Raw genomic sequence first — 57,286 nt, forward strand, 5'->3', positions numbered from 1 at the left:
CATTACCGCCGTGGCCCGTGTGGCCGAAGAGTGCACCTCGATCCCGGTGCACCCCCGCCACCCCTATGCAGGCGACCTGGTCTTCACGGCGTTTTCGGGCTCGCACCAGGATGCGATCAAGAAGGGTTTTGCCGCCCAGGACCCGAACGGCCTGTGGGAGGTCCCTTACTTGCCGATCGACCCGGCCGACCTCGGCCGCACCTATGACAGCGTGATCCGGGTGAACAGCCAATCGGGCAAGGGCGGTATCGCCTTCTTGCTGGAGCGCGAGCGTGGCGTGGTGATGCCGCGCCGCATGCAGGTCGAGTTCAGCGCGGTGGTGCAACGCCAGACCGATGCCAGCGAAACCGAGATCAATGGCGAAGACATCTGGACCTTGTTCCGTCACACCTATCTGCGCGGCAGCAGCAGCGGCACCGATGCCATCCAGTACCACGGCCACACTCTGGACAGCAGCGGCCAGGGCATCGAGCTGGACCTGAGCATCCAGGGCGTGCGCCAACGCCTGTCTGGTCAGGGCAACGGCCCGATTGCCGCCACCGTGGATGCCTTGGGTCTGCCGATGCGGGTGGACAGCTACGAAGAACGCGCCACCGGCAGCGGTGCCGATGCCCAGGCGTTGGCCATCGTCGAGGCCGCACTCGAAGGCGTGGCCGGCAGCGGCTTTGGTGTGGGCATGAGCCACAACATCGTGACCGCCTCGATCCAGGCCGTGATCAGCGTGGCCAACCGCTTGCAGGAGCGTCGCCCGGCGCGGGATGCCGAAACGAATGCCAAGGTGGACGCATGAGCGCGCGCGAGCCACAGAGTGCCTTGGCCTGGCCCATCCGGCCCGCGGGCCCGGGTGACACCGATGCGATCCAGGCCCTGATGGTGGCTGCCACCATCCGCTCGATCTGGCCCACGCTGGAAGCCAGTGCCCGTGATCGGGTGCTGGCGAGCTACGCGCGGGCCGGGCTGCGCCAGCGCCTGGACGATAGACAGCAGCCGTTCTGGGTGGCGCTGGACGCCGAAGGCGGCGACCCCTGCGGCGTGATCGCCCTGCAGGGCGTGCGCAAGGTGCAGTACCTGTTCGTGCGCCCACGCTGGCAAGGCCGGGGCATCGCTCGTGCCCTGTGGCAGGTGGCGCGCGAACACGCACTCCAGCAGCAGGCCGACACGGCACCGTTCACGGTGAATGCCTCGCTCAATGCGGTGGCGGCCTACGAAAAGCTGGGCTTTGTGATCGATGGGGCGGCTCAGGAAGAGGCCGGCTGGCGCTGGCAACCCATGCAAGCCCGGGTCTGACAACCCGGGCCGTCGAACACGGGAGGCCAGGGTAAGCACGGTCCCACGAAGACCTTGACCTGCGGCAGTCACAAAATGACACTAGCCGGACTCTCCCCTGCCCAATCCACCGATGGACATCACCGCCCCCCACGCCAGCGATGAAACGCCGGCCCCCGTGTTCCTGAAGTGGCCTTTGCGCGACCTGCGCACCTGGGTACGGCACTTCATGCGGGCCGAAATTCCGGTGCTGGCCAGCACGGCCCAGGCCTTGGAGGAACTGCGTGCCCGCGAGGACGACATCGGGCCTGGCGACCTGGGGCCGGTGCTGCGCACCGACCCCTTGATGACGGTGAAGTTCATGGCCCATGTGGCGACACTTCGCCGCGATGAAGACGACACGGAAACCGAGAGCATCACCAGTGCGCTGGTCATGACAGGCATCACGCCGTTCTTCAACCGATTCGGGCCACAACCCACGGTCGAGGATCGCCTGCGTGAACAGCCCGAGGCACTGGAGGCCCTGTACGAGGTGCTGCAACGCAGCGAGCGCGCGGCCCATTTCGCCATGGCTTTTGCGGTGCACCGCAGTGACACCGACATCGACATGATCCACGAGGCCGCCTTTCTGCACGACTTCGCAGAGTTGCTGATGTGGTGCCATGCGCCTGACCTGATGCTGCAGGTGCGCCATGCCCAGCAACGCGACCCGGGTCTGCGCAGCGTGCTGGCGCAGCGCAGCCTGCTCAATGTCGAACTCGACGACCTGCGTCAGGCGCTGCTGCGCCTGTGGCACCTGCCCCGGCTGCTGATCCGCATCAGTGACGGCAAGCATGCCGATCACCCCAGTGTGCAGAACGTGGTGCTGGCCTCACGCCTGGCCCGCCACACCATGAAAGGCTGGGACAACCCGGCTCTGGGCAGCGACATCGAGGAACTGGCCAAGCTGCTCAACGCCAGCCCACGCGTGACGCTGGCCTTTCTGCACAAGGTCGACTCTGCAGCCGCCCCAGGCTGATCGGCCTGCCGTCCAAGCCCCCCTGATCCGGCGCGCGCGGACCCGTGTCTTGCGCGCGCCAGCAGGAAATGGACAAGTCACCCATAATTGATGCATATACATCTATTTAAGCCAAGGCCCTTCGGTCCGTTGGCCATCGAGACACCATGCATCCCAGACCTGCCCTGGCCACCGCCACCACCGCCGCTACGGCGGCTCCCACCCAGCCCCCAGCCATGGACCCGCGCACCCGGCTGCTGCTGGAAGGGCCGATCGCGCCCACCTTGCTGCGCCTGGCCGCTCCCAATGTGGTCGTGATGGTGGCCCAGGCCGCCGCTGGACTGATCGAAACCTGGTTTGTGGGCCGGCTGGGCACCGATGCGCTGGCGGGCATGGCGCTGGTGTTTCCGGTGGTGATGTTGATGCAGATGATGTCGGCCGGCGCCATGGGCGGGGGCATTGCCTCGGCCATTGCCCGGGCGCTGGGCGCCCATCGGCGCCACGATGCCCACGCGCTGGTGTTTCATGCGCTGGTGTTGTCGGGCCTGTTCGGCCTGGCCTTCACGGCGGCGGCGCTGCTGGGTGGAGCCCCCCTGTATGCCGTCATGGGCGGACAGGGAGGGTCGCTTCAAGCCGCGCTGACCTACTCGAACTGGGTGTTTGCCGGCGCCGTGCTGGTGTGGTTGTTCAACTCGCTGGCCTCGGTGATCCGGGGCACCGGCAACATGGCCCTGCCGGCTCAGGTGATCAGCGTGGGCACGCTGCTGCTGCTGCCGGTGTCACCGCTGCTGATTTTCGGCTGGGGCCCGGTGCCGGCCATGGGCATTGCCGGCGGCGCCCTGGCTCTGCTGCTGTATTACGCAGGCGGCTCGGTGGCGCTGGGTCTGTGGTTGCTGTCGCCCCGCAGCCTGCTGCGCCCCACCTGGGCCGATGCGAGACTGCGCTGGCCTTTGTTCAGTGACATCTTGCGCGTGGGCCTGGCCGGTGCAATCTCAACGGTGGCGACCAATGTGGCCATCGCGATAGCCACCGGGTTGGCCGGGCGCTTCGGGCCTGAGGCCATTGCCGGCTATGGCACGGCATCGCGGCTGGAGTACCTGCTGGTCCCGCTGGTGTTTGGCTTCGGGGGGCCGCTGGTGGCCATGGTGGGGACAGCGGTGGGGGCAGGGCGGCGTGACCGGGCCTTGCGCGCCACCTGGATCGGGGCGGCCATGGCGGTGACCCTGTGCGAGCTGATCGGGCTGGCAGCGGCGGCCTTTCCACACGCCTGGTTGTCGCTGTTCGACAGCGATGCCGGCATGCAGGCGGTGGGGGCGCAATACCTGCGCATCGTGGGGCCGGTGTATGGGCTGTTCGGCCTGGGTCTGATCCTGTACTTTGCTTCGCAAGGGGCGGGGCGCCTGCTGTGGCCGGTGCTGGGCAACATCGCCCGGCTGGTGATTGCAGCGGCGGGCGGCTGGTTGGCCTGGCGCGCCGGCTGGGGGCTGGCCGGGGTGTTTGCGGCCCAGGCTTTGGCCTTGGCTGCCTATGGCGGCATCAATGCCGCAGCCATCGCCAAAGGGGTGTGGTTCAGCGACTGAGCCGGTGCCGCCGGCCTTGCATCAGGCGGCTTCGAGACGGGCCAGCGCCAGGCGGATGGCCTCGGCAATCTGGTCACGGCGCAGGGCAATGTGCTCGCTCAAGCCTTGTTCGGCCGCCGCCGCATCGCGACGGCGCAAGGCCTCCAGGATGGCCTGATGCTCTTGCTGGGTGGAGTCACGGCCCACGTGCTCCATGTCAATCCAACGGATGAAACGGATGCGGTCGTTCAGGCTCGCCAGCATGCGCTGCAACTCAGCGTTGCCCGACATGGCGGCAAGACGCTGGTGAAAAGCTTCGTCGAGGGCAACCAACTCAGCCATGGGCGTATCGGCAGGCACGCCACGGCTGTGGCTCAAAAAAGCCTGTGTTTCATCCAGTTGCTCGGGGGTGCCACGCAACAGGGCCAGGCGCAGGCATTCGCGTTCCACCGCCACCCGCGCCTCGTACAGATCGAGCGTCTCCTGCACATCCAGCGGGCGCCGCATGAAACCCCGCGAGCAGGGCTGCAGAAACCCCTCGGTCACCAGCCGGTTGAGTGCCTCGCGCACGGGGGTTCGGCTGACACCCAGGCGGGCCGCCAGTTCAATCTCGCTCAAGCGTTCGCCCGGCTTGAGCTGGCAGCTGATGGCCATCTCACGCAAGGTATTGAACACACCGCTGCCGCGTTCGCGCCGGATCGAGGAAATGGGGGCTTTCATGGGTCTGGATTGTGCCTCTGGACGCGTCGCCTGATTTAAGTATACTTAAATCGAAACATGCCTTTCGAGGCCAACCCGCTGCTGGCAGCAGCCCCACTTTCACGCAATGGATGGTCCATGAGCTCTTCTTTCAACGGCGCCGACGGCCTGGTGCGCATGCTGCAACTCAATGGGGTGAAGCACATCTTCGGCCTGTGCGGTGATACCAGCCTGCCTTTCTATGACGCGATGGCCCGGTTGGACCACGGCATCGACCACATCCTGACGCGCGACGAACGCAGTGCCGGCTACATGGCCGACGGCTATGCCCGGGTGACTGGCAAGGTGGGCGTGTGCGAAGGCCCCAGTGGCGGCGGCGCCACTTACCTGTTGCCGGGCCTGGTGGAAGCGAATGAGTCGTCGGTGCCGGTGCTGGGCATCACCTCCGATGTGTCGGTGGGGGCCCGTGGCAAGTTTCCGCTGACCGAATTGGATCAGCAGGCGCTGTACAAGCCGCTGACCAAGTGGAACACCACCATCGACCGGGTGGACCAGATCCCCGGCGCGGTGCGCAGCGCCTTTCGGGCCATGACCACGGGCCGCCCCGGGGCGGCCCACATCGCCTTGCCTTACGACGTGCAAAAGCATGCGCTCGACCCTGCCGATGTCTGGGCCCAGCCCGGGCACGACCACGTGCCGGCCTACCGCAGCGCGCCCGATCCGGCGGCCATCGAGCAGGCGGCCGAGCGCCTGGTGGCCGCTCGCTCCCCCGTGATCATCTGCGGCGGCGGGGTGGTGATTGCTGGCGCCTGCGAGGCCCTGGCCACCTTGGCCACCCACCTCAACGCGCCGGTGTGCACCACCGTGAGTGGCCAGGGCAGCCTGGCCGACACGCACCCCCTGAATGCCGGGGTGGTGGGCACCAACGGCGGCGTGGCCGCCACCCGCGCCGTGGTGGCGCAAGCCGACCTGGTGCTGTTTGTGGGCTGCCGCGCCGGCTCGACCACCACCGAGCACTGGCAGATGCCGCCGCGCAGCGTCACCATCGTGCACCTGGACGTGGACCCCATGACCATTGCCACCAACTACCGCACCGACGTCGCTCTGGTGGGCGATGCCCTGCTGGGCCTGCAGGCCTTGGCAGCCGCGGTGGCCCAGCGGGCCGCCCGGCGACCGGCTGATGCGGCCGATGGCCGAGCCCTGGCCGCACGGGCACGGGCTGAAAAGCAGGCTTTCTTTGCCCCGCTGGCCGCTTCGCTGGACCGCCCGATCAAGCCCGAGCGGGTGGTCGATCTGCTCAACCGGCTGCTGCCGGCCCGGGCCATCGTGGTGGCCGATCCGGGCACACCTTGCCCTTACTTTTCGGCCTACTTCAATGCCCCCCAGGCAGGGCGGCATTTCATCACCAACCGGGCGCACGGCGCGCTGGGCTTTTCGATGTCAGCCGGTGTGGGGGCGGCCTTCGGGCAGCCTGACTCGGTGGTGGTGTCGGTCATGGGTGACGGCAGCTTCGGCTTCACCTGCGGCGAACTGGAGACCATCGTCCGGCGCAACGTCCCGCTGAAGATGATTGTGTTTTCCAACTCGGTGTATGGCTGGATCAAGGCCAGCCAGAAGACGGGCTATGAACAGCGCTATTTTTCAGTCGACTTCAACCGCACCCAGCACGCCCGCGTGGCCGAAGCCTTTGGGGTGAAGGCCTGGCGGGTGGAAGACCCATCCGAACTCGAAGCCGCGCTCAAGGCCGCCCTCATGCACGACGGCCCCGCCCTGGTCGACGTGATCTCGCAGGAATTGCAGGACACTGCCGTACCTGTCAGCCAGTGGATGGGTTGACCCCTCTCCAACATTGCCACCCACCAGGAGTCTGCCCATGTCCGACCTCCCTCTGCACCGCCGCCACGCCCTGAGCCTGCTGGGCGCAGCCGCCCTGGCGCTGTCGCCCGTGGCCCGAGCCGACAGCGACACCCCGCTCAAGCTGGTGATCACCTTTCCACCCGGAGGCAGCACCGACATCGCGGCGCGCATCCTGCAGCCGCGCCTGTCCGAGAAGCTTGGCCGTCCCGTGGTGATCGAAAACCGCCCGGGGGCCGCCAGCCAGGTGGCCACGCAATACGTCGCCAAATCAGCCCCCGATGGCAACACCCTGCTGGTCAGCTTCGACACCCATGCCATCAACCCAATCGCCAAACCACGCCTGCCGTACGACACATTCAAGGATTTCACGGGCGTGTCGCTGGCCTTGCGTTTCCCTTTGGTGATTGCTGCATCGGCTTCAGTACCGGCGCGTGATCTGCGCGGCTTCATCGAAGCGGCCCGCAAAGCGCCCGGGAAATTCAGCTATGCCTCCACCGGGCTGGGTTCGATGAACCACCTGGTGATGGAAGACCTCAAGCGGCGCGCCGGCATCTTTGTGCTGCACGTGCCTTTCGGCGGCGGCGGCCCGGCGGTGCAGGCCGTGCTCGGCGATGTGACCAGCCTGACCCTGCTGAGCTATGCCGCGCTGCGCAGTCAGATTGCAGCCGGCAAACTCAAGGCACTGGCCGTCACCGGGGCACGACGCCTGCCGGAACTGCCCGAGGTCCCCACCGTGGCCGAATCGGGCTATCCCGGCTTCGAGGCCTATTCGTGGATCGGGATCTTTGCCCCCTCGGGCACGGCCGCAGCCACGGTACGGCAACTGACCGACGCTTTTCAGGCCACACTCAACAGCCCGGACATCCACCAGAAACTCAGCCAGGCAGGTTTTGAGGTGATGGCCACCGACGGCCCAGCCCTCGACCGCCACCTGAAGGATGAATACGAACGCTGGGGTTTGTTCGTGCGCCAGACCCATCTGAAACTCGACGACTAGAAAGAACCGCCATGCCCCTGCCACTCGATCACATCGTCATTGCCGTGCACAGGCTGGATCAGGCCATCACCGACTACCGGGCGCTGGGCTTTCAGGTCTTGATCGGTGGGCGGCACAACGGACGCACCTCGCACAACGCGCTGGTGGTGTTCCAGGACGGCAGCTACCTGGAACTGATCGCCTGGGAGGGCCCAGCCCCCCAGGAGCGCTGGTACAACACCTTGCAAAATGCCGGCGAAGGCCTGGTCGACTTCGCCCTGCTGCCCGGCGACACCACCGAGGTGTTGAACGCGGCGCGCGCCCGTGGCCTGCTCAGCCTGGAGGGCCCCTTTGACGGCGCCCGCCTGCGCCCCGACGGGGCCCAACTGCGCTGGCAGACTGCGCGCCATGCCAGCCCCGACCTGCCTTTTCTGTGCGGAGACATCAGCCCGCGGGCGCTGCGGGTGTCCGAGTTGCCAGCCGATCGTTTGCACCCCAATGGCAGCCTGGGCGTGGCCAGACTGGACATCGCCGTGCAGGCCTTGCCAACCTCGCTGACACGCTACCAGGCCTTGTTGGGCCCCGATCTTCAAGCCAGCCCTGTGTTGCTCGACGAAGGCGTGCAGCAAATCAGCCTGTTCTTGGGGGCCACCGAGTTGCGCTTGCAAAGCCCTGCCCCGGACGAGGCGGGCAATGCACGGGCCCAGGCACTGAAACACCGCCTGACCACACGCGGCGAAGGCCCCTGCACCCTGGTGTTGCGCGGCGAACCCGCAGCCCAACCGGTCGAACTGCCTTTTGAACTCAGCCACGGTGTGGCCCTGAGCTGGGCATCGCCACTGAAGCGTCCCTGAAAACACGAAACCCCACGCCAGGTGGGGTTTGCAACCACGCCCGCACGCAAGGCAGACTGGTCATGGATGGCCTGACAGCTCAATCGCTGAAAGACCTTGGGCTGAAGCGACTCAGCCCTTGGCAGCGATCAACGCGGACGGCGCGGCACCATCGGGCCACGGCCTTCGATGTGGCGGAACTTGATGCGGCCCTTGCTCAGGTCATAGGGCGACAGTTCCAGCGACACCTTGTCGCCAGCCAGAATGCGGATGTGGTTCTTGCGCATCTTGCCGGCCGAATAGGCAATCAGTTCGTGACCGTTGTCCAGCGTGACACGGAAACGCGTGTCAGGCAGCACTTCGTTCACAACACCCATCATTTCAATCAGCTCTTCCTTGGCCATGGTGCTTTCCTTTAATTACGGTGTCAGGAGTTGAGGGCGCGCAAGGTCGCGTACCCATTGGATGCCCTGTTCGATGGCATAGCCCGAAGCAGCGGCACGTGTCGAAAACTGGGGGGTGAAACGCATCACCCGGTCGGTACTGGCGCTGCCACGGCCACTGGCGATGGAAACCTGGGAGGCAAAAGCGCCGTCTTCCAGTTCGCGGGCGCAGGCAGCAATTCGGTACTTGCCCATCTGAATGGGGTCTGAAGCAGTTGTTGAGTTCGAGTTGAAAATCATCAAGGGGTTGAAAAGACCTGGGTCAGCTGTGACCAAATGGTCCCGGACAAAAAATACTGGCAGCCCCAAATGCCTAGGGAGCCCGTCCTGAACAACCAGAGAACCCGGCCACAACTGGCGCGAACCCGGCAACGCGCCAGCAGTGGCAGCGTCAACAGAAGGGGAAAGCCGCCAGCGCCCCGCATGGTGCGTGAGCTGACGGACACGCCACAAGCAGGGCTGGACCGACAACCCCCTCTGCCGGGGGTGGGCGCATCCGCTCAACCAGTGAACAGGCGCAGTCAGTCGCCAAGGGCGATCCCGCAATGTAACACACTCGCCCCAAAAACGCTGCTGCTGGATTCCGTTGCAAAAATGTCAGTCCTGTGTCGAGCCCCAATTGACGACCCCTCTGCCATCTGAAACCATTGGTCACAATTTCCTTGCTTTACTTTTTCGCAAGGGCTGTGAGTTGTCCGTTTGAGCGCCTTCATTGATTATTCCCTCTCGCCTGGGCAGCCGGCCCTGCCGACCGGTCTCCGGTGCCATCTTCGATGTGCCGCTCGGGCACGGTCATGAGCACGGACACCCGTCCGGTCTCCGCAGCGTCAACCCCCCACCTGCCCGATCTGGCCACTGCCCCCCACTTTGATCGTCTGGTGCGCCTGGCAGCCACCTTGTGCGGTACGCGCCAGGCCTGGTTTGCGGTGTGGCAGGACCAGGTCCCCGTGGTCGTGGCCGGCACCGGGGTCACACTGGGCCCCATGCGGTGGACAAGTGCATTGCATGCCGCATGGTCCGAGGCCGCAGACGGGACGATCCGCCAGTTTTCTCCGCAACAGGACCCGGCCTGGGCCGGCCACCCCTGGGTGCAGGGGCCGCCCGGCCTGTGCTTTCTGGCCGGCGTGGACCTGCGCAGCCGTGACGGCGAACGCATGGGCATGCTGTGTGTCGCTGATTCGCAGGCGCGAGAGCTGGACACCGAACAACGCGAAGCCCTGGACGCCCTGGCCTCGCAAGCCTTGCTGCTGCTGGAGTTCGGGCGCCAGCAATCCCGCTGGAACGACGCAGAGACACAGAACCGCCAGGCCCGCCAATGGCAGCAACTGCAAAGACAGGCCCAGCGCATTGCCGGGCAGGTGGCAGAAGTCGGCGGGTGGATCCTGACCCTGCCGGATCGCCAGTTTGTCTGGTCGCCCGAAGTGGCCCACATCCATGGTGTGAGTCCCGAAACCACCATCACGGCGGAACAGGCCTTTGCCTTCTACCTGCCCGACGATCAGCAACGCTTGAACACCGCCTACCGGGCCTGCGTGCGCGAGGGCGCCCGATTCGAGCTTGAACTGATGCTGCGCCGCGCCGACGGCCAGGCCATCTGGGTACGGCTGATCGGCGAAGCCGTGCGCGACGAACAGGGCACCACCGTGGCAGTGCAGGGGGCCCTGGAGAACATCGATGCCCGCAAACGTGAGGTTGAAACCCGGCTGGCCATCGTGCGCATGCAGCAAGAGATCGCCAACGCCGAACTCGACCTGGACGGCGTTCTGGAGTTGATGGCCCGGCGCGCTGCCGAGTTGACCGGTGCCGAAGGCAGCTCGGTCGAGTTGGTGGACGCGCTGGATTGTGTCTGCATGGCCTGCGCCGGCACGCTGAGTGCCTATGTGGGCCGGCGCATCGCGCTGCACGACACGTTGGCAGGCCAGGTGCTGCTGCAAAACAACACCGTGCGCTGCCAAGACACTGAGCAAGACCCGCGCGTCCAGGTTTCGCTGGCCCGCGCACTGGGAGTGCGCTCGTTGATCGTGGCACCACTCAAGGCGGGCGAGCAGGTGCTGGGGGTGATCCGGGTGGTCTCGGGCCGACCCGAGGCCTTCAGCCTGCGCGATGAAACCAACTTGCAGATCCTGGTCCTGACACTGGGCGGTGTGATTCAGCGCCAGCGCCTGGGGGCCAAATTGCAGGCCTCGGAAGCCCAGTACCGATTGCTCTTCGACCTGAACCCACAGCCCATGTGGGTGCACAGCATCGGTGACATGCGCATGCTGGCCGCCAACAAGGCCATGGTGGCGCACTACGGCTACAGCCATGAGGAACTGCGCCACATGAAGGCGCCCGAATTCTGGGTCGACGACAGCGAAGCCTCGCGTCAGGAGCGACTGGCATCGATCCAGCGCGGTGACGTGCAGATCAACACGCCACGCTGCCACCGCCGGCGCGACGGCACGCTGATGGATGTGGAAGTGACAGCCAACACCATCACCTTCGACGGTGAGGCGGCCCGGCTGGTGATCGCCACCGACGTGACCGAACGGCAACGCGCCGCGCGCGACCAGCAGCGCCTGACTCGGGCCCAACTGACCCTCAGCGCCTGCAACGAAGCGCTGGTGCGTGCCAACACCGAACTGGGCCTGCTGGAGGACGTGACCCGCACCTTGGTCGACATCGGCGGCTACCGCCTGGCCTGGGTGACTTACTTGGGGCTGGACGAGCCCCAGCAGCAGATCAGGGCCGTGGCCCGATACGGCCAGGGTGGTGGATTTCTGGAACAACTGGACCAGGCCGATGCCCCGCCAAGCCCCATGGCCCAGGCCTTGCTCGACGGACGACTGTTGATCCTGGCGGATCTGCAGCAAAGCCCGGACTGGGCGGCCTGGAGATCCAAGGCGCTGCAACATGGGCTGCGCGGCCTGGTGTGCCTGCCTCTGCGCGTCGGCGCTCGCCGTCTGGGCCTGTTGACACTGCACTCGGACGAAGCGTGCCGGATCAGCCATGCCGAAGAGCAGTTGCTCCAGTCCCTGTCCAACGATCTGGCCTTTGGCATCAGCAACCTGCGGGCCCAGGAAGAGCAGAACCGCCTGCAACATGCCGTACTGAAGCTGGCCACGGCCGTGTCGGCCAGCACCGGCACGGCGTTCTTCGATCAACTGGCCCGCAACATGGCCGAGGCCCTGGATGCGCAGGCCGGTTTCGTGGCCCGATTGCTACCGGCCACGGCAGACTCACCCGCTCGCCTGCGCCTGATTGCGGCCCAGGTGGCTGGGCAGGCCATCGCCCAAGCCGATTACCTGCTCGCCGGGACCCCCTGTGAACAAGTGCTGAAAGACGGCATGGGATTGGTGCGCAAAGAACTGGCCTGTGCCTATCCCGGCATGGCGGGGCACGCGCCGGCGGTGGCCTATGTGGGCCGGCGCCTGGACAACGCGGCCGGTGAACCGGTGGGCCTGGTGTTTGCCCTGTTCGAGCGACCGCTGGCCCAGACCAGCTTTCTGGTGTCGGCCCTGCACATCTTTGCCGCGCGCGCCGGCGCCGAACTGGCCCGCTTGGCCGCAGACAGCCAGATCCGCGATCAAGCGTCGCTGCTGGACAAGGCCCAAGACGCCATCATCGTGCGCCGCATCGATGGCGGGCTGAGCTATTGGAACAAGGGAGCTGAACGCCTGTACGGCTTCACCGCCGCCCAGGCCCTGGACCCCGAGATCGGCCTGTGCATCGAACGTGAGCACCTGCACTTCGATCTTGATCCCGCGCACCTGCTGCAAGACGGCGAATGGAGCGGCGAAATTGAACAACAGCGCCAGGATGGCAGCTCGCTCACCGTGGAGAGCCGGTGGACCCTGGTGCACGATGCCTTCGGTACGCCTGAGGCGATTCTGTCGATCAACACCGATGTGACGGCCCGCAAACAGGCGGAACAGCAGATCCAGCGCCTGGCCTTCTTCGATGCCCTGACCGAACTGCCCAACCGCCAGCTGTTGATGGACCGCCTGCAGCATGCACTCGCCAGCAGCACACGCACCGGCGCAGGCGGGGCCTTGCTGTTCATCGATCTGGACAACTTCAAAACCCTCAACGACACCTTGGGCCATGACCAGGGTGACGAGCTGCTGCGCCAGGTGGCGCGGCGCCTGAGCGCCTGCGTGCGTGAATCGGACACGGTGGCCCGCCTGGGTGGGGACGAGTTCGTGGTGATGCTGGAAAACCTGGGCCAGGCCCACCAGGACGTGATCGAACACGCCAGCCGCATCGGGGGCAAGGTGCTGGCCACCATGGCGGCGCCGTTCCTGCTGGCCGGCCAACAGCATGAAAGCAGTTGCAGCATTGGCGTGGCCCCCTTCATGGATGGCAACAGCGGCATCAGCGAACTGCTCAAGCAGGCCGACCTGGCCATGTACCAGGCCAAGACGGCCGGGCGCAACACGCTGCGCTTCTTCGACCCGGCCATGCAGGCCGAAGTCAGTGCCCGCGCCACCCTGGAAGCGGCACTGCGCCAGGCACTGGCCCGGGGCGAGCTGATGCTGCACTACCAGCCACAGACCGAACAGGGCCGGCACGTCAGTGGGGTGGAAGCACTGGTGCGCTGGCGCCACCCGGTGCGCGGCATGGTGTCACCTGCCGAGTTCATCCCGCTGGCCGAAGATACCGGGCTGATCATTCCCATCGGGCGCTGGGTGCTCGACACGGCCTGCAGCCTGCTCGCACGCTGGGCCGGACAGGTCGAGACCGAGTCCCTGAGCGTGGCCGTGAACGTCAGTTCACGCCAATTCAAACACCCTGATTTTGTGCAACACGTGATCAGCGCACTGGACGCCCACGGAGCCCGACCGGACCGGCTCAAGCTGGAGCTGACCGAAAGCCTGCTGGTGGACGACATGGACGCCATCATTGAACGCATGGGTCAGTTGAAAAACCTGGGGGTGGGATTCTCGCTGGACGACTTTGGCACCGGCTACTCCAGCCTCAGCTACCTCAAGCGCCTGCCGCTGGACCAGCTCAAGATCGACCAGTCCTTCGTGCGCGATGTGCTCACCGATCCCAACGACGCGGCCATCGTGCGCACCATCATCAACCTGGGCCGCAGCCTGGGGCTGGCGGTGATCGCAGAAGGCGTCGAATCACGTGACCAGCAAGACTTTCTCGCACGCCACGACTGCCATGCCTTCCAGGGCTACGCCTTCGGCAAGCCGATGGCCGATCAGGAACTGAGCCAGTTCCTGAGCCGCAACCAGAACCTGCAGCCGATGCACTGAAGTGCAGGGCAGGCCTGCGGGTCCCGGCGTCAGGCCGGGGCCTCGCCCCGGGTACAGCTGGCCAGCCAGGGCAACAAGGGGGTGGGGCGCGCAAAGTGATACCCCTGCAGCCCATCGCATCCGTGGGCAAACAGGAACGCCACCTGGCGTTCGTTCTCCACCCCTTCGGCAATCACCTGCAGCCGGAACTGGCGCGCCATCAACAGCACCGAACGCACGATGGCCACATCGCCTTCATCCTCTGGAATGCCATCGATGAAACTGCGATCGATCTTGATCTCATGGATCGGCAGCCGCTTGAGGTAGCCCAGGCTGGAAAAACCCGTGCCGAAATCATCGATCGAGAAACGGATGCCCAGTGCGATCAGCTCGTTCATCTGTGACTGCACGCTGTCTGAACGCTCCAGCAGCAAGCCTTCGGTGATTTCGAAGATCAGGCGGTTGGCCGGGGCACCACTGCGTTGCAACAGGGCGCGCACCCGCTCCACGAAATCAGGCTGGCGGAACTGCCTGGGGCTCACGTTCACCGACAACGGAAACGCCAGCCCGGCCGCCTGCAACTGCAGCAAGGCCTGCACGGCCTGCTCCAGCACCCATTCACCCAGGGGCACGATCAGGCCCGAGGTCTCGGCCACAGGGATGAACTCCACCGGCGACACCGCTCCTCGCACCGGGTGTTGCCAACGGATCAACAATTCGGCCCCGATCACCACCTGCCCGGTGCTGAACTGGGGTTGCACGTGCAGCGACAGTTGCTGATCCTGCAGCGCGTGCTTGAGGTCTTCTTCGATCAAAAACCGCTTTTCGATCTCGGTCTGCATACCGGGCTCGAACAAGGCCACCCGGTTGGCCCCGGTGGCCTTGGCATGGTTCATGGCGGCGTCAGCCTGGCGCAGCACATCTTCAGCGTCGGGGTAGGCCCCCTGATCCGACCCCTGATCGAGTTGTGGGCACACGGTGACGCCCAGGCTGGCGGTCACGCTGAAGCTCTGGTCTCCCAGCGGCAGGGGTTGCAGCAAGGCCACCCGCAACTGCTCGGCCAGGGCCTGAGCCTGTTGCCACGGAAGCAACGATGCAGAACGCGGCAGATGTGGCAACAGCACCACGAACTCGTCGGCTCCCAGGCGGGCCAGGATGGCGTCCGGGCCCAGCGATTCACTCAACCGCCGCGCCACACTGCGCAACAGCACATCGCCCTGGCCATGGCCTCGCGCATGGTTGAGGCGCTTGAAGCCGTCAAGATCCACATGGATGACGGCACCCGACCCTTCGGGCGGGCAAGCCTGCAGCCACTCGAACAGCTTGGCCACCATCAATGCCCGGTTGGGCAGGCTGGTCAGCGGGTCATAGTAGGCACGCCGGAAGTTGTCCTCATCGGTCAACTTGCGTTCGGTGATGTCGGTGTGGGTCCCGATCATGCGCAAGGGGCAACCCTGGGCATCCCGGGCCACCACCAGACCACGGCTGAGGATCCATTTCCATTGTCCGTCGCGGCAACGTGCCCGGTGCTCGTTGCGAAACAAAGGGGCGACACCCTCGAAATGCTGCTGGCGGGCCGCCTGGTGGGCGGCCAGGTCTTCCGGATGCACCCAGGCATCGGGATCATCGCCCGGCAACGCTTCAGCCTCGCCGTAGCCATACAAGGCGCGGTACTGAGGCGAAAAATAGTGCTCGTTGCTTTCGATGTTCCAGTCCCAGACCCCGGCAGCAGCCCCCTCGAGTGCGAATTTCCAGCGTGCCTCGGCCTCGCGCAGTTCCTGCTCGGCACGGCGGCGGTCAGAGATTCGGATGAAAAGCCCGTGCCAGAGCACCGAGCCGTCAGGCTCCATGGTCGGCCTCGACTTGCCCTGAAACCACTCCAGCCGGCCGTCTGGCAGATGGCTGCGGAACTCCATGGACCAGGGCGTCAGCGTCTTTTCGCAAGCCAGCACCGATTGCCTCATCGCTTCGCGGTCATCGGCATGCAATTGCTCAAAAAACGGCGCTGCGTCGGCTTTCAAGACCTCCGGCGCCAAGCCGAACAGATCCAGGAACGCATGGCTGGCAAAAGGAAACGACCCGACACCGGGCGAAGACAGGCGAAATTGATAGATCGCCGTCGGCATCCAACGGGCCAACTGGTTCATCTGTTGTTCACAGGCCGCCCCTAGGCGCTCCTTGTGGCTCAGCCGTTGATGGGTCGCCGCCAGCTCGATCTGGCGACGGCGCAATTCCAGGCGCGCCATGACCAGATCGGCCAGCAGACGCAGTTGGACCCGATCCGCTTCGAGCCACTGACGTGGCGAAGAGTCCAAAGCACACAGGCTGCCCAGCAGATGGCCTTCATCATTGATCAAAGGCACGCCGGCATAGGCGCGGATCTGGGGCCCGTCCAACACCAGAGGATGCTGGGCAAAACGGGGGTCGATGCTGGCGTCATCCACCGTCAGCATTTGACCTGTGGACAACATTTCGCGGCAAAACGACTGCTCCAGGGGCAATTGTTCCAGCGAAAACCCCACCCGGGACTTGAACCACCAGCGTGGGTCATCCAGAAAGCCCACCAAGGCCGTCGACACCCCCAGCAAACGGGTGGCCAACTGGGTCAATTCGTCAAAAGGGGCCTCGGCTTCGGTGTCGAGCACTTGATAGCGCTGCAAGCTGAGCTTTCGGGCCTGCTCCTGCCCCGGGTTTCCCATCCAGTTCATGAACGTGCGCAGCCCGTCCACCGTAACCGGTTGGCATCGCAGCGCATGGGTATCGGCGTGTGAAAGCACCACCCATGCAGGCGACGTTCACCGGACCCATCCGTGTTTGGAACAGAAAAAAGCATCAAAAAAGGGAGGACAAACAGGTTTTGCCAGGGCACAGACCCAGCAGCGAACCGTGATTCTGGCGACAAAAACGCGTTCAAAGCGCCAAAACGGGCAATTTTTACATTCCAGACCGACGGAAAAGAGCGGAAATCATTTATGACCCGCATTTCAATCACATTTGGGGCCACCCAGTTGTCCCTGACTTCTTCTTTGTATTCAATATATTGAAATAGTAGTAGTAGTAAGGGGCGTCCTAGTCTGTGGATAACTCATCTTTCTCTATCTTTGACAATAACTTGCAGATGATTGAAGCCTGTGCGCAGCTCTGCTCTCAAGGTGTTTCACTTTCATCAACAACTTTGGCTTGATGCGCCAGCCTGTGGACAAGCAGGGGCTTGTTCTGGATTTATCCCCAAACTTGTCCCGTGCAGACCCTCTTTGGAGGGCTCGAACAGCGTTGATCAATAAAACAACAGTCAACCAACGCCGTTGGCTGAAGGGACGCGCGACAGGGCTTTTTTGCCCATCTGCTGTGGCCTGAGCCCTGCTTCAACGATTTTGGAGCGCCTGAGTTGGCGAAGGCTGGCCTGTGATGCAAGGGGTCACCCTGCCGGACCTGGAAAAAAAGAGCTTGTACAGGGGTTTCTGGTGCTCTGGGCAGCGCACAACCGGGTCATCAAGGCTGTTCAGGTCGGACGGCCTGTGTGGTCAGGGTGGCCGAAGACCTTTGAACTTGTTTTTCAGACGCCCGATTCGTTGCTCACCACAGCACCCCATTCAAGAAAAACGCGTCTTCCATGGACCCGTGCGGGTGTCCCTGACTTCTTCTTTGTATTTAATTTATTTAAATAGTAGTAGTAGTAAGCAAGGTACTTTTCTGTGGATAAGTCACTTTTTTCTATTTAAATCAAATACTTGTCACACTTCAAACGTTGTGGGACGAGGCCTGGGAATTTCGGGCTTGGCCGGGGACAACTGGGATCGCTGCGCGGCGGCTGTGGACAAACCCCGAGTTGTTCTTGCGCTATCCCCAGGGTTTTCTGCGGCATTTTGACTCGTAAATTTCATAATGCAAAAAACAAACCCCCCAGGACCTGACGGTGCTGGGGGGTTGCGCGTGATCAATCTTGGAAGGGTCTGGCGTCCTGTGTTGTGCTGGCCTCCTTTTCTCAGGCTGGGTGATGGGGGTGGTGCATGCCGTGTTCTGGGCCTGACCTGGGGGCCATCAGGCGCTGGGCTTCGGCATCAAACACTTTTTGCTGTTCGGCATCGAGTGCTGCATAAAGCGCCTTGGTCGCCTGGTGCCGCTGGCCCATGCTTTGAGCGCGCTGCTGGTGCAGGGTTTCCAGTCGGTCCAGGCGCTCAGGCGTGCTGAGCTGGGCCAATTCGGCCCGGTCAGGCCGGGTGGGTGGGGAGGCCGGCGGTTTGATCGCGTTGGTGAAGGCCGTCCAGGCGGCTTCCTGATCGGCCCGCAATTTGAGCCGGGCCTTGAGTTCGGCACTGTGGCGTTCGAATCGGGCCAGTCGGCGGGCCGGGTCGGGTCGATGGTGGCCTGAGTCGCTGAACTGCATGCTGCGTGGGGAGGGCGTGTTTGTCACCCCATCCGTGGTGGGGGCCGCCTGGGCCAGACCGATGCAGGCCGTGGCGACCAGCAGGTAGGCAGACCATCCGATCTTGGTCAGTGATTTCATGGCTTTCCTTTCAGGGGAGCTGGCGTGCCGGGGGGGCACATCAACAGGGTTCCCAGTCTGCTGGGATGCTGTTTCGCGGCCATGAGTGGGCGGTGAGACTAAGTAAAGCTGCAGGCCCCCGCCAGCCCTCACAATGGAGGGGTGGGGACCTGTCGAAATTCACAGTTCCCGGATGCCTTTTTGATTCAAGGGATTTCAGTGTTCAAGAATTTGATTGTTTACCGCCTGGGTGAAGGCTGGACGGCCTCCATGGAAGAGGTGGAAGCGGCGCTCGACAAGGTGCGCTACGTGGAATGCGGTGCCAGCCAGGAGAAATCCGTCGGCTGGGTCGAACCCCGTGGCGATGCCCACGGCCCCTTGCTGGAGTCGGTGGGCGGGCAGTGGATCCTGAAGTTCATGATCGAGGTGAAAAGCGTGCCCGGCTCGGTGCTCAATCGCAAGGCCAAGGAACGGGCCCAGCAGATCGAGCAGACCACCGGCCGCAAGCCCGGCAAGAAGGAAACCAAGGAACTCAAGGAAGAGATCAAGCACAGCCTGCTGCCGATGGCCTTTTCCAAGCAGGGCTCGGTGTTGGTCTGGATCGATCAGTCGGCGCGCCTGCTGATGATCGAAGCGGGCAGCCAGGGGCGGGCCGATGAGGTGGTGACCGCTCTGGTCAAGTCGCTCGATGGTTTTGCCGTGGCCCTGCTCGACACCCAGATCAGCCCGGTGAGCGCCATGGCCGAGTGGCTGACCACCCAGGAGCCGCCGGCCGGTTTTGCCATTGAGCAGGAATGCGAGCTCAAGGCCGGAGATGAATCCAAGTCGGTGGTGCGCTACGCCCGCCACCCGCTCGACAACGACGAGGTCAAGCAACACATCGCCCAGGGCAAGCTGCCCACCCGGCTGGCCTTGAGTTGGGATGACCGGGTCTCCTTCATGCTGACCGAGGGCATGCAGCTCAAGAAAATCAGTTTCCAGGACGTGGTGTTCGAGGGTAAATCGGCCGACGACGGTGGTTTTGACGCCGATGTGGCCATCGCCACCGGTGAATTGGTGCAGATGTTGCCCGACCTGATCAATGCGCTGGGGGGCGAAGCCCAGCGGCCCAGCCTGGCCCCGGCGGAGGCCCAGGCCGCGCAGCCGGTGGCCCCGGGTGCGGCAGCCTCGGCAGACGAGGACGATTCGCCGCCGTTCTGAGTGCGCTGACTTCGGCTGAAATCTGCTGAAATGTCCCCATGGCCTTGAACCTTGTCTGGGTCAGTCTGTTCGGCGCGGCTTTTGCCGCCGCGCTGTGGCGTTGGCTGGTGGGGGGGGATGCCGCGGCCTTTCCGGGCCTGCTCGGGGCGATGTTTGATTCAGCCCGGTCGGGCTTTGAGCTGTCGCTGGGCCTGGCCGGCATCATGACCTTGTGGCTGGGCCTGATGCGTGTCGGCGAAAAGGCCGGCATGGTGGCCAGTCTGGCGCGGCTGGCCAGCCCCTTGCTGCGACGTCTGTTTCCGGAGGTGCCGGCCGGGCATGCGGCGCAAGGGGCGATGACGCTCAATCTGTCGGCCAACCTGCTGGGTCTGGACAATGCCGCCACGCCGCTGGGTTTGCAGGCCATGCGGGAGTTGCAGACGCTCAACCCCCAGCCGGAGGTGGCCAGCCATGCGCAGGTGATGTTCGTGGTGCTCAACACCGCCGGGCTGACGCTGATCCCGAGCTCGGTGATTGCCATCCGGCAGAGCGTGGCCTTGAAGCAGGGCCTGCTGTCCTTCAATGCCGCCGATATTTTCTTGCCCACCCTGGTGGTCACCCTCACGTCCTTGCTGGCCGGCGTGCTGGCGGTGGCCGTGGCCCAGCGCATGGCCTGGTGGCGGCCCCGTTTCTGGCTGACCGGGCTGGCGGCGGTGGCTGGCCTGCTGGCGGTGGTGGCCGGCCTGGCCAGCCTGCCAGCCGAGCAGGCTTCTCGCCTCACGGGGGCGGTGGGGGCTTTTCTGATTGTGGCGCTGGTGATGCTGTTCCTTGGGGTGGGCAGCTGGCGCCGGGTACCGGTCTACGAGGCCTTCATCGAAGGCGCTCGCGAAGGCTTCAGCGTGGCGGTGCAGATCGTGCCCTACCTGGTGGCGATGCTGGTGGCGGTGGGGGCGTTCCGTGCGGCTGGCTGCATGGATGCCCTGATGGGCTGGTTGGGCCAGGGCGTGTCGGCCCTGGGTTGGGACACGGCTTTTCTGCCCGCCTTGCCGGTGGGGTTGATGAAGGTGCTTTCAGGTGCCGGGGCGCGTGGGCTGATGGTCGACGTGTTGCAGACCCACGGCGTGGATTCGTTTGTGGGACGCCTGGCCGCCATCATCCAGGGATCGACTGAAACCACGTTCTACGTGCTGGCCGTGTATTTCGGCAGCGTGGGCATCCGGCACACCCGCCATGCCCTGGTGTGTGCCCTGGTGGCCGACGCCGTGGGCCTGTTGGCGGCCATCGGCGTGGCCTATGCGCTGTGGCGCTGAAACCGCTTCAATCCTTGCGCAGGCCGCAGGTGTTCCAGCCCAGCAATTGGTAAGGCGGGCACCAGCCCAGCAGACCGGTGGCCAGCGGCACAACACCGATCCAGCCCCACAGCCCCACGGTGCCCGTGGCTGCCAGGGCCACCAGCACGGCGCCCACGGCAATGCGCAGGATGCGGTCGATACCGCCGACGTTCTTGGTCATGAATAGCTCCAGAAGGGTTGTTGAAGACTGAATTTGATACCCCACGGGGTATCGTCGACATGATCTGTGTCAATGTTCTACCGATGGGCACGAGCCCGCACAGGGCTTGGCTTCGGCCTCATGCAGGCCCGCCAGGTCGTCCAGGATCGGGCATTCCGGGCGTTCGTCACCCGAGCAGCACTGCAGCAGGTGTTGCAGCGAGCGTTGCATGGCCTGCATGGCCGCGATGCGGCGCGACAACTCATCCACATGGTGTTGGGCGATGCGTTTGACGCTGGCGCTGGTGCGTTCCTGATTGCCCCACAGGCCCAGCAGTTCGGCGATCTCGGCCATCGAAAAACCCAGCTCGCGGCTGCGCCGGATGAAGCGCAGCCGATGCACATCGGCCTGACCATACAGGCGGTAACCGCTGTCGGTGCGTTGCACGGCAGCGAGCAGGCCCAATGATTCGTAGTGACGGACCATCTTGGCCGACACCCCGGCCAGGCGAGCCGCTTCCCCGATCTGCACGGGCCCGGTGTCTTGGCGGCGCTGTGGGCTCGGTGTCATGCGGCGACGGCGTAGCCTTCCTCGGCGATGGCCGCGGCCAGGGGTTCGCGAGGTTTTTCGCTTTGTACCGTGACCTGACCGCTTGGGCGGTCGATCTGCACCTGGGCCAGAGGGTCGACAGCCTTGACGGCCTGGGTGACGGCGCGTTCGCAATGGCCGCAGGTCATGCCCTGCACTTGAAATTGATGTTCCATGAGCTTTCTCCTGAAGGGGTCTGGATTCAGACCGTGGGGGTGATGATCAAGCTTGCCACCGTGGGAAGGTCAAGCCTTGCGCTGTATTTTGGCGGCTCTTTTTTTTCATTGACCTTGCCATGGTGGGAGGCTTTAGGCTTGCCAACATGACTTCTCCATCCTCGATTGACGCTTCCCCCCGGTCCGAGCCGGCTTCGACCGACGTCTGCACGCTGGACATCGGCATTGGCGGCATGACCTGTGCCTCTTGCGTGAGCCGGGTTGAGCGTGCGCTGCGCAAGGTGCCTGGTGTCCAGCAGGCCACCGTGAACCTGGCCACCGAATCGGCCCGGGTGGTGGTGCAGGCCAGCCCCCAGGCGGAAGCCCTGTTGCGTCGCTCGGTGCGGGACGCCGGTTATGAGCCCCGGGTGGCTGGCCTGGAAGATCCCGCCGAGCTGTCGCCGTGGTCGGGTTTCGGGCCGGTGGCCTTGGGTTTGCTGCTGTCATTGCCCCTGGTGGTGCCCATGTTGGGCGACCTGGCGGGCCGGCACTGGATGCTGCCGGCCTGGTGGCAATGGTTGTTGGCCACGCCGGTGCAGTTCGGTCTTGGCGCCCGTTTCTACAAGGCGGGCTGGCATGCCTTGAAAGCGGGCACGGGCAACATGGACCTGCTGGTGTCGCTGGGCACATCCGCGGGCTATGGCCTGTCGATCTGGCTGTGGCTGAACACGCCGCCCGATCAGATGCCCCACCTGTATTTCGAGGCCTCGGCCGTGGTGATCACCTTGGTTCTGCTGGGTAAGTGGCTGGAGGCCCGCGCCAAACGCCAGACCACCTCAGCGATCCGCGCCTTGCATGCCCTGCGTCCCGATCAGGCCCACTTGTTGACGGCCGAGGGCGAGGTGGACGTGCCCTTGGGTGAGGTGCTGGTAGGCGATCGGCTGGTGGTGCGACCGGGCGAACGCCTGCCCGTGGACGGTCTGGTGCAAGAGGGCGAGTCCCAGGTCGATGAATCCATGCTCACCGGCGAGCCTTTGCCGGTACCCAAGGCGCTGGGCGCCGTCCTGACCGGCGGCTCGATCAATGGCGAAGGCCGATTGCTGATGCAGGTGACGGCCGTGGGTCAGGAGACGGTGCTGGCAGCCATCATCCGGCTGGTGGAGGACGCCCAGGCGGGCAAGCCGCCCATCCAGCGGCTGGCCGACCAGGTGTCTGCCGTGTTTGTGCCGGTGGTGCTGGGCCTGGCCCTGATCACCCTCGGGGCCTGGTGGTGGCATGCCGGGGCCTTGGAGCCGGCGCTGATCCATGCGGTGGCGGTGCTGGTGATTGCCTGCCCCTGTGCGCTGGGCCTGGCCACACCAGCGGCCATCATGGCCGGAACCGGGGTGGCGGCACGCCATGGCATTCTCATCAAGGATGCCCAGGCGCTGGAATTGGCTCGCCGGGTCGACACCGTGGTGTTCGACAAGACCGGCACCCTGACCGTGGGACAGCCGCGCTTGCTGGCGTTCGAGCCCGCACCCGGCCTGGCGCCGTCGCCCTTGTTGCTGGCGGCGGCCAGTCTGCAGGCCGGCAGCGAGCACCCGCTGGCCCGGGCGGTGTTGGCCGAGGCCCAACAGCGTGGGCTGGTGTTGCAGGCGGCCAACGCGGTGCAGGCGGTGGTCGGGCGCGGCAGCCAGGGCGAGGTGGCAGGCCAGGCATGGCTGCTGGGCAGCTTGCGCTGGATGAATGAACTGGGGCTGGCCCCCGGCTGGTTGCCGGCGCCGCTGGCCGCCTTGCAAGCCCAGGGCGCGACGGTGTCGGTGCTGATGCGCCGCCGGCCCGAGGGGCTGGAGGCCTGCGCCTTGTTGGGTTTTGCCGATGAACCCAAACCGGGTGCGGCCCAGGCCCTGTCGGGGCTGCGCGATCGTGGGCTGCGGATCCTGATGCTGTCGGGGGACAACCGGGTCGCGGCGCTGGCCATGGGCCAACGCCTGGGCCTGGGCCCGGACGAGGTGGTGGCCGAGGTACTGCCGGCCGACAAGGCGGCGCACATCCGCGATCTGAAACAGGCGGGTGCCACGGTGCTGATGGTGGGCGATGGCGTCAACGATGCCCCGGCTCTGGCCGCGGCCGATGTGGGCATGGCCATGGGAACCGGGACTGATGTGGCGATGCACGCTGCCGGCATCACGCTGATGCGTGGCGACGTGGCCCTGGTCGGCCAGGCGCTGGAGGTGTCTCGGCGCACGGTGGCCAAGATCTGGCAGAACCTGTTCTGGGCGTTTGCCTACAACGTGGCGGGCCTGCCCCTGGCGGCATTGGGCTTCCTCAGCCCGGTGGTGGCCGGTGCTGCCATGGCCTTGAGCTCGGTCAGCGTGATGACCAATGCCCTGTTGCTCAAGCGCTGGAGACCCTGAAGTCGCTCGGGTTGTTCTGGACCTGTTTCAGACGTAAAAGTCTGGCAAACTGGGGAATTCTTCACACGTTGTGCCCTGTCCAGATTTCACAGGTGAGGCCTGTCATTTCTGAGTGCCACCCGGAGGTTCTTGTATGAATGTGTTTGCGCTGATGCGCTTGTTCACCATCCGCTTCCGGATGATCGGCGCCATTGCGGTGGTCTTGGGACTCTTGAGTCTGTTGGGCGGCGCCGGCATGCTGGGCATGTTCCGCATCCAGACCATGAGTGAGGATTTCATGACCCACTCCTATGCCTCGATGGGCAATCTGGCGGAGTTGCGCGCCGAGCTGGGGCAGGCCCGCCGGTTCGAGAAAGACATGATCATCCAGTACGAGAAGCCCGAGCAGGTCAAGCAGCTGCGGGCCAAATGGCTGGAGTCGCTGGGCCGGGCTGATCAGATGATCAAGCGCATGGCCAGCAGCGAAACCATGGGCAACAAGCCTGAACTGGAAACCGTGGGCCAGAAGCTGGTGGCCTACCGAGATCAGTTTGCCTCGGTGGCCAATCAACTGGAGTCGGGCGGGTATGAGTCCGCGACCACTGCCAACCGCATGAGCGCTCGCTCGGTGGCCCAGTACGACGAGGCTGAGAAGGCCGTGGCCGCCATCGAAAAGAGCCTGACGGCCCAGGTCAATGAAGCCGTGGCCGATCAGGCCCGGGTGTCCAAGCAGACCCAACTGCTGTTTGCGGCAGCCGTGGTGATCACGGTGATCGTGGTGGTGCCCCTGACCCTGCTGAACATGCACTCGATCTGCCGCCCACTGGAGGTGGCCCGCCAGGCCGCGCAGGCCATTGCCGGGGGCGATCTGTCGCGCCGCATCGAGGCCGAGGGCAAAGACGAGGTGACCGATCTGCTGAACGCCCTGGCCGACATGCAGGCCGGGCTCGGTTCCATGGTGTCGCAGGTGCGTGACGCCAGCGAAAGCATTGCCACTGCCAGCCATGAGATTGCCTCGGGCAACCAGGATCTGTCGGGCCGCACCGAGCAGACGGCATCCAACGTGCAGGCCACGGTGTCGTCCATCAGCAACCTGACGGGCAATGTGCAGCAGACGGCGTCGTCGGCCCAGTTGGCCAACCAGCTCTCGGGTTCGGCTTCTACCGCCGCGGTGCGCGGCGGCTCGGTGGTGCGCCAGGCCATCAGCAGCATGCATGAGATCTCGGCCTCCAGCCGCAAGATCAACGACATCATCGGACTGATCGACACCATCGCCTTCCAGACCAACATCCTGGCCCTGAACGCAGCCGTCGAAGCGGCCCGTGCCGGGGAACAGGGGCGTGGCTTTGCCGTGGTGGCCAGCGAAGTGCGTGGCCTGGCCCAGCGCTCGGCCGAGGCCGCCAGCGAAATCAAGGGCTTGATCAAGAACAGCGTGAGCGCGGTCGATGGCGGCGTGAAGCTGGTCGAAGACGCGGGGTCGGCCATGGACGAGATCGTTTCCGGCGTGCAGCGCGTGAGCGACATCATCGGCGAGATCACGGCCGCGGCCTCCGAGCAGTCCACCGGCATTGGCGATGTGAACCAGTCCGTGAACCAGATCGATCAGATGACCCAGCAGAACGCGGCCCTGGTCGAGCAGTCGGCCGCCGCCGCCGAATCGCTGCGTGAGCAGGCGGATCGCCTGGCCAGCGTGGTGCGCCAGTTCCGCCTGAGCGATCAGCACGCCAGTGCGGTCCAAAGCAGCCGCCGGGGCGGCTACCTGGGTTCGTCGGCTGGCGAACCCCATCTGCTGGGCATGTGAACCCGGCATGAACTGGCCCCGCGCAGGGCCGGTTCGCGGCACTCTTCAAGCCAGGCTGGCAATCAGCACGGCGTTGGTGCCGCCAAAGGCGAATGAATTCGACATCGCGTGGCGCAAGCCTGGCACGGCGCGGGCTGCACCGGCGATCAGGTCCAGTGCAAAGGCCGGGTCAGCCTGGTGGAGGTGGGCGGTGGGAGGCACCTGGCCAGTGGCCAGGGCTTGCAACGCCACCACCAGTTCCATGGCGCCACCGGCCCCCAGCAGATGCCCATGAATGGCCTTGGTGGAACTGACCGCCACCCCTCGTTCCCCGAACACCGTTTGCAGCGATTCGGCCTCGGCACGGTCGCCGGCCTGGGTGGCTGTACCGTGGGCATTCACGTAGCCAATGTCTTGTGGCTGCAGGCCGGCATCACGCAGGGCGGCCTGCATGGCGCGCACCTGGCCGGCTGCATCGGGCTGGCTGATGTGGCGGGCATCGCTGTTGGTGGCGTAACCTGACAGGCACAGCGTGTGCTGGGCACCCCGGGCCAGGGCATGGACCGGGCTTTCCAGCACCAGGGCCGCAGCGCCTTCGCCCATGGCGAACCCGTGCCGGTCGGCCGAGAAAGGGCGGCAGGCCGAGGCCGCCAGGCTGCCTTCAGGACCGGTCGGGGCCATGACCCGCATGGCTTGCCAACTGGCCAGCACGCCGGGGCTGAGCATGGATTCATGGCCGCCCACCACCGCCACATCGATCCAGCCGCCCCGCAGGGCACGCAGGGCCTCGCCGATGGCCACGGCCGACGAGGCACAGGCACAGGCGTAGGTCAGTGAGGGGCCGCGGATGCCGAGCTGCAGGCTGATCTCGGCCACTGCGGCATTGGGCATGGTGCTCAGCACGGTGGTCGGGCGCAGGCGCTTGTGCTCGCCGTACAAGGTGTGGCAACTGGCGTCGAAGCTGTGTGCACCGGCCATGCCGCTGCCCCAGTACAGGCCGACGCGCTCGGCATCGAGCCCCGCCATGTCCAGCCCGCTGGCGGCCCAGGCCGACTGGGCCGCCGTCAGGGCCATCGAGGTGCCACGGTCGGCCGGCACCCGTGAAGGGGTGCGCACCGCACCGTCGTTGAAATCGCAGCGGGCCAGAGGCAGGATCACCGGGTCGATGCCCGGCAGGTCGAGCAGCCAGGGGCCGACCGCGGACTCACCGGCCATCACTTTGGCCTGGAAGGCTTCCGGGGTGTGGCCCAGGGGGCTGATCAGCCCCAGGCCCGCTACCCCGATGCGGGCTGCGGTGCTGCTCATGCGCCTGCAGGTTTAGGGCTGGTGCCCAGGTGTTCGCGGATCACGCCGGCCAGGTGCTGCAGGGTGATGCCACCCTGGCGCGGGTCCAGGCGTTCTTCGGGAATGCGAAGCTGAAATGCGTCTTCAATGGCGAAGACGAATTCCATCAGGGCCAGCGAGTCCAGACCCAGGTCCTCGAGGGCCGCGTCGGGCTTGACCCGTTCGGCTTCGATGTGGAACTTGTCCACCAGGATCTGGGCAATGGTCTGGTCGATATCGGGAGTCATGTTGGAGGCGGCTGGCAGCTCAGATCGGGGGCACAGGAGAGCTCGCGGGCAGCGAGCGCACGAAATCGACGGTTTCGCGTACAACTTGCTGACGATCATTGTCAATGCTGATCATGTGAAAGCTGTTTCTGACGGTAACCGTCTTGAGTGAGACAGGCGCGGATGATAGTCCAACTGCCAGCAGACGCAGATTGTCCGGGCTGGCAACCTCGTCTTCTTCTGCATGCAAAGCCAGGATGTGGGGGCAGATGACCTGGCCCAGATGTCGGCGCAGGCGGCGCAGCAGCCGGTCGTTTTCGCGCAGGTAGCTCACGCCCAGGGTAGCACTGCCCGCACGTGATACCCGCCGGTTCTCCAGCTCGCGCGCGATCCAGGCCCGGATGCGTTCGTTCTTGACCCCATAGGGGGGCTTTTCCTTGTACTGCCACAGTCGCCCGATCGGGGTGTACAGCGCCAGCGGCAACAGAAAATGCCAGGGTGGAATGGCCCAGCCGTCGTAGCGCAGGGTGGTGGACATCAGCACCAGGCCGTCCACCGGGGTGGCTGGGTCCATGGCGGCACTCAGGGCCAGGCCGGCCCCGGCCGAGATGCCGACCAGCACCACGCGCTGGTGGCTTTCGCGCTGCTGGCGCACGCAGGCGTGCACGGCCCGGACCCAGTGCTCAAAGCGCTGGGCCGGTGCCTCGGGGTGCGCGGCATCGAAGGAATAGCCTGCGATCTGCAAGGGAACCACACTGCAGCCCAACTGACGCAAGGGGCCGTTCACGCTCAGCAACTCGTCGGGTGTGCTGCACAGGCCGTGCAGCAACACCACGGCCGTACTGGGCAGGGCAGCCTGGGTCATGGCCTTCAGGAGGCACCTTCGCTGGTCTTGGCGTTCTTGGCCCGCGAGAACCACGACACGTACAGCGAGGGCAGCACGACCAGGGTGAGCAGAGTGGCCGTGACCAGGCCGCCGATGACCACGATGGCCAGCGGGCGCTGGGTTTCGGAGCCGATCTCACGCGACAGTGCCATGGGCAGCAGGCCCAGGGCGGCCAGCATGGCCGTCATGAGCACGGTGCGCAGGCGTTGCATGGAACCGATGCGGGCCGCTTCGTACACCGTGTGGCCGGCCTTGCGCAACTGCTGGAACACCGAGAGCATCACCACCCCGTTGAGCACGGCCTGGCCGCTCAGGGCAATGAAGCCGATGGCCGCTGACACCGACAACGGGATGCCGAAGATCCAAAGTGCCACAAACCCGCCCACCAGGGCCAAGGGCACGTTGAGCAGGATCAGCGAGGCCATCTTGAAGGATTTGAAGGCATCGAACAGCAGCACAAAGATCAGCAGCAGCGAAATCGGTACCACCACGGACAGGCGCTTCATGGCGCGTTCCTGGTTTTCGAACTCACCCGACCAGTTCACCACATAGCCGGCCGGGATGTCGATCTTGGCGACCCGGGCCTTCATGTCGGCCACCACCGAGCCCATGTCGCGGTCCTTGATGAAGATGCCGATGGCGGTGGTGCGCCGGCCGGCCTCACGGGCGATGTTCATGGCGCCGCTGGTTTCGGTGATGTGCGTCACCGCGCCCAGTTGCACATAGCCACCGTCGGCCGTGGGGATGGGGGTGCGTTCCAGCTTGGCCACCAGGCGGTCTTCGGCGGGCAGGCGCACGGCCACGGCAAACTTGCGCTCGCCTTCCCACAGGCTGGTGGCGGCCTTGCCGGCCAGGGCGGCCTCGATCACGTCCTGGATGTCGCCCACGTTGAGGCCGTAGCGGGCGGCCCGGTCGCGGTCGATGTCGATCAACAACTGCGGCACCTGGCCGTCGCGGTCGATCTCGGCCCGCGACACCCCCTGCACCTGCTTGACCTCACGCGTGATGGCTTCGGTGATGCGGCGCATCTCGGCCAGGTCGTCACCCGCGAGCTTGATCACGATCTGCCCCTTGATCTGGGAGATCGATTCGAGCACGTTGTCGCGGATCGGCTGCGAGAAGGCCGGGTCGATGCTGGGGATGGCCGACAGGGCGTGGTCCATCTCGTCAATGATCTTGTCGTGCGTCATGCCGGCACGCCATTCGTGCTCGGGCTTCAAGTCCACAAAGATCTCGGCCATGCTGATGGTCTTGGGATCGGTGCCGTCTTCGGGCTGGCCGGCCTTGGACACGGTGGTGCGCACCTCGGGCACGGTCAGCAAGGCCTTGCGAGCCATGCGCAGGATGCGCGCGGCCTCTTCGGTCGACACGTTGGGTGACAGCGCGAAGTTGATCCAGGTCGTGCCCTCGTTGAGTTCGGGCAGGAACTCCGAACCCAGGCGCGAGGCAACCACGCCCGACATGGCGAAGGCCGCCACGGCAATGCCCAGCACCTTGCGGCGGTGGTTCAGCGCCCAGCCCAGCACGGGTTCATACAAGCCCTTGGCGGCGGTCACCACGCGGTTGTCGTGGTGGGGCAGTTTGCGGCGCAGCATCCAGTAGGCCAGCAGCGGCACCAGGGTGAGCGAGAACACCAGCGAGCCGATCAGGGCCGTGGTCACCGACAAGGCCATGGGCTGGAAGATGCGGCCTTCGTGGCGCTGCAGCGCAAAGATGGGGATGTGCGCGGCAATGATGATCAGCATCGAGAACAGCGTGGGGCGGCCCACTTCGTTGGCCGCGTCGATGATGGTCTGCTTGCGCTCCGAATCGGGCATGTCCTCGCGGTTCTGCGCCAGCCGGTGCAGGATGTTCTCGATCACGATGACGGCGCCGTCGACGATGATGCCGAAGTCCATGGCCCCCAGGCTCAGCAGGTTGGCCGGTACGCCCATGATCTTCAGGCCCATGAAGGTGGCCAACAGGGCCAGCGGGATCACCACCACCACGGCCAGGCTGGCGCGCAGGTTGGACAGGAAGATGTAGAGCACCAGCGACACCAGCACCGCGCCCTCGACCAGGTTGCGGAACACCGTGGTGAGGGTCTTGTCCATCAGCCAGGTGCGGTCGTAGAAGGGCTCGATCTTCACGCCCGGGGGCAGGCCGCGCTCATTGAGCTCGGCGATCTTGTCTTTCACACCCTTGAGCACCACGCTCGGGTTCTCGCCCTTGCGCATGATCACGATGCCGGTCACCACGTCGTCGTCCAGGTCCTGGCCGACCACGCCCAGACGGGGCACGGCGCCGATCTTCACCTGCGCGATGTCGCGGATCAGGATCGGGGTGCCGTTGCGTGCGGCCACCACGATGCGGCCGATGTCTTCCGACGACTTGAGCAGGCCCAGGCCGCGGATGGTGTACTGCTGAGCCCCCTGGGCCACATAGCTGCCGCCCGCGTTCGAGTTGCCGCGCCCCAGGGCATCGAGCAGGTTCTGGAAGTTGAGGCGGTAGGCGCGCAGCTTGTCCAGGTCGGGTTGCACCTCGTACTGCTTGATCGAACCGCCCATCGCCACCACATCGGCCACGCCGGGCACCTGGCGCAGCGCACGTTCGGCCACCCAGTCTTCCAGGGTGCGCAGGTCGGTGGTGCTCAGCCCGTCGCCGCGCAGGCGGTAGCGCATGATTTCACCCACGGGGGTGGCGTTGGGCGCGATCTCGGCCTCGACGCCGGCGGGCAGGTCCACGCCGCGCAGGCGCTCACTGACCTGCTGGCGCACCAGGTTCACATCGGCCTTGTCGTCGTAGGTGACGACCATGAAGCTCAGCCCGAACTGGGTGTGCGAGAAGACACGGATCGAATTCGGCAGCCCCGACAGGGCCACCTCGATCGGCAGCGTGACCTGCTTTTCCACCTCTTCGGCGGCCCGCCCCGGGAACAGCGTGATCACCGTGACCTGGGTGTCGGTGACGTCGGGAAAGGCCTCGACCGACAGGTTCTTGAAGGCGATCACCCCGGCCAGGGCAAACAGCAGGGTGCCCAGGACGATGAACAGCGGTTGGTAGAGCGCGTACTGGATCAGGCGTCTCATGGGGCGTTCCCTTTGCCGGTGCTCTCTTTGCCTTCAGTGGCGGGGGCGCTCTTCGGGCTGTCGCTGCGGCCGATCGAGTCTTCCTGGGCCACGTGGAACTGGCGTGCCAGCAGCAGGGCGTTGTCCGACACCACCAACTCGCCGGCCTGCAGGCCCTTGCTCACCACGACCTCTTTGGGCCCCTGGTGCACCAGGGTGACGTCACGCGGCTCGAACACCCCGGGTTGGGTCTGCACGAACACCGCATGGTGGGTGCCATTGAGGGTGATGGCGGCCGCGGGTACGACCACACCGCTGCTGAAGGTCTGGTGCACGCGGGCGGTGGCCAGCATCTCGGCTTTCAGGCGCCGGTCGGCATTGGCCACCAGGCCACGGACCTTGATGGTGCGGGTGCTGGGGTCGATGAAATCGGACGCTGCCAGCACCTTGCCCTGGAACAGGGTGCCTGGGTAGGCCGCCACTTCCAGCTCGAAGCTGGCACCGGGCTTGAGGATGCCGGTGTCGATCTCGCGGGCATCGATCTGCACCCACAGCGAGGCTGGGTCGCTGACCACGAACAGGGCCGGTACGCCGGGCCCCGATTGGTCGGGCCGCAGTTCCTGGCCGGGGTTGAGGTTGCGCTCCACCACCACACCGGCGATGCCGCTGCTCAGGCTGAGCTGTTGGTTGACCTGGGCCGAGCCGCCATACAGGGCGGTGCGGGCCTGGGCGCGGGCCACTTCGGCCTGGGCGCGCGAGGCGTCAGCCTCGCTTTGCTCCAGATCCTTGCGCGCAATGATGCCGGCGGCAAACAGTTCGCGCTGGCGCTGCACGGCCTGGTTCATCAGGCGGGCATCGACCTGGGCGCGCGCGGTGTCGGCCTGGGCCTGGCCGAAATCGGGCGAAGCCAGATGGGCCAGGGCCGAGCCGGGCTGCACGCGTTGGCCCACGTCGGCATCGATGCGGGTGACCCGGCCGGCAAAGGCGGGGTAGATGCGCTGGGTGCGTTCTTCATTCCAGACCATGCGCGCGGGCAGTTCGACCGTGATGTCCTGGGCGGGCCGGGCGGCCTGGGTGGGCAGCAGGGCCAGTTGGGGGTGACCGGCCGGAAAGCGCAACTGCTGGCCCTGCACGATGGGGGTGGCGGGTTGCGGGGCGGCATTGGGCGTGGGGGCTGGGCCGCAGGCCGACAGCAGCGCGCTGGTCAGAACAGCGAGGGTGCAGAGGCGATGGAGTGGGAGCTTGCGCATGGGGTAGGCAGGAGTGGGTTGGGGCGCCGTGAAAGGGGGCCGTGTGAATCAGGGGGTGGCCAGCAGGCGCTGGGGTTGGGTGCGCAACAGCCACAGGCCTTGGGCACGGGCGTGCTCGGCGCGCGCGTTGACGGCTTCGATCAGGGTGGCACGCAGCGTCCGGCGAGCATCGAGCAGATCCACCAGCGGGATGGCACCTTTGCTGTAGGCCAGCTCGGCGCCGGCCGCCACCTGGCGCGCGCGCGGCAGGATCTCGGTCTCGTAGCTGCGGGCCTGGGCCAGGGTGCCCAGCAGGCTTTGCTGCAGGCTTTGCAGCTCCAGCAAGGCGTTCAGGCGCACGCGTTCGAGCAGGGTGCGGGCCTGGTTCAGGCCCGCCAGGGCGCGGGCGATCTCGCCCTGGTAGGCGTAGTGGGTCTGCAGCGGCATCTGCAGGCGCAGCTCCAGCAGGCGGGTCGAGGTGCCGGGGTAGTGGTCCAGCGAGGCCCCCACGGTGATGTCGCTGCGGGTCAGTGCCTGGGCGTTGTCCAGCGCGGACTGCGCGGCATCCACGCGGGCCTGGGCGGCGCGCACATCGGCGCGGGCATCGACCACGGCCGCCAGGTCGGTGCCGGTGTCTGGTGGGGTCAGGGCCGGCCAGTCGGGGGCTACTTCCAGCGCGGTGGCCGTGCTGCGGCCCAGCACCTGGCTCAGGGCCGCGCCGGCACGTTGGCGCTCCAGCTCGGCCAGGCGCACATCACCCTGGGCGCGCTGGGCCTCGATCTCGGTGCGGGCGGCATCCTGGGCTGCCAGGTCGCCGGCGCGCACGCGCTGGGCCGCGGTGCCGGCCAGCTGGCTGGCGCTCTGGCTGATGGCGCGCACTTCGGCCAGCCGCTCCTGGGCCGCCAACAGATCGTAGAAGCCAGTCAGCCCGGCTTGCAGTTGCAGCACCCGGGTGTCGTCCACATCGGCCTGGGCCGCATCCGCCGCACGTTGCGCCGACAGCGTGCGCAAGGCCCGCTTGTTGCCGCGTTCCCAGGTCCAGTCCAGGCCGACGCTTTTGTCGATGCGCTTCTCATTGAGCACGCTGCCGCTGCCCAACCCATGCTGCAGGTCCATCTGGCTGGCCTTGGTGGTCAGCACCGGCAGCGGGGCGTGGTCGGCGCTGACGATGTCGGCCCGCGCCGCCGCTGCCAGCTCGTTGGAGAACTGCACGTCAAGGTTGTTGCGGGCCCCCTGCAACACCTGCTCCAGGCGCAGCACGGAGGGGGTGGGCGCGGCCGTCTGGGCCAGCGCGGCCGTGACGCAGGCACAGGCCAGCGTCACGGCCATGGAAATCTGTCGGATGCTCATCGTTACAGCTTATGCCTCATGGTCCCTGACCTGAACCTGACCAGGACCTGACTTTTGGGTGTTTTCCCCAGGTTCACGGAGCGCCAATGGTCTTGGGCAGACCGGTCAACCGGGGGGACGGCGTTTGCCTCGTGCCGCCGAACACCTTGGCGCAGGCAAGGTGGGCGAATCGGGGTAGGCTTGCATCCTGCCATTCAGGAATGACAAGCATGCGAATTCTGGTGATTGAAGACGACGCCGTGCTCCGGGACGTGATGGTGCGCAGCCTGAGCGAGGCGGGCCACCGGGTGGATGAGGCCGCCACACTGGGTGAGGCCGACCATTTCTGGCGCATCCAGCTGTTTGATGCGGTGCTGCTCGATCTGAACCTGCCCGTGGGCCAGGTGGGCCAGGGCCTGGGCAGCGGCCTGACCCTGCTGCGGGCCGCCCGGGCCCGCGGGGACCAGGTGCCGGTGCTGGTGCTGACGGCCCGTGACCGCACCGAGGAGCGCATCGCCGGCCTGGATGCCGGGGCCGACGACTACCTGGGCAAGCCCTTTGACCTGGCCGAGGTCGAGGCCCGCTTGCGGGCCCTGGTGCGGCGCAGCCAGGGCACCCAGGACATCACCACCGTGGGCACCCTGACGCTGGACCGCAAGGCGCGCCGCCTGAGCCTGCAGGGCGACTGGTTCGAGCTGCCCGCGCGCGAGTTCGAGGTGCTGTGGGAGCTGATGACCCCACCGGGCCGGGTGGTCAGCAAACGCACCCTGGCTGACAAGCTGTCGGGCTTTGACGAAGCCCTGGCCGACAACGCCCTGGAGGCCTTCATCTCGCGGCTGCGCAAAAAGCTGGTGGGCAGCGGTGCCAGCATCCGCACCCTGCGCGGCCTGGGCTACCTGCTGGAGGCCGAGGCATGACGGGCGCCGCCGGGGCGGCCACCCTGGCCCTGCCTTCTCTGCGCTCGCGGCTGCTGCGCCATGTGTTGCTGCCCCTGGGCCTGACCTGGCTGGCCGGGGCCGTGGTCTCGATCTCGCTGGCGCGCCATTTCACCCAGGCGGCCTACGACCGGTCTTTGCTGGATGACGCGTATTCGGTGGCCAGCAATGTGCGCGCCAACGATGCCGGTCTGGAGCTGATGCTGTCTTCGCGCGAGGTGCGGGCGGTGCTGTTCGACCAGGTTGAGAGCGTGTACTTTGCGGTACGCCGGCCCGACGGCAGCCTGCTGGCCGGGCACTCGGGGCTCAACATGCCGCCGATCTCCGACACCGACGAAGCCGTGTATGGCTTTGCCGACATCTACTACCAGGGCAAGCCGCTGCGGGCGGTGCGCCTGCGCCGATCCGAGCCGCTGGCCTTCGAGGTCATCATGGCCCAGACCACGCAGAGCCGCAGCGCACTGCTGCGCAACCTGCTGCTGTACTCGGTGATCCCTGAGGTGCTGCTGTTGGTGCTGCTGGCGGCCTGGCTGGGGCGCGCCATCCGCGCCGAGTTGCAGCCCCTGGCCCGCCTGCAGCAGGCGCTGGGCCAGCGCAACGCCCAGGACCTGACGCCTTTGCAGGTGCAGGCCAACACCCGAGATGTGCACCTGCTGGAGGATTCGCTCAATGCCCTGCTGGCCCGGGTGGCCCGCGGCGTGCAGGCCCAGCGTGAGTTTGCCGGCAACGTGGCGCATGAGCTGCGCACCCCGCTGGCCGGCATCCGGGCCCTGGCCGAATATGGCCTGGCCCAGCGCGAGCCCGAGGCCTGGCGCATGCAGTTGCAGCGCATCGTGGGCAGCGAGGCCCGTGCCAGCCACCTGGTCGATCAACTGCTGGCCCTGGCCCTGGCCGACGAGGCCCGCACCCAGATGCAGGCCGTGCCGGTGGCCCTCGATGAGCTGGTACGCGATGCGGTGCTGCGCCTGCTGCCGCGTGCCGATGCCGCCGGCATCGACCTGGGCGGGCGCGGGCTCGATGAGCCGCTGCGCGTGATGGGCCACCCTACGCTGCTGGAAGGCATTCTCAACAACCTGCTGGACAACGCCCTGCGCTATGGGCGACCGGCCTCGGGCGAGGGCGGCAGCATCACCGTCGAGTTGCAGCGCCAGGCCGACGGGGTGCACCTGTCGGTGATCGACAACGGCCCCGGCATCCCGGGGGCCGAGCGCGAACGGATCCTGCAGCGTTGGGTGCAGGGCGAGGAGCGCGAATGGATGGGCGAAGGCGTGGGCTTGGGCATGGCCATCGTGTCGCGCTATGCGCAGTTGCTGGGCGCGCGCTTCGAGCTGGGCCGGGGCCCGGACGGGCAAGGCCTGAAGGCGGGCATCGTGCTGCCCCCGGAGCTGCTGATCGAGCCTGGCGCCTCGCTTTGAGGCGTGGCACTTGATCTGGGTCAGGGACTTGCGCCGGGCGGCGTGGCACGCTCGTGCTCTTCTCACAGACACCCCGGGGCACACCATGGCACAAGAATGCATCAAGGTCATCCAGGAAGAACACACGGCGCTGGCGGCCATGCTGCGCTCCATGCTGATGATGCTCGACCGGGGGCCGGGTGACGAGCCAGAAAGCTTCTTTGACGTCATGCGGGCGATGCTGTTCTACATCGATGAGTTCCCCGAACGCCTGCACCACCCGAAAGAGTCGGACCTGTTGTTTCCGCGGGTGGCGCGGCATTCGCCGCATGTGATGACGGTGGTCGAGCAACTGGAGCGCGACCACATGAAGGGCGAGACCGCGGTGCGCGAGCTGCAGCACCTGCTGCTGGCCTGGGAGCTGATGGGCGACGGCCGCCGCAAGCGCTTCGAAGACGAGTTGCGCCGCTACATCGATTTTTACCTCGATCACATGCGGCTTGAAGAGACCGTGATCATTCCCGAAGCCCGCAAGGTGCTCGACGAGGGCGACTGGAAGGCCCTGGACGAGGCCTTCCTGAGCAATGCCGACCCGCTGGTCAACCCCAGCCTTCGCGACCCGGCCTACGACCGACTGTTCACCCGCATCGTGATGCGGGCGCCCAGCCCGGTGGGCCTGGGCTGAACGCCCGGTCAGGGCCTGTCCACAAGCCCTGACTCAACCGCCGTGCCCGGGCGGCGTCCACATCTGGTGGGCGTCCAGCAGCAGGCGGCTCTGGCTTTCCAGGATGTCCAGCCGGGCCGCGTCGGCATTCAGCCGGGCCTCCAGGGCCAGCCGGCGGGCCTGCAGGGCGTCGCCCAGCGGCAATTCACCCAGGCTGTAGGCCCGCCCGGCCAGGCGGGCGCTCTGGTCCATGCGTTGCCAGGCGGCCTCCAGGGCCTGCCAGCTGGCTTCACCTTCCACCGCATTGATGGCCACGCGCCAGGCTTCCGAGCCCACGCGCTGGCGCACCTCGTCCACCTTCTGGCGGGCCATCTCGGCCAGGGCCAGGGCGGTCTGCTCGTCGGCCCGGCGCCCGGCGCCGCCCCAGGGCAGCGACACATACACGCCCAGCACCTGCTCCTGGCCGCCGCGCTCGCGCGAGGCGCGCACGCCCAGCACCGGGTCGCCCTGCCGGTCCAGCCCGGCCCGGCGGGCCACCAGTTCGGCGTGGCGCGCCTGGGCTTCGGCCAGTTCCAACTCGTGGTTGTCGGAGAGCACCCGCTCTACCCACTGCTGGGCGGTCTCAGCCAGCCCGGCAGGCGCGGGAAGACCGCTGGAGGTCGGCTCCAGCCCGGCTTGCACATCGGGGTAGCGCAAGCGCAGGTCGGCTTGAAGGGCGCGCAGCCGGGTGCCCGATTGCTGGGCTGCGGCCTGGGCCCGGCCCACATCGGCCTCGGCCTGCAGCAGCTCCAGCCGGGCGGCCTCGCCCGCCTGCAGGCGCCGCTGTGCCACCGAGCGTTGTTGCTCGGCCAGGGCCACCTGCTCGCGCAGGACCTGCAGGGTGCGGGCTTCGCGCAGCGCGTCGAACCAGGCCTTGAGCAGGGCGCGGGCAGATTCGTGCCAGGTGTCTTCAAACGCCAGCATCCCGACCTCGGCCTCATTGCGGCCCAGGGCCTGATCGGCATCGAGTTTGGCCGGCAGGCGCAGGCCGCGTTCCAGGGCCAGTTCGGTTTCGCGGTAGCGCGGCCCAGGCATTTCACGGCGTTGCTGCACGCCGGCCTTGAACGTCCACTCGTGCGGGCCGGCGTTCAGCCGGGCCTGCCGCCCGGCGGCGGCATCGACGTTGGCGCGCGCCGCCTGCACCATGGGCTGGCGCAGCAGCATGGCGCGCACGCGCTCTTCGGGGGGCAGCACGTTCTGCAGTCGGCCAGCCCAGGGCAGGGGCACCCGCTCCAGCGTGGCGGCGGGGTCGGTGTGGGCCGGGCCTGGCGGCGTGTCGGCGAAGGCCGGCAGGCTCAGTGCGGTGCACAGGGCCAGCACCAGCAGGCGTGGGGGGCTGATGGATGCGCGTGTCATGCCAGCCTCCCGTGTTGCAACAGCGGTGCAGTCCACCAACTGATGTCGGGGTGGGGCACGCTGGCCTGCAAGGCCTGGATCAGGGCCGGCACCGTGCTCGCGGCCAGCACGGTCAGCACCAGGGTGCGCCGGGCCCGGCCTTTCACCTGCTCCATGGCACTGGGCAGGTCCACGCCGGCGCCCAGGCTGTGGCCTTGCAGCACGGTGTAGGGGCCGGGGTGTTCGGGCAGGGCCTGCAAGGCGTCGAGCAGGGTTTCCTCCAGGGCCTGGGGCAGCGACAGCGTCAGCAGGCACATCGGCACGGAAGAGGGTGCTGTCAGCAGGGGGGCAGAAAGGGTTTCAGGGCTCATGCGAGGGCCTGGCGCGAGGGCCGGTGAAAGTGACGGTACAGCAGTGGCAGCAGGAACAGGGTCAGCACCGTGGCGCTGAACAGCCCGCCCATGACCACGATGGCCAGGGGGCGCTGGATCTCCGAGCCCGGTCCGGTGGCCAGCAGCAGGGGCACCAGGCCCAGGCCGGTGATGCTGGCGGTCATGAGCACGGGGCGCAGGCGGCGCAGGCAACCCTGGCGCACCACCTCGTCGATCGGCAGGTGGCGTTCGGCGAGCTGGTTGAAGCAGGTCACCAGCACCAGGCCGTTGAGCACGGCAATGCCCATCAGCGCGATGAAGCCCACCGAGGCCGGCACCGAAAGATACTCACCGGTAGCGCCGAGGGCATACACACCACCGACCAGGGCAAAGGGGATGTTGGCAAACACCAGCAGGGCCTGGCGCAATTGGCCCAGGGTGGCGAACAGCACCAGCAGGATCAGGGCCAGGGCCACCGGCACCACCACGCTCAGACGGGCCGCCGCGCGTTGCTGGTTCTCGAACTGGCCACCCCAGGCCAGCAGGTAGCCGGGGGGCAGCTTGACCTCGCGTGCCACCGCGGCCTTGGCGTCGTCCACAAAGCCGACCAGATCACGGTCACGCACATTGGCGCGCACCACGGACATGCGCATGGATTTTTCGCGGTCGATCTTCACCGGGCCATCCACCACGCGGATGTCGGCCACCTGGCTCAGGGGCACCGAGGCGCCATCGGGCAGGGGCAGGCGCAGCTGGGCAAACTGCTCGGGGGCCATGCGCAGCGCATCGCTGCCGCGGATCATCAACGGCACGCGCCGGATGCCCTGCACCACGGTGCCGCTGCGCCGACCTTCGAGCAGGGCGCGCAGGTCGTTCTGCACCTGCTCGACGGACAGGCCCAGGCGGCCCACGGCGGCCCGGTCGATGGCCACGCTGAGGTACTGCACGCCCTCGTTCTGCGCGGTGATCACATCTTCGCTGCCGGGCACGCCCTGCACCACCTGCACCACCTGCGTGGCCAGGCGGGCCAGCTCCTGTGGGTCGGGGCCGAACACCTTGATGGCCAGATCACCGCGCACACCCGACAGCATCTCGGAGGTGCGCATCTCGATGGGCTGGGTGAAGCTGAGGTTGATGCCGGGCACCGGAGCCACCGCTTCGCGCAGGGCATCGATCAGCGCGTCCTTGCTGGCAAAGCGCCAGCTGTCGCGGGGCTTGAGCACCAGGAAGGTGTCGGTGTCGTTGAAGCCCATGGGGTCCAGGCCCAGTTCGTCGGCACCCACCCGGGCCACGATGCCCGAGACCTCGGGCACGGCCTTCAGGACGCGGCGCTGCAGCTCCAGGTCGGTGGCACTCGACGAGTCCAGCGAGATCGACGGCAGCTTTTCGATCTGCAGGATCACGTCACCCTCATCGAGCGAAGGCATGAACGATTTGCCCAGCAGCGGAAACACCGCCAGCGCGCCAGCCAGGGCCAGCACCGAGCCCAGCACCACGCTCTTGCCGTGGCCCAGTGCCCAGTCGAGCATCGGGGTGTAGTGCGCCTCCAGTCGCCGCACCAGCCAGGGGGCCTGGTGGGGTTTGTGCCCGGGCTGGGGCAGGCGCAGCAGCCACGAGGCCAGTGCCGGGATCACGGTCAGCGACAGCAGCAGGGAGGCCCCCAGCGCGAACACGATGGTCAGAGCCACAGGGCTGAACAGCTTGCCCTCCAGGCCCTGCAGCGTGAGCAGGGGCAGGAACACGATCATGATGATGGCCACGCCCGCGCCCACCGGCTGCGCCACCTCGACGGTGGCACGGTAGACATGGTGCCGGTTGGGCAGGGCCAGGGCCGGCCCATGCAGGCTGCTCTGGCGAGCCTCGATGTTCTCGACCACCACCACCGCGGCATCCACCAGCATGCCGATGGCGATCGCCAGGCCGCCCAGCGACATCAGGTTGGCCGACAGGCCCCACTGCTGCATCAGCACAAAGGTGGCCAGGGCCGACAGCGGCAGGATCAGGGCCACCACCAGCGCGGCGCGCAGGTTGCCCAGGAACAGCAGCAGCAGGATCAGCACCAGCACGATGGCTTCGCCCAGGGCCTTGGTGACGGTGCCCACGGCACGATCGACCAGTTGGCCACGGTCGTAGAAGGGCACGATGGTGATGCCCGGTGGCAGGGTGGGGCCCAGGGCATCCAGGGTGGCACGCACCTCCCGCACCAGCTGGCGGGCATTGGCGCCGCGCAGGCCCAGCACCAGGCCCTGCACGGTTTCGCCGGTGCCGTTGCGTGTCACGGCACCGTAGCGGGCCAGCTCGCCCAGGCGCACGGTGGCCAGGTCGCCGACGCGCACCGACTGGCCGTCACGCGCCGTGATGGCGATGGCGCGCACATCGTCCAGGCTGCGGATGCTGCCCTCGCTGCGCACCAGCAGTGATTCTTCGCCGGCCTGCAGGCGGCCCGCGCCGTCGTTGCGGTTGTTGCCCTCCAGGGCAGTTTGCAACTGGCTCAGCGCGATGTGGCGGGCCGACAGGGCCGCCATGTCGGGCACCACCTCGAAGGTCTGCACCATGCCGCCCAGCGAGTTGACATCGGCCACGCCGTTGATGCCACGCAGGCGTGGGCGGATCAGGGTGTCCAGCACGATGCGGCGCTCGGCCAGGCTGGCCTCGCCCTCCAGCGTGAACATGAACATCTCGCCCAGCGGGGTGGTGATGGGGGCCAGTCCGCCACCGATGCCCGGGGGCAGTTCGCCCATCACGCCGTTCAGCCGTTCACTGACCTGCTGGCGCGCCCAGTAGATGTCGGTGCCATCGGCAAAGTCGAGGGTGATGTCGGCAATCGCGTACTTGCTGCTGGAGCGCAGCATGACTTGCTTGGGAATGCCCAGCAGCTCTTGTTCGAGCGGGGCCACGATGCGGGACTCGACCTCGGCCGGCGTCATGCCGGGGGCTTTCAGGATGATCTTGACCTGGGTGCTCGACACATCCGGAAAGGCGTCGATCGGCAGGTCACGCAGGGCCAGCAGGCCGGCGCCGATCAGGCCCAGGGTCAGTACCAGGGTGAACAGGCGCTGCGACAGCGCCAGGGCAATCAGACGGGCCAGCATCATTTGGCCTTGGTCGGGGTGGTGGGCGCTTCTGCCGGTGCACCTTCAAGGCCCAGCCCCTGCCACAGGCCCTTCAGGGCTGCGGTGCCTTGCACCACCACTTCGTCGCCGGCCTTCAGGCCGCTGAGCACGGTGATCTGCGTGCCCCCGGCAGCGCCGGTGCGCACGGCCACGGGTTCGTAGCCCTGGGCCCGTTTCACGAACACATGGGGCTGGCCTTCATGCTGCACCAGGGCGGCGGTGGGCACGCTGATGGCGCCGCTGGCCGGCAGCGTCGCAGCCGCGTGCAGTTGCACGAACTGGTTCACGCGCAGGCAGTTCTCGCTGCCGCTGAAATCGGCACGCAACAGTGCGGCCTGACTGGCGCTGCTGACCTGGGGCGTGATGGCGGCCAGGCGGGCCGGGGTCTTGCAGCCGTCGACCTTCAGGGCGTCACCCACCTTGAGCCAGCCCAGTTGCTGCTGGCTGGCCTGCACCTCGATGCTGAGCAGGCCGGCGCGCGCGAGCTTGGCCACCGGCATGCCGGCGTCCAGGCGCTGGCCCGGGGTGGCCGAGAGTTCCAGCACGGTACCGCTGGCGGGGGCCACCAGGGTGAGGCTGGCGTCGAGTGCCGGGTGTTTGAGTTGCTGGGCCGACACGCCGGCCAGGCGCAGCGCCTGGCTGCGCTCGTCCAGCGTGACCTGGGCCATGCGGGCCTGGCCGCGGGTTTCGCGCAGGCGTTGCTCGGCGATGATGCCCTCGGCAAACAGTTGCTCGTCACGTTGCAGGCGTTCGCGCGCCAACTGGGCCTGGGTGTCGGCCTGCAGCCAGTCGCGCTGCCATTCCACCAGTTGCGGGCTGAGCAGTCGGGCCACTGGCGTGCCGGCGCGCACGCTCTGGCCGGGGCTGACCAACACGGCCTGGACCACGCCAGCCACCGGGGCGCTGACCAGGTCGGTGGCCTGGCTGGGCAGCATCACCGTGCCTTGCAACACCAGGTTGGCGCCGGTGTTGGCGGCGCTGGCCGTCTGGGCGGGCTGGGTGCGCAGTTGGGCGGCCTCGGCCTGGGCCGGGCTGAGCTTGAGCAGTTCTGCGGCCTGAGACGGCACCCCCGCCAACAGGCCCAGGGTGAGGCCGGCAGCCAGGGTGTGCCGCGAGCGCAGGGTTCGCAGAGCGGGCTGGGTGGCCCGCAGGAAGGAGTGGCGGAGGTTCATGGGCATATTCTGGAGCGAGCTTCCGAGCCTAGGGCCTGCACCTTAATGTTTCATGAATGAAAGGCTGGAGCCCTCCGGCGGAGGCCCCGTTTTGAAGCGGTCAAGCCCCCTGGGCAGGCCGCAACGCCAGGGTCACGCACAGGCCCGGGTGGGCAGCATCGGTGTGCCCGGGGGCGGGCGACTGCAGACTCAGCCGGCCACCCTGGCGTTCGATGATGGTGCTGACGATGGACAGGCCCAGGCCGTAGCCGGGTTGCGGGGTGCTGCGCGATGGCGTGCCTTCTTGCTGGTGGCGCTGCAGCAGGTCGGCCTGGCGCTCGGGCGGAATGCCCGGGCCGCAGTCGCTCACACTGAGTTGGGCCGGCAGGTGCACGCCCAGCACGATGGGGCCTTGGGGCGCATGGCGGGCGGCGTTCTCAAGCAGGTTGCGCAGAGCGATGGCCAGGGCGTCGAAGTCGCCCAGGGCCTCGGGTTCGCCGTGTTCGGGCAACTGCAGTTGCAGCCGGTTGAGCAGGGCCGGGTCGGCCCAGAACTCCTGCGCCACGGCGGCGGCCAGGCGAGTCAGGGGCACACGCTCGCGGGCCAGGGCGGCGCCTGATTCGGCGCGCGACATCTGCAGCAGCTTCTCGGTGCGCCGGCTCAGTTGGGCCAGCGAGTCCAGGGCATGCTGCAGTTCGCGCTGCACCACCTCGGTGGGTTCCTGGCCGAGCAGGGCCTGCACCCCTTGCAGGCGCAGCCGGGTGGTGGCCAGCGGGGTGCGCAGCTCGTGGGCGGCGTTGGCCGCCAGGGCGCGCTCGGTGTCCAGGGCCCCCGACAGGCGCTGCAGCAGGTGGTTGCTGCGCTCGGTGATCACGGTCAGTTCGGCGGGCAGGCCGGCGCTGGACAGCGGGCTCAGGTTGCGGTCGCTGCGCTCGCGGATCTGATCGGCCAGTGCGCCCACGCTGGCCAGTTCGCGCTGGGTGATGTGGCGGATCAGCAGGGCCAGAAAAGGCAGCAGGCCCAGCAAAGGCAGCAGCAGCGACAGCACGACATCGATCTGGGTGTGCTGGCGGTGCTGCAGTGCGTCGGCCACATGGATGCGGGCCTGGCGGGTCGGGTGGGTCAGGCTGAACACGCGCCACGGGCCCTGCTCGGAAAAGCCGTAGCGCACCTCGGGGGCCAGCACCTCGGTGGGCGCGTCGGCAGAGCGCAGCAGCAGGCGCCCTTCGGGGCTGGTGATCTGGTAGATCAGGTGGTGCGGTGCCAGGTGCAGCGGAAAGCTGCTCGAGCGCGGCGGCGGTGCCTCGCCCAGCACCGGGCTGGCGCCGTGTTCATCGATCTCGTGGCTGACCAGGTCGAGCAGGCGCCAGGCGCTTTCGCTGAGGGCGCTGTCGTACACATCGTTGACCTCGGTGCGCACGTACCAGGTGGTGCCGACCGCCGTCATCAGCCACAGCGCACACACCCACAGCACCAGGCTGCGGCTCAGTCGGGCCGACAGGCTGGTGGGGGGGCGAGCCGGGGTGGGCATGGGTTTCAGGCCGGGTCGCCGGCCAGGCGGTAACCCAGGCCGCGCAGAGTCTGGATGCGCTCGCGGCCGATCTTGCGACGCAGGTTGCTGATGAACACCTCCAGGGTGTTGCTGTCGGTGTCGTCGTCAAAGCCGTACAGGGCGTCGAGCAGGCTTTCGCGGCTGTGGATGCGTTCAGGGCGGCTGGCCATCACACGCAGCAGCGCCCATTCCTTGGCCGTGAGTTCCACCGGCTGGCCGTTGACGCGCACGCGGTCGCGCGCCAGGTCCACGCTCAGGGCGCCCAGGGTGAGGGTGGCACCCTGGCCGCTGGCGCCGCCACGGCGGCGCTCAACCGCGCGAAGCCGGGCCAGCAGTTCTTCCGGGTCGAACGGTTTGACCAGGTAGTCGTCGGCCCCGGCATCCAGGCCCCGGATGCGGTCGGTGATCTGGTCACGGGCCGTTAGCACGATGACGCTGCTGTCGGCATGTTGGCGTTGCAGCAGGGGCAACAGGCCCAGCCCGTCGCCGTCGGGCAGGTGCAGGTCCAGCAGCACCGCGCCCCAGTGCGCCGCCGGCAAGGTGGCGCGGGCCTGGGCCAGCGTGCCGGCCGTGTCGACCACGAAGCCCTTGGCGCGCAGAAAGCTGACCAGGGCCTCGCTCAGCTGGGGGTCGTCTTCAATCAGCAGGATTCTCATGGGGCTCTCGCGGGGCTCTGGTGGGTGCGGGCCCGATGTTAGCCCGGGCCGGGGGCCGGACCGGCGGCTGGCACCGGATCAGAGCGTGGGGTAGTCGAGGTAGCCGGCCTCGCCGCCGCCGTAATAGGTGGCGCGGTGGCCTTCGTTGAAGGGCCCATTGCGGCGCAGGCGCTCGACCAGGTCGGGGTTGGCGATGAAGGGGCGGCCAAAGGCCACGATGTCGGCGCCAGCGGCCACGGCCGCATCGGCCAGCTCACGGGTGTAGCCGTTGTTCACCATCCAGGCGCCCTGGCCACCCGCGTTGCGGTAGGCGGCCTTGGCGGCGGTGTAGTCGAAGGGCCGGTCGGGCAGGGTGCGCGCACCGCCGGTGGCACCTTCAATCACGTGCACATAGGCCAGGCCGCAAGGGGCGAGTTGGCGCAGCACGTACTCGAACAAGGGCTGCGGGTCGGCATCGATCACGTCGTTGGCCGGCGTGACCGGCGACAGGCGGATGCCGGTCTTGTCGCCACCGATCTCCGCGCTGATGGCGGCCACCACTTCGAGCAGCAGGCGGGCGCGGTTCTCGATCGAGCCGCCATAGGCGTCGCTGCGGTGGTTGCTGCCGGTCTTGAGGAACTGGTCGATCAGGTAGCCGTTGGCGGCATGGATCTCGACCCCGTCAAAGCCCGCCGTGATGGCGGCGCGGGCGGCGCGTCGGTAGTCCTCGATGATGCCGGGCAGCTCGCCCAGTTCGAGGGCGCGCGGGGTGGAGGTTTCGACAAAGCCGGGCACGCCGTCCTTGATCAGCACGGTCTTGGTGTTGGCGCGGATGGCCGATGGCGCCACCGGGGCGGCGTTGCCGGGCTGCAGGTCGGTGTGCGAGACGCGGCCCACATGCCACAGCTGCACCACGATCTGGCCGCCCTGCGCGTGCACGGCCGCCGTGACCTTCTTCCAGCCCTCGATCTGGTCCTCGCCATACAGGCCGGGCACGTCGGCATAGCCCTGGCCCTGGTGGCTGATGGCGGTGGCCTCGGTGATCAGCAGACCGGCGCTGGCCCGCTGGGCGTAGTAGGTGGCCGTGATGGCTGCCGGCACGGCGCCCGGGGCGCGGTTGCGCGTGAGCGGTGCCATGGCGATGCGGTTGGCGAGTTTCAGGCTGCCGGCCTGGACGGGTTCGAACAGAGAGCTCATGGTGTTCCTGAAAAAGGGTCGGGACGGGAGGGGCGCAAAACAGTGGGCACAGCGTAGCGCCCCCGCAATGGGCTTGCTTGCGCAAGATCATGCGTTTTATGCCAGAGCCGGCCCTGACACTGGTCCGGTGGGTCACCCCCGCGACCCGGTGCCGTCCCTGCAGTGAGCCGCTGGCGCGCTTACAGTGGCGTCATAACAAATAGCCGGAGACAACACCCATGCCGCGTTCCACCCTGAGCGCTCCCGCGGCCCTGCCCGCCACCTTGCTGGCCCTGGCGCTGTCGCTGGGGGCGGCAGTTTCGCTGGGCATCACCCGCTTTGCCTACGGTCTGCTGCTGCCCACCATGCGCGAGGACCTGGGCTGGTCGTATGCGCTGGCCGGCGCCATGAACACGGCCAATGCCCTGGGCTACCTGATCGGGGCGCTGGCCACGCCCTGGCTGCTGCGTCGCCAGGGGCCCGAACGGGTGTTGCTGGGCGGTGCGGTGCTGGCCAGTCTGTTCATGGCCTGCAGCGGGTTTTTCACCGAGGCGGGGCCCTTGCTGGTCCAGCGCCTGCTGGCCGGTGCGGCCAGTGCGCTGGTGTTCATCGCAGGCGGCCTGATGGCCGCCCGCCTGGGGGCCTTGCAGCCCGGGCGTTCGGGCTGGTTGCTGGGCCTGTATTACGGCGGCACCGGCTGGGGCATCGCGCTGTCGGCCTGGCTGGTGCCCGAGGCCTTGCAGCAGGCCGTGCATGAGGCCCATGCCTGGCGCTGGGCCTGGTGGGCGCTGGCCGCGGCCAGCCTGCTGGCCAGTGCGGCGCTGTGGTGGCCGGCACGGCGCCTGGCGGCCTTGCTGCCGCCGGCCTCCGTGGGCAACACGGGGCGGGGCTTTGACCTGCGACCGCTGTGGCCGGCCCTGGCCGGCTACACGGCCTTTGGCGTGGGCTACATCGGCTACATGACTTTTGTGGTGGCCTTGTTGCGTGAGCAGGGCGTGGCGCCTGAACGCATCACCCTGTTCTATGCCCTGTTGGGTGGGGCGGTGCTGGCCTCTGCGCGGCTCTGGGCTGGTTTGCTGGAGCGCGCGCGGGGTGGGGGCGCACTGGCTTTTCTGAATGCCTTGCTGGGGCTGGCCGCCCTGTTGCCGGCCCTGAGCCACTGGTGGCCGGCGCTGTTGCTGTCAGGGCTGATGTTTGGCGGGGTGTTTCTGTCGGTGGTGGCCTCGACCACGGCGCTGGTGCGCCACAACCTGCCGGCCTCGCGCTGGGCGGCCGGCATCAGTGCCTTCACCATCGTGTTTGCGGCCGGGCAGATCGTGGGGCCGACGGCGGTGGGCTGGATTGCCGACGGGCCCGGCGGTCTGGTGCGTGGCCTGGTGTTTTCGGCACTGGCCTTGTGGGTGGGGGCCTTGCTGGCCTGGCGCCAGCGGCCCCTGGGCGCGGTGGTGCCGGAGGCCTGAATCCGTGATCTGCGCCATGCTTGGATGGATCGGGGGCTAGGGCTACAAGGGCTTTGCAGACTATAAGCAGACGCCCATAATGGCCTGAAAAATCCATCAGGGGGATACCTTCATGCCAGCGCGCGATCCGTGCGACACCCGGCCCGTGGTGCTCGTCGTCGATGATTTGCCCGACAACCTCACCGTGCTTGGCGATCTCTTGCAGGCTCACTACCGGGTGCGGGTGGCGAACTCGGGCCTGGCGGCCCTGCGTCTGGCGGCCTCCGCGCCTCGGCCGGATCTGATTCTTCTGGACGTGATGATGCCCGGCATGGATGGCCTGGAGGTGTTGCGCCGCCTGCAGTCCGACCCGCAGACCCAGGACATCCCGGTGTTGTTCGTGACCGCCATGGACGACACCGCCGACGAGGCTCAGGGCCTGGCCCTGGGCGCGCTGGACTACATCACCAAGCCGCTGCGTCCGCCCGTGGTGATGGCCCGCGTCAAGACCCAGCTGGAGCTCAAGCGTGCCCGGGACCTGCTCAGCGACCGCAATGCCAGCCTGGAGGCCGAGGTGGCCCGGCGCATGGCCGAGAACCAGCGCATCCAGCACATCAGCATCCACGCCCTGGCCCGGCTGGCCGAAACCCGCGACCCCGAGACCGGCAACCACCTGCTGCGCACCCAGGGTTACATGCGCCTGCTGGCCACGCAACTGGCCTTGCACCCGCGCCATGCCCGCGATCTGGATGCCGACACCATCGAGCGCTTTGCCAAGTCGGCGCCGCTGCACGACATCGGCAAAGTGGGCATTCCGGACCACGTGCTGCTCAAGCCCGGCAAGCTCACGCCCGAGGAATGGCAGCTCATGAAGACCCACGCGCTGCTGGGCGCCCAGGCCATCGAGCGGGCGGAGCAGGACCTGATGGACGAGGGCGGCCCACCCATCGATTTTCTGGCCTGCGCCAAGCAGATTGCCCGGCATCACCACGAGCGCTGGGATGGCAGCGGTTACCCCGACGGCCTGGCCGGCGAGGCGATTCCGCTGGCGGCGCGCCTGATGGCCCTGGCCGACGTGTTCGATGCCCTGATCTCGCGCCGGGTGTACAAGCCGCCGTTTGCCTTCGAGGTGGCGCGCGACATGATCCTGGCCGAGGCCGGGCGCCATTTCGACCCCGACGTGGCGGCGGCCTTTGCCCAGCGATTTGCCGATTTCTGTGTTGTGGCCGAGCGCCATGCCGATACCGAGGACGCGGTGGTTGCCAAGTACCAGTCTTTGGGCGGGGTTTTGCTGGATTGATGCATGGCGCTCCCAGGCTCCCCCATCCGCTACCCGGTGCCCCGGCGAGTCGTGCTGGCCGGGCTGGGCGCGGTGTTGATCTGCCTGTCGATGGCCGGCCTGCATGGGCACCAGCAACAGCGTCTGGCGGCAGCCCAGCGGCAGATGCAGACCCTGGCCCAGGCGGGAGAGGATCTGCATCAGGGCTTTTTGCACCTGATGCTGGCCAGCGACGAGGCCTCACCGTGGCAGCGCTCGCGCGGTGAAGCCCTGCTGACGGAGGCCCTGAACGGCTATACCGCCACCGCCGTGGCGCCGGTGCTGGAGCGGGCCGGGGTGCTTGAATTGCCACGCGATCTGGCCGAGTTCCGTCGCCAGGCGCTGGCCTTGAATGGCCTGCCTGCCGATTCCCGGCAGGCCCTGTCGCTGCGAACGATGTTGCATCACCTGGATGTCGGGGTGGCTGCTGTGAACCGGCAATTGCAACAGGACAGCGAAGCCTTGTCACAGCGCCTGAACCTGGCTTTTGATGCCGGCCTGCTGGCCGCCTTGCTGCTGTTGCTGGGGGCTTGCGTGGCCATCTACCGGGCCGAGCGGGCGCGCAGCGGCTTGTTGCAGCGCCTGCACGACAGCGAATCGGTGTATCGGACCATGGTGTCGTCGCTGACCGAGGGGGTGATGGTGTTCGCACCCGATGGCCGGATTCGCACCTGCAACCCCTCGGCGGAACGCATCCTGGGCCTGTCCCTGCAGGACATGCAGCAGCGCTTTCCCCACCCGCGGGATTGGCAGGCCCGCCGCGAAGACGGCCACATCCTGGCCCCCGAAGACCTGCCGTTGGCCCGGGTGCTGCGCGACGGGCAGGCGGTGCACCAGTGCCTGTTGGGCCACCCGGATGGACAGGGCTCGATGCTGTGGCTGAGCGTCAACGCCGAGCCCCTGCGCGACCCTGCCACCCAGGCCTTGCAAGGGGTGCTGGTGTCATTCACCGATGTGACCGAGAGCCGGGCCGTGGCGGCCGAACTGGCGCGCCACCGTGAGCACCTGGCTGCGCTGGTCGAGGCCCGCACGCAGGCCCTGGAGCAGGCCGTGCAGGCCCGCTTGGCCAGCGAGACCCGGGCCCAGGTCGTGACCGACAACCAGCCCGCGCTGGTGGCCTACTGGGACCGCAGCCTGCGCCTGCGCTTTGCCAACCAGGCCTACCTGGACTGGTTCGGTCAGTGTGCCGAGCAGGTGCTGGGCCGCACGGTGAGCGAGGTGCTGGGCGAGGCCTTCTTCCAGCGCCAGTTGCCCTTCATCGAGCGAATTTTGCAAGGTGAAACGCTGAGCGATGACTATGACATGCCCGGGCAGGCCGGGCAGTCGGCCCACTTTCTGGTCAAGCGCCTGCCCGACTGGCAGAACGGGGTGGTGCAGGGCTATTACTTCTTTGCCACCAATGTGCAGGCCCTGAAAGACGCCGAGGCGCGGCAGCGGGAGTTGGTGGTCGGTCTGCGCGAGGCCGAGCAACTGCTGCGCCTGGTGGCCGACAACATCCCGGGCCGGGTGGCTTACTGGGGGCGCGATCTGCGTTGCCGCTTTGTCAACAAAGGCTACCTGGATTGGTTCGGGCTGCGCGAGGAGCAGGTGACCGGCCGCAGCATGGAAGAAATTTTTGGCCCGGCCCGCCTGCAGACCTTCGGTCGTCAGGTGCAGGGCGCCCTGGCGGGTGAGGTGCAGCGCTTTGAGCGCGAAGAGCTCAGTGCCCGCGGCACGCATGCGGTGACCCTGTTGCATTACACGCCCGACTGGCGTGAGGGCGAGGTGCGTGGCTTTTTCGTGCTGGCCACCGACATCACCCGCTCCAAGCAGGCCGAGCAGCGCCTGCTGGAGCTCAATGAAGAGCTGGGGCTGGCGCGCGACCGGGCCGAGTCGGCGGCGCGGGCCAAGGGGGCTTTCCTGGCCAACATGAGCCATGAGATCCGCACCCCCATGAACGCCATCATGGGTCTGACCTACCTGCTGCGGCGCGATCTGAGCGACCCCTCGGCGCGCGAGCGCCTGATCAAGATCGACGATGCGGCCCACCACCTGCTGAGCCTGATCAACGACATCCTGGACCTGTCCAAGATCGAGGCCGGCAAGCTGAGCCTGGAGTCGATCGACTTTGCGCTGGACACCATGCTGGCGCGCACCTGTGCCCTGGTGATGGAGACAGCCCGCGAGAAAGGCCTGGAACTGGTGCTGGACACCGACCACCTGCCGCGCACCCTGCGGGGCGACCCGACCCGCCTGTCGCAGGCCTTGCTGAACCTGCTGAGCAATGCGGTGAAGTTCACCGAGCGCGGCTCGGTGCTGCTGCGGGCCCGGCTGCAGCCCGGGGCCCCGGCGGGCGCGCTGCGGGTGCGCTTTGAGGTGCGGGACACCGGCATCGGCATTCCGGCTGACCGCCTGCCCCACATGTTCAGCGCCTTCGAGCAGGCCGATGCCTCGACCACACGGCGCTTTGGGGGCACGGGTCTGGGCCTGACCATCACACGCCACCTGGTGCAGCTGATGGGGGGCGATGCCGGGGTGGAGAGCGAGCCGGGGCGGGGCAGCTGCTTTTGGGTGACCGTGCTGCTGCAAGAAGCCGAAAACCCGGCCCGCCCGCCCTCGGTGCAGCCATTGGCGGGTTTGCGCGCTTTGCTGGTGGACGACCTGCCCGAGGCGCGTGAGGCCCTGGCAGACATGCTGAACCAGTTGGGTCTGCGCACCGATGTGGCGGATTCGGGTCCGCAGGCACTGGCCCGGGTGGCCCAGGCCGAGCAGGCCGGCGACCCCTACACCTTGGTGTTGCTGGATTGGTTGATGCCTGGCCTGAATGGCCTGGACACCGTGCGGGCCCTGCGGGCAGCCCACCCCGAGGGGCAGGGGCCGGCCTGTCTGCTGGTCAGCGCCAGCGTCGATGCCCAGTTGCGCGCCGAGGCCGCCACCCTGGGGGTGCCCATGGTGCTGGAGAAGCCCGTGTCCTATTCGTCGCTGCTGGACTGCCTGCTGCTGTTGGTCAGCCGCGTGCGCGAAGCCGTGCAGGCCGTGCCGGCGCAGTGGGTGGCCGGGCAGGGGCCCGAGCACCGCTTTGACGGCGCGCATGTGTTGCTGGTGGAGGACAACCCGATCAACCGCGAGGTGGCCAGCGAGCTGCTGAGTTCGGTCGGGCTGCGGGTGAGCTGCGCCGATTCGGGCCAGAGTGCCTTGGATCAGGTGCGTGCCGATTTGCCCGTGCTGCCGGACCTGGTGCTGATGGACCTGCAGATGCCGGGCATGGATGGCCTGGAGGCCACGCGGCAGTTGCGGGCCTTGCCGGGGTGCGCCCGTTTGCCCATTGTGGCCATGACAGCCAATGCCTTTGCCGAGGTGCGATCCAACTGCCTGGCGGCCGGCATGAACGACTTCGTGGCCAAGCCGGTGGACCCGCCCGCCCTGTATGCCGCCCTGACCCGCTGGCTGCACCAGGCAGGGAGTGACGTGGCTCGATCGCAGGCACCTATGGACGACCTCACGGCCTCGCCGTCGCTGGTTGAGACGGCAGGGCTGTCGTGCCCGTCGCTGACCGCCGAGGCGCTGGATGCGCTGGAGCTGGCCTTGATCGAGGCCGGCTTTGAAGCCCATGATCTGCTGCGGCCCCTGTTGGCGGAGCTGACCGAGGTGTCGGCCGAGCTGGCGGGGCGTCTGGAGCTGAGCGTGCGCCGCTATGAGCACGAGCTGGGTTTGAGCCTGCTGCGCGAGTTGCGACAACGCCTGGGGCGTTGAGACCAGGGGCTTGATCAGGCCCCAGGGCGGGTCAATGCTTCGAGTTCGGCCAAGCCTTGCAGAGCGGACTCCCGGCTGTCACGGCACATCTCATGGCTGGGTTGCAACTGGCCGCACACGGCCGGGCGATCCGGGTGGCCGAAGATCTGGCAGCGCTCCTGAGGGTCGAGCTGGATGCAGCGAACCCCGGCCGGCTTGCCCTGCGGCATGCCCGGGATAGGGCTGGAAATGGACGGGGCGGTGCAGCAGGCGCCACAGCCTGGACGGCAATCGGGGCTCCCAGGCCGATCGGGCGGGTGGGGCAGGGGGCTTGGTTTCACGTGAAACACGGGCTGATTCATGGGCGCCATTGTGATGCTTGTTGTGAGGTTGGCTGGGTCAGCTTGAATGGGGCGGGGGTGCCACTGGCGCACGGTGGCACACGGGCTCGCAGAGGCGGTGTTGCGGTCTTTGGCCACGGCAGGTGCGCGGGTGGGGCGCGCCCGTTAAAATCTCGCCTCCCGGGGCGTTGGCCCCCCGGCCTGGCGCCCACGGCGCTGGGGTCTTGTTTGGCCACCTCTGTCTGCGGCTTCAACAGGCCCGTTTTCACCACCATGCTTTACCCACAAGAATTCGACGTCATCGTCGTTGGCGGCGGCCATGCCGGCACCGAGGCCGCTCTGGCCGCGGCCCGCATGGGCTGCAAGACCTTGCTGCTCTCGCACAACATCGAAACCCTGGGGCAGATGAGTTGCAACCCCTCGATCGGGGGCATCGGCAAGGGCCACCTGGTGAAAGAGGTCGATGCCTTGGGGGGGGCCATGGGCATCGCCACCGACGAGTCGGGCATCCAGTTTCGCATCCTCAACAGCTCCAAGGGGCCGGCCGTGCGGGCCACCCGGGCCCAGGCCGACCGCATTCTGTACAAGGCGGCGATCCGCCACCGGCTGGAAAACCAGGCCAACCTGTGGCTGTTCCAGCAGGCGGTGGATGACCTGATGGTGGAGGGCGACCGCGTGGTGGGCGCCGTCACCCAGGTGGGCATCCGCTTCCGTTCGCGCACCGTGGTGCTCACGGCGGGCACCTTCCTGGATGGCAAGATCCACGTCGGCCTGAACAACTACTCGGCCGGCCGGGCCGGTGACCCGCCTGCGGTCAGCTTGTCGGCGCGTCTCAAGGAGCTGAAGCTGCCCCAGGGCCGCCTCAAGACCGGCACCCCGCCGCGCATCGATGGGCGCAGCATCGACTTCTCCAAGTGCACTGAACAGCCCGGCGATGGCATGCCTGGCGGGCTGCCAGGGGCCATCCCGGTGTTCAGCTTCATGGGGTCGGTGTCCATGCACCCGCAGCAGATGCCATGCTGGATCACCCACACCAATGAGCGCACGCACGAGATCATCCGCAGCGGCTTTGACCGCAGCCCCATGTTCACCGGCAAGATCGAGGGCGTGGGCCCGCGCTACTGCCCCAGCGTGGAAGACAAGATCAACCGCTTTGCCGACAAGGACAGCCACCAGATCTTTCTGGAGCCCGAAGGCCTGAGCACCCACGAGTATTACCCCAACGGCATCAGCACCAGCTTGCCCTTTGACATCCAGTACGACTTGGTGCGCAGCATGGTGGGGCTGGAGAACGCCCACATCCTGCGCCCGGGCTATGCCATCGAGTACGACTACTTCGACCCTCGCGCCCTGAAGAGCAGCTTTGAGACCCGCCAGATCGGTGGCCTGTTCTTTGCCGGCCAGATCAACGGCACCACCGGCTACGAAGAGGCGGCGGCCCAGGGCTTGTTCGCCGGCATCAACGCGGCCCTGCAATGCCGTGGCGACGAGTCCTGGCTGCCGCGTCGCGACGAGGCTTACCTGGGGGTGTTGGTGGACGACCTGATCACCAAGGGCGTGACCGAACCCTACCGCATGTTCACCAGCCGGGCCGAGTTCCGGCTGCAGCTGCGCGAAGACAATGCCGACATGCGCCTGACCGAGGCGGGCCGGCGCCTGGGCCTGGTCGATGATGCGCGTTGGGCCGCTTTCAGTCGCAAGCTGGAAGCTGTTTCACGTGAAACAGAGCGCCTGCGCGGCACCTGGGTGAATCCGCGCAACCTGCCGGCGGCCGAATCCGAGCGGGTGTTGGGCAAGGCCATCGAGCACGAATACAACCTGGCCGATCTGTTGCGCCGCCCCGATGTGAGCTATGCAGCCCTGATGTCGCTGGACGGCGGCAAGTACCTGCCGGTGGCCAGCGAGACCCAGCCCGTGGTGGTGTCACGCGAAGCCCTGGGTGAGTTGTACGAACCCGTGGTGGAACAGATTGAGATCGCGGCCAAGTATTCGGGCTACATCGATCGCCAGCGCGACGAGGTGCAGCGTGCTGCTCACTACGAGAACCTCAAACTGCCACCCGACTTTGACTACATGCAGGTGGGGGCGTTGTCGATCGAGGTGCGCCAGAAGCTCAACAAGCATCGGCCGGAAACCCTGGGCCTGGCCTCGCGCATTTCGGGGGTGACCCCTGCGGCGATCTCGTTGCTGATGATTCACCTGAAAAAGGGCGGCTTCCGTGGCTTTGCCAACGAGGCTGCCCAGGCCGACGAAACGGCGGTGGCCCCATGAGCGCACGTGCTTTTGAAGCCGAACTGCGGGCCGGCCTGCAGGCCCTGGGCCTGTCGCTGGACGATCAGCAGGTGGGCCGTTTGCTCGACTACATGGCTTTGATCCAGAAGTGGAACAAGGTCTACAACCTGACCTCGGTGCGCGACCCGGCCGAGATGCTGACCCACCACCTGCTCGACAGCCTGGCGGCGGTGCCGCCACTGCAGCGCCACCTGGCCAGCCTGGGGGAGGGCATGGCCCGCAAGCTGCTGGACGTGGGCTCGGGCGGTGGATTGCCGGGTGTGGTCTTTGCCATCTGCTGCCCGACGCTGTCGGTCAGCTGCGTGGACACGGTGGCCAAGAAGGCTGCCTTTGTGCAGCAGGTGGCGGCCGAGCTGCGCCTGGGCAATCTGCGTGGCGTGCATGCCCGGGTCGAGAACCTCCGCGGCCCCTTCGATGTGGTCAGCTGCCGGGCCTTTGCCTCGCTGCCCGATTTTGTGAATTGGTCACAGGCAGCCCTGGGCGAGGGCAGTGTCTGGCTGGCCATGAAGGCCAAGCACCCGGCGGATGAGCTGGCGGCCTTGCCGGCCGCAGTGCAGGTGTTTCACGTGGAACAGCTCAAGGTGCCCGGCTTGGAGGCCGAACGCTGCATCATCTGGATGAAGCCGGCCTGATCTGAGAAGGTCTGCACGTTCTGACATCTGGCGGGCAGGCCACTCGCGTAAACTCGGCCGCTCAGTGGGTGGAGGATCCAATCATGTTCGGTGTTGCAGATTACGGCGCTTTCGTGGCGGCCATCGTCCTGTTTTTGGCGATTCCGGGGCCGGGCAACCTGGCCTTGATCACCTCCACCGGCAAGGGTGGGCTGCGTGGCGGCATGGCCGCCACCCTGGGCGTGATCGCGGGTGACCAGGTGCTGATGTGGTTGGCGGTGGCCGGTGTGGCGGCCTTGCTGGCGGCATGGCCGCCAGCTTTCCATGCGGTGCAGTGGCTGGGCGCCGCCTACCTGGCCTGGCTGGGTTTTCGCATGCTCACGGCCAAGCCGGGGTCGGCCCCGGTGCTGAACATCCGGCCGCGCCAGTATTTTCAACAAGCGGCTGCCATCACCTTGCTCAACCCCAAGGCCATCGTGTTTTACATGGCTTTCTTCCCGCTGTTCGTGGACCCGGTGCACCACCAGGGTTTGCTGACCTTTGGCGTGATGGCGGCCACCATCGCAGCGCTGACCCTGGCCTATGGCGTGGTGGTGGTGCTGCTGACGCATTTTCTGGCCGAACGCCTGCGTGCCAACCCCGCGATTGCGCGTGGGCTGGAAAAGCTGGCCGGCGTGTTTCTGATCGGCTTTGGCCTGAAGCTGGCCTTTTCCAAATAACCCCTGACCCCTAGAACAAGAACGAATTCATGGCCAAGATTTTTTGCGTCGCCAATCAAAAAGGGGGGGTCGGCAAGACCACCTCGACCGTCAACCTGGCAGCCGGCCTGGCCAAGATCGGCCAGCGCGTGCTGATGATCGACCTGGACCCGCAGGGCAATGCCACCATGGGCTCGGGCGTGGACAAGCGCCAGCTCGAATTCACGGTGTACGACGTGTTGATCGAGTCGGCCTCGGTGGCCGAGGCCAAGGTGCGCGCCGAGGCCTGCGGCTATGACGTGCTGGGTGCCAACCGCGAGCTGGCCGGTGCCGAGGTCGAGCTGGTGCAGCTGGAGCGGCGTGAAAAGCGCCTCAAGACCGCCCTGGCCGCGGTCGATGCCGATTACGACTTCATGCTGATCGATTGCCCGCCTTCGCTGTCGATGCTGACCCTGAATGGCCTGTGCGCTGCCCACGGGGTGATCGTGCCCATGCAGTGCGAGTACTTTGCCCTGGAAGGCCTGACCGATCTGGTCAACACCATCAAGCAGGTGCATG

At 67.0% G+C, this 57,286-nt stretch carries 45 protein-coding genes (2 of these 45 running past the window's edge); 23 read left to right on the plus strand and 22 right to left on the minus strand.

The features are described 5' to 3' along the window. The 4 genes from leuA to AC07PT_RS04155 form a co-directional block, all read left to right on the plus strand. Positions 1-790, plus strand: partial view of a 2-isopropylmalate synthase gene (leuA, locus tag AC07PT_RS04140; protein WP_494655866.1) — the 3' portion only. Its footprint begins 908 nt before the window's first position; 790 of the gene's 1,698 nt are visible here — the last part of the coding sequence; its start codon lies beyond the left edge, outside the window; it ends in the stop codon at positions 788-790. Next, entirely contained in the window at positions 787-1,287 is a 501-nt protein-coding gene (locus AC07PT_RS04145) for a GNAT family N-acetyltransferase (RefSeq protein ID WP_494655867.1), read from the plus strand. Before leuA ends, AC07PT_RS04145 begins: the two co-directional genes overlap by 4 nt. Before the next feature lie 112 nt (positions 1,288-1,399). Beyond that, positions 1,400-2,284 (plus strand): HDOD domain-containing protein, encoded by an 885-nt coding sequence (locus tag AC07PT_RS04150; RefSeq protein WP_494655868.1) that lies wholly within the window; start codon positions 1,400-1,402, stop codon positions 2,282-2,284. Between the two features lie 215 nt (positions 2,285-2,499). Then, positions 2,500-3,843, plus strand: a complete 1,344-nt coding sequence (locus tag AC07PT_RS04155) for an MATE family efflux transporter (protein WP_494655964.1) — start codon at positions 2,500-2,502, stop codon at positions 3,841-3,843. A gap of 21 nt (positions 3,844-3,864) precedes the next feature. On the opposite strand, the gene AC07PT_RS04160 is transcribed toward AC07PT_RS04155, so the two are convergent. Next, positions 3,865-4,542 (minus strand): GntR family transcriptional regulator, encoded by a 678-nt coding sequence (locus AC07PT_RS04160; RefSeq protein WP_492349463.1) that lies wholly within the window; start codon positions 4,540-4,542, stop codon positions 3,865-3,867. Between the two features lie 117 nt (positions 4,543-4,659). On the opposite strand from AC07PT_RS04160, the gene AC07PT_RS04165 reads away from it, so the two are divergent. The 3 genes from AC07PT_RS04165 to AC07PT_RS04175 are packed head-to-tail and all read left to right on the plus strand — an operon-like array spanning position 4,660 to position 8,208. Beyond that, positions 4,660-6,357, plus strand: coding sequence for a thiamine pyrophosphate-binding protein (locus AC07PT_RS04165; protein WP_494655869.1), 1,698 nt, complete (start codon positions 4,660-4,662; stop codon positions 6,355-6,357). Between the two features lie 37 nt (positions 6,358-6,394). Next, the gene (locus AC07PT_RS04170) at positions 6,395-7,375 is read left to right on the plus strand and encodes a tripartite tricarboxylate transporter substrate binding protein (protein WP_494655870.1); all 981 of its coding nucleotides are present in this window, start codon (positions 6,395-6,397) and stop codon (positions 7,373-7,375) included. An 11-nt stretch (positions 7,376-7,386) separates the two neighbouring features. After that, the gene (locus AC07PT_RS04175; RefSeq protein WP_494655871.1) at positions 7,387-8,208 is read left to right on the plus strand and encodes a VOC family protein; all 822 of its coding nucleotides are present in this window, start codon (positions 7,387-7,389) and stop codon (positions 8,206-8,208) included. A gap of 128 nt (positions 8,209-8,336) precedes the next feature. Here AC07PT_RS04175 and infA read toward each other — a convergent pair whose 3' ends face one another. Together infA and AC07PT_RS04185 are read right to left on the minus strand one after the other, a co-directional pair. Then, complete coding sequence (infA, locus tag AC07PT_RS04180; RefSeq protein WP_019573714.1) at positions 8,337-8,591, minus strand: translation initiation factor IF-1; 255 nt, start codon at positions 8,589-8,591, stop codon at positions 8,337-8,339. A 15-nt stretch (positions 8,592-8,606) separates the two neighbouring features. Further along, entirely contained in the window at positions 8,607-8,825 is a 219-nt protein-coding gene (locus AC07PT_RS04185; RefSeq protein WP_027474877.1) for a DUF6566 family protein, read from the minus strand. Positions 8,826-9,424: 599 nt separating this feature from the next. On the opposite strand from AC07PT_RS04185, the gene AC07PT_RS04190 reads away from it, so the two are divergent. Further along, the gene (locus AC07PT_RS04190) at positions 9,425-13,876 is read left to right on the plus strand and encodes an EAL domain-containing protein (RefSeq protein ID WP_492349467.1); all 4,452 of its coding nucleotides are present in this window, start codon (positions 9,425-9,427) and stop codon (positions 13,874-13,876) included. Between the two features lie 29 nt (positions 13,877-13,905). On the opposite strand, the gene AC07PT_RS04195 is transcribed toward AC07PT_RS04190, so the two are convergent. Beyond that, complete coding sequence (locus tag AC07PT_RS04195; RefSeq protein ID WP_494655872.1) at positions 13,906-16,563, minus strand: sensor domain-containing phosphodiesterase; 2,658 nt, start codon at positions 16,561-16,563, stop codon at positions 13,906-13,908. On the opposite strand from AC07PT_RS04195, the gene AC07PT_RS04200 reads away from it, so the two are divergent. Further along, complete coding sequence (locus AC07PT_RS04200) at positions 16,562-16,831, plus strand: hypothetical protein (RefSeq protein ID WP_494655873.1); 270 nt, start codon at positions 16,562-16,564, stop codon at positions 16,829-16,831. The two genes, AC07PT_RS04195 and AC07PT_RS04200, sit on opposite strands and share 2 nt — an antisense overlap. Before the next feature lie 1,009 nt (positions 16,832-17,840). Here the strand turns inward: AC07PT_RS04200 and AC07PT_RS04205 are convergent. Further along, positions 17,841-18,362, minus strand: coding sequence for a Spy/CpxP family protein refolding chaperone (locus AC07PT_RS04205; protein ID WP_494655874.1), 522 nt, complete (start codon positions 18,360-18,362; stop codon positions 17,841-17,843). Between the two features lie 198 nt (positions 18,363-18,560). Between AC07PT_RS04205 and AC07PT_RS04210 the strand changes: the two genes are divergently transcribed. Together AC07PT_RS04210 and AC07PT_RS04215 are read left to right on the plus strand one after the other, a co-directional pair. Further along, positions 18,561-19,541 carry a recombination-associated protein RdgC gene (locus tag AC07PT_RS04210; RefSeq protein WP_492349470.1) on the plus strand — a complete coding sequence of 327 codons (981 nt, stop codon included), beginning with the start codon at positions 18,561-18,563 and terminating at the stop codon, positions 19,539-19,541. Positions 19,542-19,579: 38 nt separating this feature from the next. Continuing rightward, the gene (locus AC07PT_RS04215) at positions 19,580-20,830 is read left to right on the plus strand and encodes a nucleoside recognition domain-containing protein (RefSeq protein ID WP_494655875.1); all 1,251 of its coding nucleotides are present in this window, start codon (positions 19,580-19,582) and stop codon (positions 20,828-20,830) included. A 7-nt stretch (positions 20,831-20,837) separates the two neighbouring features. Here AC07PT_RS04215 and AC07PT_RS04220 read toward each other — a convergent pair whose 3' ends face one another. From AC07PT_RS04220 to AC07PT_RS04230, 3 genes are all read right to left on the minus strand, one after another. After that, entirely contained in the window at positions 20,838-21,032 is a 195-nt protein-coding gene (locus AC07PT_RS04220) for a YgaP family membrane protein (protein WP_492349472.1), read from the minus strand. Positions 21,033-21,101: 69 nt separating this feature from the next. Next, complete coding sequence (cueR, locus tag AC07PT_RS04225; RefSeq protein ID WP_494655876.1) at positions 21,102-21,581, minus strand: Cu(I)-responsive transcriptional regulator; 480 nt, start codon at positions 21,579-21,581, stop codon at positions 21,102-21,104. Then, on the minus strand, positions 21,578-21,775 hold the full coding sequence (locus AC07PT_RS04230) for a heavy-metal-associated domain-containing protein (protein WP_492349474.1): 198 nt from the start codon (positions 21,773-21,775) through the stop codon (positions 21,578-21,580). Before AC07PT_RS04230 ends, cueR begins: the two co-directional genes overlap by 4 nt. 146 nt (positions 21,776-21,921) lie before the next feature. Between AC07PT_RS04230 and AC07PT_RS04235 the strand changes: the two genes are divergently transcribed. Together AC07PT_RS04235 and AC07PT_RS04240 are read left to right on the plus strand one after the other, a co-directional pair. Beyond that, positions 21,922-24,153, plus strand: a complete 2,232-nt coding sequence (locus AC07PT_RS04235; protein WP_494655877.1) for a heavy metal translocating P-type ATPase — start codon at positions 21,922-21,924, stop codon at positions 24,151-24,153. 133 nt (positions 24,154-24,286) lie between these two features. Further along, complete coding sequence (locus tag AC07PT_RS04240; RefSeq protein ID WP_494655878.1) at positions 24,287-25,933, plus strand: methyl-accepting chemotaxis protein; 1,647 nt, start codon at positions 24,287-24,289, stop codon at positions 25,931-25,933. Between the two features lie 45 nt (positions 25,934-25,978). Here AC07PT_RS04240 and AC07PT_RS04245 read toward each other — a convergent pair whose 3' ends face one another. Genes AC07PT_RS04245 through AC07PT_RS04270 form a run of 6 tightly spaced genes read right to left on the minus strand, consistent with a single transcriptional unit; the run spans position 25,979 to position 33,974 of the window. Beyond that, complete coding sequence (locus AC07PT_RS04245) at positions 25,979-27,217, minus strand: beta-ketoacyl-[acyl-carrier-protein] synthase family protein (RefSeq protein ID WP_494655879.1); 1,239 nt, start codon at positions 27,215-27,217, stop codon at positions 25,979-25,981. After that, entirely contained in the window at positions 27,214-27,483 is a 270-nt protein-coding gene (locus AC07PT_RS04250) for an acyl carrier protein (RefSeq protein ID WP_492349478.1), read from the minus strand. The genes AC07PT_RS04245 and AC07PT_RS04250 overlap by 4 nt, the downstream gene beginning before the upstream one ends. 19 nt (positions 27,484-27,502) lie before the next feature. After that, complete coding sequence (locus AC07PT_RS04255; RefSeq protein ID WP_494655880.1) at positions 27,503-28,327, minus strand: alpha/beta hydrolase; 825 nt, start codon at positions 28,325-28,327, stop codon at positions 27,503-27,505. Between the two features lie 5 nt (positions 28,328-28,332). Beyond that, positions 28,333-31,416, minus strand: coding sequence for an efflux RND transporter permease subunit (locus AC07PT_RS04260; protein WP_492349480.1), 3,084 nt, complete (start codon positions 31,414-31,416; stop codon positions 28,333-28,335). Continuing rightward, on the minus strand, positions 31,413-32,645 hold the full coding sequence (locus AC07PT_RS04265; RefSeq protein WP_492349481.1) for an efflux RND transporter periplasmic adaptor subunit: 1,233 nt from the start codon (positions 32,643-32,645) through the stop codon (positions 31,413-31,415). The genes AC07PT_RS04260 and AC07PT_RS04265 overlap by 4 nt, the downstream gene beginning before the upstream one ends. 48 nt (positions 32,646-32,693) lie before the next feature. Beyond that, on the minus strand, positions 32,694-33,974 hold the full coding sequence (locus AC07PT_RS04270) for a TolC family protein (protein ID WP_494655881.1): 1,281 nt from the start codon (positions 33,972-33,974) through the stop codon (positions 32,694-32,696). Positions 33,975-34,183: 209 nt separating this feature from the next. Between AC07PT_RS04270 and AC07PT_RS04275 the strand changes: the two genes are divergently transcribed. The 3 genes from AC07PT_RS04275 to AC07PT_RS04285 all read left to right on the plus strand — a co-directional run bounded on the left by AC07PT_RS04275 (position 34,184) and on the right by AC07PT_RS04285 (position 36,967). Beyond that, positions 34,184-34,870 carry a response regulator transcription factor gene (locus tag AC07PT_RS04275; protein ID WP_492349483.1) on the plus strand — a complete coding sequence of 229 codons (687 nt, stop codon included), beginning with the start codon at positions 34,184-34,186 and terminating at the stop codon, positions 34,868-34,870. Continuing rightward, a complete protein-coding gene (locus AC07PT_RS04280) occupies positions 34,867-36,303 on the plus strand; it encodes a sensor histidine kinase (RefSeq protein WP_494655882.1) in 1,437 nt (478 codons plus the stop codon). The genes AC07PT_RS04275 and AC07PT_RS04280 overlap by 4 nt, the downstream gene beginning before the upstream one ends. An 85-nt stretch (positions 36,304-36,388) precedes the next feature. After that, positions 36,389-36,967, plus strand: a complete 579-nt coding sequence (locus AC07PT_RS04285; protein ID WP_027474890.1) for a hemerythrin domain-containing protein — start codon at positions 36,389-36,391, stop codon at positions 36,965-36,967. Positions 36,968-37,000: 33 nt separating this feature from the next. Here AC07PT_RS04285 and AC07PT_RS04290 read toward each other — a convergent pair whose 3' ends face one another. The 7 genes from AC07PT_RS04290 to AC07PT_RS04320 all read right to left on the minus strand — a co-directional run bounded on the left by AC07PT_RS04290 (position 37,001) and on the right by AC07PT_RS04320 (position 46,339). Next, the gene (locus AC07PT_RS04290) at positions 37,001-38,341 is read right to left on the minus strand and encodes a TolC family protein (RefSeq protein ID WP_494655883.1); all 1,341 of its coding nucleotides are present in this window, start codon (positions 38,339-38,341) and stop codon (positions 37,001-37,003) included. Further along, the gene (locus AC07PT_RS04295) at positions 38,338-38,691 is read right to left on the minus strand and encodes a DUF3240 family protein (RefSeq protein ID WP_492349486.1); all 354 of its coding nucleotides are present in this window, start codon (positions 38,689-38,691) and stop codon (positions 38,338-38,340) included. The genes AC07PT_RS04290 and AC07PT_RS04295 overlap by 4 nt, the downstream gene beginning before the upstream one ends. Then, on the minus strand, positions 38,688-41,783 hold the full coding sequence (locus tag AC07PT_RS04300) for an efflux RND transporter permease subunit (RefSeq protein WP_494655884.1): 3,096 nt from the start codon (positions 41,781-41,783) through the stop codon (positions 38,688-38,690). Before AC07PT_RS04300 ends, AC07PT_RS04295 begins: the two co-directional genes overlap by 4 nt. Further along, on the minus strand, positions 41,783-42,976 hold the full coding sequence (locus AC07PT_RS04305) for an efflux RND transporter periplasmic adaptor subunit (protein WP_492349488.1): 1,194 nt from the start codon (positions 42,974-42,976) through the stop codon (positions 41,783-41,785). The genes AC07PT_RS04300 and AC07PT_RS04305 overlap by 1 nt, the downstream gene beginning before the upstream one ends. A gap of 100 nt (positions 42,977-43,076) precedes the next feature. Next, complete coding sequence (locus AC07PT_RS04310) at positions 43,077-44,486, minus strand: sensor histidine kinase (RefSeq protein WP_492349489.1); 1,410 nt, start codon at positions 44,484-44,486, stop codon at positions 43,077-43,079. 5 nt (positions 44,487-44,491) lie between these two features. Then, entirely contained in the window at positions 44,492-45,163 is a 672-nt protein-coding gene (locus AC07PT_RS04315; protein WP_494655886.1) for a response regulator, read from the minus strand. A gap of 78 nt (positions 45,164-45,241) precedes the next feature. Further along, complete coding sequence (locus tag AC07PT_RS04320) at positions 45,242-46,339, minus strand: alkene reductase (RefSeq protein ID WP_492349491.1); 1,098 nt, start codon at positions 46,337-46,339, stop codon at positions 45,242-45,244. Positions 46,340-46,557: 218 nt separating this feature from the next. Between AC07PT_RS04320 and AC07PT_RS04325 the strand changes: the two genes are divergently transcribed. From AC07PT_RS04325 to AC07PT_RS04335, 3 genes are all read left to right on the plus strand, one after another. Further along, positions 46,558-47,778: a YbfB/YjiJ family MFS transporter gene (locus tag AC07PT_RS04325; RefSeq protein ID WP_492349492.1), complete on the plus strand. Its 1,221-nt coding sequence runs from the start codon at positions 46,558-46,560 to the stop codon at positions 47,776-47,778. Between the two features lie 112 nt (positions 47,779-47,890). Then, the gene (locus AC07PT_RS04330) at positions 47,891-49,057 is read left to right on the plus strand and encodes an HD domain-containing phosphohydrolase (protein ID WP_494655887.1); all 1,167 of its coding nucleotides are present in this window, start codon (positions 47,891-47,893) and stop codon (positions 49,055-49,057) included. Between the two features lie 3 nt (positions 49,058-49,060). Then, the gene (locus AC07PT_RS04335) at positions 49,061-52,807 is read left to right on the plus strand and encodes a PAS domain-containing hybrid sensor histidine kinase/response regulator (RefSeq protein WP_494655888.1); all 3,747 of its coding nucleotides are present in this window, start codon (positions 49,061-49,063) and stop codon (positions 52,805-52,807) included. Between the two features lie 14 nt (positions 52,808-52,821). On the opposite strand, the gene AC07PT_RS04340 is transcribed toward AC07PT_RS04335, so the two are convergent. Continuing rightward, a complete protein-coding gene (locus tag AC07PT_RS04340) occupies positions 52,822-53,148 on the minus strand; it encodes a YkgJ family cysteine cluster protein (RefSeq protein ID WP_494655889.1) in 327 nt (108 codons plus the stop codon). Between the two features lie 252 nt (positions 53,149-53,400). Between AC07PT_RS04340 and mnmG the strand changes: the two genes are divergently transcribed. The 4 genes from mnmG to AC07PT_RS04360 all read left to right on the plus strand — a co-directional run. After that, a complete protein-coding gene (gene mnmG / locus AC07PT_RS04345) occupies positions 53,401-55,398 on the plus strand; it encodes a tRNA uridine-5-carboxymethylaminomethyl(34) synthesis enzyme MnmG (protein WP_494655890.1) in 1,998 nt (665 codons plus the stop codon). Next, on the plus strand, positions 55,395-56,051 hold the full coding sequence (rsmG, locus tag AC07PT_RS04350; RefSeq protein WP_494655891.1) for a 16S rRNA (guanine(527)-N(7))-methyltransferase RsmG: 657 nt from the start codon (positions 55,395-55,397) through the stop codon (positions 56,049-56,051). Before mnmG ends, rsmG begins: the two co-directional genes overlap by 4 nt. A gap of 83 nt (positions 56,052-56,134) precedes the next feature. Next, positions 56,135-56,749 carry a LysE family transporter gene (locus tag AC07PT_RS04355; RefSeq protein ID WP_492349498.1) on the plus strand — a complete coding sequence of 205 codons (615 nt, stop codon included), beginning with the start codon at positions 56,135-56,137 and terminating at the stop codon, positions 56,747-56,749. 29 nt (positions 56,750-56,778) lie between these two features. Then, positions 56,779-57,286: the 5' portion of a ParA family protein gene (locus AC07PT_RS04360; protein ID WP_492349499.1), read on the plus strand. It continues 263 nt past the right edge of the window; the window shows 508 of its 771 coding nt (coding positions 1-508); it begins with the start codon at positions 56,779-56,781; its stop codon lies beyond the right edge, outside the window.

It is taken from the genome of Curvibacter sp. GW821-FHT09D12 (assembly GCF_059416245.1).

Bases quoted from the DNA above. Each gene is read 5' to 3' on its own strand.
- AC07PT_RS04245 (WP_494655879.1), bottom strand. From the start codon at position 27,217: ATGAGCAGCACCGCAGCCCGCATCGGGGTAGCGGGCCTGGGGCTGATC.
- AC07PT_RS04280 (WP_494655882.1), top strand. From the start codon at position 34,867: ATGACGGGCGCCGCCGGGGCGGCCACCCTGGCCCTGCCTTCTCTGCGC.
- AC07PT_RS04275 (WP_492349483.1), top strand. From the start codon at position 34,184: ATGCGAATTCTGGTGATTGAAGACGACGCCGTGCTCCGGGACGTGATG.
- AC07PT_RS04330 (WP_494655887.1), top strand. From the start codon at position 47,891: ATGCCAGCGCGCGATCCGTGCGACACCCGGCCCGTGGTGCTCGTCGTC.
- AC07PT_RS04205 (WP_494655874.1), bottom strand. From the start codon at position 18,362: ATGAAATCACTGACCAAGATCGGATGGTCTGCCTACCTGCTGGTCGCC.
- AC07PT_RS04300 (WP_494655884.1), bottom strand. From the start codon at position 41,783: ATGCTGGCCCGTCTGATTGCCCTGGCGCTGTCGCAGCGCCTGTTCACC.
- AC07PT_RS04270 (WP_494655881.1), bottom strand. From the start codon at position 33,974: ATGAGCATCCGACAGATTTCCATGGCCGTGACGCTGGCCTGTGCCTGC.
- AC07PT_RS04215 (WP_494655875.1), top strand. From the start codon at position 19,580: ATGGCCTTGAACCTTGTCTGGGTCAGTCTGTTCGGCGCGGCTTTTGCC.
- AC07PT_RS04320 (WP_492349491.1), bottom strand. From the start codon at position 46,339: ATGAGCTCTCTGTTCGAACCCGTCCAGGCCGGCAGCCTGAAACTCGCC.
- AC07PT_RS04325 (WP_492349492.1), top strand. From the start codon at position 46,558: ATGCCGCGTTCCACCCTGAGCGCTCCCGCGGCCCTGCCCGCCACCTTG.
- AC07PT_RS04250 (WP_492349478.1), bottom strand. From the start codon at position 27,483: ATGACTCCCGATATCGACCAGACCATTGCCCAGATCCTGGTGGACAAG.
- AC07PT_RS04150 (WP_494655868.1), top strand. From the start codon at position 1,400: ATGGACATCACCGCCCCCCACGCCAGCGATGAAACGCCGGCCCCCGTG.
- AC07PT_RS04315 (WP_494655886.1), bottom strand. From the start codon at position 45,163: ATGAGAATCCTGCTGATTGAAGACGACCCCCAGCTGAGCGAGGCCCTG.
- AC07PT_RS04255 (WP_494655880.1), bottom strand. From the start codon at position 28,327: ATGACCCAGGCTGCCCTGCCCAGTACGGCCGTGGTGTTGCTGCACGGC.
- AC07PT_RS04175 (WP_494655871.1), top strand. From the start codon at position 7,387: ATGCCCCTGCCACTCGATCACATCGTCATTGCCGTGCACAGGCTGGAT.
- AC07PT_RS04195 (WP_494655872.1), bottom strand. From the start codon at position 16,563: ATGAACTGGATGGGAAACCCGGGGCAGGAGCAGGCCCGAAAGCTCAGC.
- AC07PT_RS04265 (WP_492349481.1), bottom strand. From the start codon at position 32,645: ATGCGCAAGCTCCCACTCCATCGCCTCTGCACCCTCGCTGTTCTGACC.
- rsmG (WP_494655891.1), top strand. From the start codon at position 55,395: ATGAGCGCACGTGCTTTTGAAGCCGAACTGCGGGCCGGCCTGCAGGCC.
- AC07PT_RS04190 (WP_492349467.1), top strand. From the start codon at position 9,425: ATGAGCACGGACACCCGTCCGGTCTCCGCAGCGTCAACCCCCCACCTG.
- AC07PT_RS04305 (WP_492349488.1), bottom strand. From the start codon at position 42,976: ATGAACCTCCGCCACTCCTTCCTGCGGGCCACCCAGCCCGCTCTGCGA.
- AC07PT_RS04230 (WP_492349474.1), bottom strand. From the start codon at position 21,775: ATGGAACATCAATTTCAAGTGCAGGGCATGACCTGCGGCCATTGCGAA.
- AC07PT_RS04285 (WP_027474890.1), top strand. From the start codon at position 36,389: ATGGCACAAGAATGCATCAAGGTCATCCAGGAAGAACACACGGCGCTG.
- AC07PT_RS04220 (WP_492349472.1), bottom strand. From the start codon at position 21,032: ATGACCAAGAACGTCGGCGGTATCGACCGCATCCTGCGCATTGCCGTG.
- AC07PT_RS04145 (WP_494655867.1), top strand. From the start codon at position 787: ATGAGCGCGCGCGAGCCACAGAGTGCCTTGGCCTGGCCCATCCGGCCC.
- AC07PT_RS04235 (WP_494655877.1), top strand. From the start codon at position 21,922: ATGACTTCTCCATCCTCGATTGACGCTTCCCCCCGGTCCGAGCCGGCT.
- AC07PT_RS04290 (WP_494655883.1), bottom strand. From the start codon at position 38,341: ATGACACGCGCATCCATCAGCCCCCCACGCCTGCTGGTGCTGGCCCTG.
- AC07PT_RS04240 (WP_494655878.1), top strand. From the start codon at position 24,287: ATGAATGTGTTTGCGCTGATGCGCTTGTTCACCATCCGCTTCCGGATG.
- AC07PT_RS04170 (WP_494655870.1), top strand. From the start codon at position 6,395: ATGTCCGACCTCCCTCTGCACCGCCGCCACGCCCTGAGCCTGCTGGGC.
- mnmG (WP_494655890.1), top strand. From the start codon at position 53,401: ATGCTTTACCCACAAGAATTCGACGTCATCGTCGTTGGCGGCGGCCAT.
- AC07PT_RS04165 (WP_494655869.1), top strand. From the start codon at position 4,660: ATGAGCTCTTCTTTCAACGGCGCCGACGGCCTGGTGCGCATGCTGCAA.
- AC07PT_RS04160 (WP_492349463.1), bottom strand. From the start codon at position 4,542: ATGAAAGCCCCCATTTCCTCGATCCGGCGCGAACGCGGCAGCGGTGTG.
- AC07PT_RS04355 (WP_492349498.1), top strand. From the start codon at position 56,135: ATGTTCGGTGTTGCAGATTACGGCGCTTTCGTGGCGGCCATCGTCCTG.
- AC07PT_RS04335 (WP_494655888.1), top strand. From the start codon at position 49,061: ATGGCGCTCCCAGGCTCCCCCATCCGCTACCCGGTGCCCCGGCGAGTC.
- AC07PT_RS04260 (WP_492349480.1), bottom strand. From the start codon at position 31,416: ATGAGACGCCTGATCCAGTACGCGCTCTACCAACCGCTGTTCATCGTC.
- cueR (WP_494655876.1), bottom strand. From the start codon at position 21,581: ATGACACCGAGCCCACAGCGCCGCCAAGACACCGGGCCCGTGCAGATC.
- AC07PT_RS04185 (WP_027474877.1), bottom strand. From the start codon at position 8,825: ATGGGCAAGTACCGAATTGCTGCCTGCGCCCGCGAACTGGAAGACGGC.
- AC07PT_RS04340 (WP_494655889.1), bottom strand. From the start codon at position 53,148: ATGAATCAGCCCGTGTTTCACGTGAAACCAAGCCCCCTGCCCCACCCG.
- AC07PT_RS04200 (WP_494655873.1), top strand. From the start codon at position 16,562: ATGAACGTGCGCAGCCCGTCCACCGTAACCGGTTGGCATCGCAGCGCA.
- AC07PT_RS04310 (WP_492349489.1), bottom strand. From the start codon at position 44,486: ATGCCCACCCCGGCTCGCCCCCCCACCAGCCTGTCGGCCCGACTGAGC.
- infA (WP_019573714.1), bottom strand. From the start codon at position 8,591: ATGGCCAAGGAAGAGCTGATTGAAATGATGGGTGTTGTGAACGAAGTG.
- AC07PT_RS04295 (WP_492349486.1), bottom strand. From the start codon at position 38,691: ATGAGCCCTGAAACCCTTTCTGCCCCCCTGCTGACAGCACCCTCTTCC.
- AC07PT_RS04155 (WP_494655964.1), top strand. From the start codon at position 2,500: ATGGACCCGCGCACCCGGCTGCTGCTGGAAGGGCCGATCGCGCCCACC.